This is a genomic window from Actinoplanes sp. CA-142083 (assembly GCF_050942195.1).
Taxonomy (GTDB): Bacteria; Actinomycetota; Actinomycetes; order Mycobacteriales; family Micromonosporaceae; genus Actinoplanes.
Genome location: NZ_CP192076.1, coordinates 3,777,414 through 3,833,181, shown reverse-complemented (window position 1 = coordinate 3,833,181; position 55,768 = coordinate 3,777,414). Strand labels below are relative to the sequence as shown.

The following is a 55,768-nucleotide window of genomic DNA, read 5'->3' as shown; positions in this document are numbered from 1 at the left end:
CGTAGCGGAGCCTCACATGCGGCCCAAATGGAGCTTCTTGTCGGCGGCGGCCGGCCCGTAGGACTCGAGCACCACCGGCGCGTCCAGCAGCTCCCCGATCGCGGACGGCCAGTCGTCCGGCCGGAAGAGCTCGCCCGGCCGGGCCCGGAAGAGCCGTTCGGTCAGCGCGGCCTGGTGGTCGAGGTCGCGAAACTTTCCGGGGACGATGCGGCTCCACCCGCCCTCGTACGACGTGCAGACGCGCAACTCCGGGCAGCGCGGCGGGACGTCGAGGTGGGTGACGGCCAGCCCGTCGACGCCGCCGGCCACCTCGACGGCGTAGCGGTGCGCCACCGCGTCGAAGTGCCCGGCCCGGAAGGCGCCCTGCCACTCCCCCGTCCCGTTGTGCGGCTCCGGCAGTCGCAGCGTCGCGTCCTCGGTGACGAACGGCCCCGCGCCGTGCCGGGTCGTGTAGGTGCGCACGACCCCGAGCCGCCTCAGCGACGGGCACAGCGAGAGCGCGTTGTCGAACGTCGTAGTCGACCACGTCGTGTGCGGATGCCAGCCGCGCCATTCGTCGAGCAGCACCCCCTGGGCGCCCTCGAAGACGCACGGCCCCTCGTTCAGCAGCCGGCCGGTGTACGACTCGTCGACGATCCGCACCGTCTGTCCAAAGGCGACGAATGCGTCCACGACATCATCGACCACGAAACCCGGACCGTAGAAGTCGGCCAGCGCCGTCAGGCGGCGACGCAGCCTCGCCGGGGACAACACATCCGCCACGCGCGGCGCTTCGGTGTGCGCAAGCGCGTACGCCATGGTCTCGCCCACGCCCATGCCGCACGAACCGTGACGTGCGTCCCCGGAAGCGGTCTCCCGGCGCCGGTTGGCGGCGCGATGCCACGGAGTGGCGAGCAGGGCGTCCCCCTCCACCGTGAGCAACTCGTAGGGATCACCCAGCGCGACCGCCTCGGCCGCCAGTGCCAGCGGGTCGACCACCATGAACCGGGTGAGGTGGGTGGGCATGCCCCGCAGCGTGCCCGACCCGAACTGCGCGAACGTGTGATGCCGCCCCGAGGGGGTGACCACGTTGTGCGCGGCCTGCGCTCCCCCGTTGAAGCGCAGCACCGCCCGCACCGGCGCGTCCGCGCACAGCGCCTCCACCACCGTTCCCTTGCCGGCGTCGCCGTAGCCGAGGTCGACGACCGCGACGTGCCCGTTCACAGCCGCTCGTTGCCCGACGCCGCGTCGCTCACCGCCAGCGGGCCGCGCGCCACCACGCCGCGCCGCGCGACGTCACCATGCAGGGGCGCGAGGGCCTTGCCGACCGTGCCGTGGTGCGACGAGCCGACGTCGACCAGATCGGCCAGGCCCGCGTCGAGGTCGATGGCGTCCTCGCCGATACCCACCGTGAGCGCGATCGTCTCGCACACCGCATCCAGGTCGTCGAGCTCCAGCACGTTCTGTCCGAGCAGGCCACGCCAGCGCGTGAGGATCTCCTTGTCGCCGCCCCAGCCGGCCGCGGTCGGCATCAGGTAGTAGACGTCGAAGGTGCGCCTCAGCTCGGCGAGAATCTGCTCGGTCGTCACCGCCTCGGCGAGGGTGTCGCCGATGAACCGCCGCACGGCGGTCGGCGAGACCCGCGGGTACGGCATCTCGTCGCCGATGAGGAACAGGTAGCCCCGGCGGCCGCGCTTGAGCATCGAGTCGAGCGACGTGTGCCGCGCCATGAAGTACATGGCCAGCTCGTAGGACTCGGTCTTCTGCCCGCCGCCGCCACCCTCCAGCATGATCCGGGCGAGGTCCTCGTCCATCCGGTTGTCCGACTCGAACTGCCCGATCTGCAGCGGCGCCTGGTCGCAGGTGGCGTCGCCGACCGCGCCGAAGAGGATGTGCGGATCGGTCGCGTATCCCTTGCGGGTCAGCAGCCCGAGCAGCTGCGGCAGTTTTGTCTGCAGCACCCGCGGCACCCCGCCCATCGAGCCGGTGACGTCGAACAGCACCGCGATCGGTGTGCTGAACGGGTGCTCCTCGCTGTCGCGGCTTTCCCGCACGCCCACGCCGCGCGGGTCGAGCGCCGGGTGCACGCCGCGTGCCCCGCTGTCGCTGTAGTCGAAAGCGCTTTTGCCATGCGCCGCACGGAAACTCGCGGCGGCGGTGTAGACGTCGGTTGACCAGAGTCCGCTTCCCATCGTGTCCTCCTAGACGGTGAAGGGCCGGAACTTCCTCGGCCCGAGAAGCTCGTCGAGCTCGCCCAGCAGGCGCCAGGCGTCCTGCGGCCGCATCAGCGGCGCGTCGTAGCGACAGCCGTCCGCGAACCTTCGCAGCCGCGCCGGCATGCCGTCGCCGATCAGCCGGACCATCAGCCCGGTGGCCATGTAGATGTCCGTGGCCGGCGAGGCCGTTTTCAGATTCAAAACCTCTTCCGGGTACGCGTCGCGGCGCGCCCGCACGATCGCGGTGACCTTGCGGCCCGAGTAACACCAGTCGACGAGCGCGAGCCCGTGCGCGGCCGGATGGATCAGCACGTGCTCCTCGAGCACCGCGCCGTGCACCACGCCCGCCCGATGCGCCCACCCGAGCCCCACCAGCAGCCGCCGCCACATCCAGGCCGCGTCCCGCCAGTCGAGCGGCTTTCGCAGCTGACTCAACGGAAGGAACCCGTCAAGTTTCTCGATGACGTTGACCCGGCGGCGTTTCCGGTCCGCGCTCTCGTGCACGTAACTTTCGCGCAACCGCGGCGCGTACGGCCGGAACCTCGGATCACCCCTGTCCCACAACCTTTTCAGGGCGCCGGCCTCGTTTTCCATGAGGTCGTTGTCGGCCGGGCTGCGCGGCACCTTGAGCAGTCCCTTCTCGGTGACGCTCAGGTCCGCGACGTCCCCCGACGCGAAGCCGCGCGCCGCATAGAGTTTGGAAAGCTTCGCGAAGGCTTTCGTCGCGGTCGCGCTTTCCGTCGCGCTGACGGCGTCCGGGTGGACCAGCTTCACCCATATCCGGTACGCCTCCGTGAGCGCCCGGCCGTCCGCCAGTTCCGCGAAACTCGACGCCCGGTCGATACGCGCGGCGGCCTCCGCGAATCTCATCGCACGCCCTCCTCCCGTGTCGGCCGCAGCAGCGCCGGATGCAGGAGCCGGGCGTCGCCCGCGCGGTAGAGTTTCGCCCGCGGGCCGCCCCTTTCCCCGCCCCGCGCCGTGGTCTCGCCGGTGCTCTCCACGAAGCCCGGCACCGACAGCACCTTCCGGTGGAAGTTGCCGGCGTGCAGCTCCTCGCCCCAGACCGCCGCGTAAATCTGCCGCAGCTCGGAAATCGTGAACTCCGCCCCGGCGAACGCGGTGGCCAGCGGCGTGTACTCCAATTTGGACCGGGCGCGCTCCAGACCGTCGGCCAGGATCGCGTCGTGGTCGAACGCCAGGTCGCCCGCCTCCGTCACCGGCACCCACGAGGCCGCCGCGGCGTCGGAGCCGGCCCGCGGATCGGGCAGGCTGGGCGCGAAAGCCAGGTAGGCGACGGTGAAAACGCGCATCCGCGGGTCACGGTGCGGATCGCCGTACGATCGCAATTGCTCCAAATGCACCCGCGTGAGCTCGCCCTCGCCGGGCCGAAGGCCCGTTTCCTCACCCAGCTCGCGCATCGCGGCCTGATCGAGCGTCTCCTCCGGCCGCACGAAACCGCCCGGCAGCGCCCGGCGCCCGGCGAGAGGTTGCTCGCCGCGCTCGACCAGCAGCACGCAGAGGCGCCCGTCGCGGATGGTCAGCGCCACCACGTCGACCGTGACCGCGACCGCCGGAAAGGCCCGGGGGTCATACCCCTCCAGAAACTCGGGCTCGCTCTGCATCGCTCGTTATCCTCTGTCTGAGACTATCTCGAACTGAGAACAACGTAGCCTGCGTTTCTCGCCGGCGTCAAGCCTTCTTTTGCGTCAGACGTTCGCGAGGACGGTCGTGACCAGGCGATCTACGTCGGCCTGAGTCACGTGGAGGTGCGGCGCGATCCGGATCGCGTCGCCGCGGCGGGCCACGAAACAGTTCGCCGCCTTGAGCGCGGCGGCGACCCGATCGGTCGCGCCGCCCGGGACGCGCACCCCGAGCAGATGCGGGCCGCGCGGCTCGGTGGCCGTGACACCCTCGAGCCGCCGGACGATCTCCGCCGTGACGCCCGCCAGGGTCGCGGCGATGCGCGGCGGACCCCACTCGAGGATCTGCTCCAGCGCCGCGATCGCCATCGGAGTCAGCTCGAACAGCGTCCGCGCGCCCTGATCGAACCGCCGCGCACCCGGCAGGTACTCGTCGCGGTAGTCCACCAGCCCGGCGAAATCCTCCGCGCCGGCCCGCAGGATCCAGTTCTCCTCCAGCGGCCGTCCCTCGCGGTGCTCCTCGGCGACCCACAGATACCCGCGCCCGAACGGGCCCAGCAGCCACTTGTAGCCGACCGCCACCACGAAATCCGGCCGCAGCGCCGCCACGTCCAGCGGCATCACCCCGAGCGACTGACTCGCGTCGACGACCAGCCGGGCGCCGGCCGCCCGGGCGCGCTCGGCGACCCGCTCGAGGTCGACCAGCCCGCCGTCGGTCCAGTGCACGTTCGGCACCGACACGATCCCGATCCGCTCGTCGATCGCGGCCAGCACCGCCTCGGTCCAGGTCTCCCCCGGGGCCCGCGTCACCGTCCGGATGCTCGCGCCGGCCCGCTCGGCCGCCCCGCGCCAGGTGTAGACGCCCGACGGATACTCCTCGGCCAGCACCAGGACCTGCTGCCCCGCTCGCAGCGGAAGGTTGGCCGCCGCGATCGCGAACCCGTAGCTGGTCGCCGGCACCAGCGCCATGCCCTCGGCATCGCCGCCGACGAGCCGCCCGGCCAGGTCGCGCAGCCGCTCGGCATCGGCGAACCAATCGGCCTCGCCGATCTCCCATGGCCGCGCCCGCCGCCGCAGCGCCGCCTCCCCGGCCGCGCGGACCGAGCGCAGCACCGGCGAGAGGCTCGCCGTGTTGAAGTAGGCGACTTCTTCCGGCACGTCGAACAGATCCCGCTCATCGACCACACCCGACCCTAACCCGGTCACCCGCCCGGGTGACCGCGCCGGATATCGGTCCCCGCGTCGATGCCCTCCAGCAGGATCCATCGTCATGGTCATCACGTCTTTGCGCCGGTCCCTGGCCGTGTTGCTGGCATCCGCGTCCACCTTCGCCGTCGCCGGCCCGGCCGTCGCCCGGACGCCGTCCTTAACGGCCGCCCAGCGCGCCGTGCTGCTGGACGCGACCCGCCGTTTCCGCGACGCCGACCGGGCGATCGAGGCCGGCTACCTGCCGACCAAGGACTGCGTGCCCGGGATGGGCTTCCACTACGCGAAGCCGGCCCTGGCCGTCGACGGGAACATCGACCCGACCCTGCCCGAGATCCTGGTCTACAACCTCGGCGCCCACGGGAAGCTGCGCCTGTCCGCGCTCGAGTTCTTCCGCGCCGACGCCGACCAGAACCTCAAGACCGACGAGGACCGGCCCACATTGTTCGGCCAGCCCTTCAACGGGCCGATGGCCGGCCACCCGGTGCCACCCGGGCAGCCGCCCATGCCCGTCCACTACGACCTGCACGTGTGGCTTTACCAGCACAACCCGAGCGGCGAGCTCGCCACCATGAACCCCGAGGTCGACTGCGGCCAGGCTTCCTAGGCAAACGTGCGAGCGATGGCCTCCAGCCTCGCCCGGTAGGCCACCCACCACGCCTCGTCGCCCTCGGCCACGTTGTCGCCGGGCCGCCGCCAGCCGACCTGGCCGTCGACCAGCTCGCGCACGATGTCGGCGTGGCCCGCGTGCCGGTTCAGCTCGGCGAGCACGTGCACCAGGATCAGGTGCAGCGTCACCGGCGTGTGCCCCCACCACCGCACCGAGCCCGGCGCGTCGATCGGGAGCGCCTCGATCGTCGCGTCCGCGTGCGCCCACACCCGGTGCCAGAGGCCGATGACGGCGTCGCGGGACTCGTCGGCCGTGGCCCACATGTCCGCGTTCGGCTCGTCGTCCTCGTGCAGGCCCGGGATGAACTCGGGGAAGGGCCGATCGAACACCTCGCCGAAGTACCCGGCGGTCACCGAGGACACGTGCTTGACCAGCCCGAGCAGGTTGGTCCCGGTCGGCACCAGCGGGCGGCGCACGTCGTACTCCGGCAGTCCGTCGAGCTTGCCGAGCAGCGCCTCGCGCGCCTCCCGCAGGTAACGATGAAGGTTCGCCTTGGCGTCCAGGTCAGTCATGCCGCCCAGGATCTCATCAGAACTGGGCGTGGGTCATCGTGTGCCAGGTCGGGACGAACGTGGTCAGTACCTTGCCGAAACCGCTGCCGGCTTGTCGCGCGTCCATGACCAAAGTCAGGGGTGGCTGCTGCCTTTCGGGTCGGGCACCGAGGCGGCGCGATTTCTAACGTCAAAGGCATGTTTCCGCGCTGGCGGTGTGCACGGCGGCGAGCCTGGCTACGGCGCCCGCGCTGGACGACAGCGTCCCGGTCTGGACGGTCGCGCTGAGCGCGGCGCTGTTCGTCGCCGCGTTCCTGGCCGGGCGCCGGCTCACCGACGTCCGGCCGGCCGGGATCGTCTTCGCCGCCGGGGCGCTGGCCGGCATCGTGCTCGCCATGGTCGCGGGCGGCACGGGAGCGACGGCGCTGCTTATCCTCGGCGGCGCGGTCGTCGTGCCCTGGGTGATCGGGCGCTCGGTGCAGCTGCAGAGCGAGATGGTGCTGCTCGCCGCCGACCGCGCCCGGCTGGAGGAGCGCACCCGCATCGCCGGCGACATGCACGACACGCTGGGGCACGACCTGAGCCTGCTCGCCCTGCGGGCCGGCGTGCTCGAGCTGGACGCCGGCCTCGACCAGCGGCACCGCGAGGCCGCCGCCGAGCTGCGCGCCGGCGCGGGCCGGGCCACCGAGCGCCTCGCCGACATCGTGACCCTGCTGCGCGACGGCGAACCGGCGCCCCTGCGACCCGCCGCGGACGGCATCGACGACCTGGTCGACCGCGCGGTGGGCGCCGGCCTGCCGGTCACCCTCACCTGGGACGGGCCGCGGCCGCTGCCGCCCGGGGTCGACCACACCGCGCGGCGGGTGGTGCAGGAGGCGCTCACCAACGCGGCCAAGCACGCCCCCGGCGCGCCGGTCGAGATCCGCCTGGTGTCCGCGGGCGGCGCCACCACGGTCACCGTCACCAACCCGCTGCCGGTCCCGTCGCGCCGGGCGCCGGGCGCTCGCAACGGGCTCGTCGGGCTGCGCGAGCGAGTCCGCGTGGCCGGCGGCACCCTGGAGGTCGGGCCGGACGGCTCCGCTTTCGTGGTGTCGGCGCGGCTGCCGCACCCGGTGGCGTCATGATCCGCGTTCTCCTTGCCGACGACGAGGCTGTGGTGCGTGCCGGCGTCCGCGCCATCCTCGGCACCGACCCCGGGATCGAGGTGGTCGCCGAGGCCGCCGACGGCCACGCGGCCGTCGACCTGACCCTCGCCCACCGCCCCGACGTCGCGCTGCTCGACATCCGCATGCCGCGGCTGGACGGGCTCGCCGCCGCCGCCGAGATCGGCCGTCTCGCGCCCGCGGTCGCGGCCGCCGTTCTCACCACTTTCGGCGACGACGAGTACGTGGCACGCGCGCTCGACGAAGGCGTCCGGGGTTTCCTGCTCAAGTCCGGCGACCCGCGCGAGCTGATCGCCGGGGTGCACGCGGTGGCCGGCGGCGGGGCCTACCTCGCGCCGAGCGTCGCGGCCCGGGTCATCGGCCGGCTGCGGACCTCGGAGCTGCGCCGCGAGCCGGACGCCCGGGCCCGCGTCGAGTCCCTCACCGAGCGGGAACGCGCCGTCCTGTCGCTGCTCGGCGCGGGTTTCTCCAACGCCGAGATCGCCCAGCGGCTGCACCTGGTCGAGGGCACGGTCAAGGGCCACGTGAGCGCGATCCTCGCCCGGCTCGGCCTCAGCAACCGCGTCCAGGCCGCCCTGCTCGCCCACGACGCCGGTTTAACCTCATGACGGCGGGCCCCGAACACGGAAGGATGGCCGGCATGACTTTGCCTGCTCTCCCCGAGGAGTCCTTCCAGCGAGTGCTCTGCGTCGTCGCGCACCCCGACGACATGGAGTACGGCGCGTCCGCGGCCGTGGCCCGCTGGACAGCGCGCGGCATCGAGGTCGCTTATCTCCTGCTCACCCGCGGCGAGGCCGGCATGCCCAACCCGCCTGAGGAGACGGCACGCCTGCGCGCCGCCGAGCAGCGGGCCGCCTGCGCCGCCGTCGGCGTCGAGCAACTGACCATCCTCGAGCATCCGGACGGCGTACTCGTCTACGGCCTCGACCTGCGCCGCGACATCTGCCGCGAGATCCGCCGCTTCAAGCCCGACGTCGTGATCGGCGGCGGATACGAGATCGAGACCCCCTTCGGCTTCGACCAGGCCGACCACCGCGCGGCCGGCCTCGCCACCCTCGACGCGATCCGTGACGCCGGCAACCGATGGGTCTTCCCCGAGCAGATCGACGACGAGAAACTCGAGCCCCACTCGGTCCGCTGGCTCCTCATGGCCGGCCTCCCCGGCTCCGGCGCGACCCACGGCGTCGACGTCACCGGCGAGCCCCTGCGCCGCGGCGTCGCCTCCCTGGAGGCACACGCCGCCTACCTCGCCGCGCTTCCCGGCCACCCCGCGCCGAAGGACTTCATCCCGATGTTCACCGCGATGAGCGGCAAGGCCATGGGCGTCGAGCACGCCGTCCTGTTCCGCGCCCACGACTTGCAGGCGCCGCCGGAGCTCTTCACCGAGGCGACGCAGGACTGAGCGTCACCGCGTGGTCGCCGGTGAGATCCCCGTCCAGCGCTTGCCACGCGTTCCGGCTCGCACGGTCGACCGCCGGGTCGGCTTCTGTAGAGTTTGCCGATGGGCGACGATCTCCTCGACGACTTCATCCGTGCGAATAATGAGCGGGACCTCGGCGTCTACGGCATTCACCTGTACCGGGAGGGCAGCCCGCCGATCGAGCGGCGGTTCCGCTCCGACGACCGGGTGAACCTGTACTCCGTCGCGAAGACGTTCACCTCGGTGGCGCTCGGCCTTGCCGAGGCCGAGGGACGTCTCACCCTCGACGATCGGCTCCTGGACCACTTTCCCGAACTACGCATGATGGCCGCCGACGGAGTCGATGAGGTCACGTTGCGCCAACTGGTGACGATGACCAGCGGTACCAGCCACCAATGGTTCGCCGACGAGCGAATAGATGCTGCGGACCTGCTTCATGAGATCGTCGCCGCGCCGCTGAAGGCTGCACCCGCAACCCGCTTCTCCTACACCGACTCCGGCCCGTACGCGATCGGGCGTGTCATCGCGCGGGCCACCGGCGCGGACCTGCGTTCCTATCTCGCGCCCCGCCTGTTCGCGCCGCTGGAGCTGCACAACCCGGCCTGGCACACGTGTCCACGCGGGTTCCCCTTCGCTGGCAGCGATCTCTTCCTGCGGACCCATGAGCTTGCCCGCTTCGCGCGACTGCTGCTGCAGGAAGGCCAATGGGAAGGCCGCCAGGTCCTTCCCGCGACGTACGTGCGACGCATGGCCACCGAACGCGTCGACACCAGCGCCATCACCGAAAGCGAACGGTTGACCCACGGATACGGGCTCGGTGTCTGGATCGACCGGTCCGGGATGTATCGGATGGACGGCCGCTACGGACAGTACGCCATCGTCTGCCCGCAGCTGCGGGCCACCGTCACCGTCACCGCGCACTCCGAACGCGAGTTCGACCTGCTCGACGTGATACACCAGTTGGTCCTCGACCGGCTGGCGTGACGACACCCACCACTCGGACGATTACCGCCGTACCTGGCGCATCTCATTTAGCCGCTGGTAGCGCGCCATTGGCGGCCTCGCCGGCGCGTCGGGCGATGCGTCGCCACGGTTGACGGATACCGCGGGACCTGGTCTGCCGCGGAGGCAGGCGGTCGCTCACCGGTATCCCGATCGCGAGGACCGGATTGAATCCTCCGCCGCCCAGGCCCAACATCACGAAAATGCTCGCGGCCGGCAGCCCGCAGATACCGATCGGGCACGTGGCCGCGATCAGTAGTGCACTGGGCAACCGCGACGGCTGCGCATCTCCGACGCGGCAACCGTAGCGACCGGATGCAGCCGTCACCGAGAGCCGGCGGGTGAAAAGGCTTCCGGTGTCAGCCGGTGAGGCCGGCGTCGTGGGCGAGTAGGGCGACCTGGGTACGGTTGTTGAGATCGAGTTTGGTGAGTATGCGTGAAATGTGGGCTTTCACGGTGGCCACGCTCGTGAACAGCTCGCCCGCGATCTCGGCGTTGGACTTGCCGTGCCCGACGGCGACGGCGACCTCGCGTTCGCGTTCGCTGAGCTGATGCAGTGCCGTGGTGGCGTGTCGTTGCCGGGCGGCGGCGCCGGTGTCGCTGAGGTGGGCGATGAGCTGTCGGGTCACGGTCGGCGACAGGATGGGTTCGCCGGCTGCGACCCGCGATATCGCGCGCAGGATCTCGGCGGGTGGGGTGTGTTTGAGCAGGAAACCGCTGGCTCCGGCGCGCAGGGCGCGCAGGACGTACTCGTCGGCGTCGAAGGTGGTCAGGACGATGACCTCGGGTGGGTCGGGTCGGGCACGCAGCTGTTCGGTGGCGGCGAGGCCGTCGAGGGTGGGCATGCGGATGTCCATCAGCACCACGTCCGGGGCGTAGGCGTCGACGGCGGCGGCTACTTCGCTTCCGTCGCCGGCCTCGCCCACGACGGTCAGGTCGGGTGAGCCGCCGATGACCATCGCCAGGCCGGCCCGCACGAGCGGGTCGTCGTCGACGACGAGGACCCGCACCGCTGCGTTCACGTTGGGCTCCTTCTCTCTGCCCAGCCGGGCCACGGACCGACCCTGGCCGCTATCAGAGGGTAGGCCACGGTAGCCAGGCCCAGAGCCGGAACTCACCGGCCGGGGTGGGTCCGTGTTCGAGGCGTCCGCCGGCGAGGGCGGCCCGTTCGGTGAGCCCGATGAGGCCGATGCCGGCGCCGGGAATTGCGGTACCACCGCCGGTGCCCATCGGGCACGGGTTGCGGATCTCGACGGTTACGCCGTCGCCCGGGGTTGCCCGGACGGTGACGGCCACCTCGCCGTCGGGGGCGTGCTTGCGAGCGTTGGTCAGCCCTTCCTGCACGATCCGGTACGCGCCGCGCCCCACACCAGCCGGCACGGCGGCAAGCGCATCGGTCTGCCAGTCGAGCCGCACCAGCATCCCGGCGCGCCGCGACTGGTCGACGAGGTCAGGGAGGTCGGCCAGAGTGGGCTGCGGCCGTTCTGGCGTCTCGTCGGACCGGTCGACACCGGTGCGGAGGACGCCGATCACCTCCCGAAGGTCCTCCAGCGCCCGGTAGGCGCTGTCGCGGACCACCCCGGCGGCACGGGCGACCTCCTCGGGCGCGGCGTCGGGGCGTAGCTCCAGCGCCCCGGCGTGCAGGCTCAGCAGGGACAGGCGGTGGGCGAGCACGTCGTGCATCTCCCGGGCGATCCGGTTGCGTTCGCCCTGTCGGGCCTCGGCGACCCGCAGCTCCTGTTCGGCCTCGACCCGCCCAGCCCGCTCCCGCAGCGACTGGCGCCGGGCCCGTACGAACATGCCCCAGGCAAGCACCGCGACGCCGACGACGACGCCCAGCACGATCTCCGACGGGGACCCGACGGGGACGTCGGGCCGAACCAGCAGCTGCAGGAACGGTACGAGCGCGCACCCAGCCGCGATCGGGGCGACCACCGCGAAGCGCCGGTGCACCGCGACGGTGAACAGCGCGATGAGCGCCGCGCCCCCGGCGGACGTCGCGTAGACGCCGACCAGACCCGCGGCCACGGCGAGGCCGACCGGCCAGCGCCGGCGCAGCCACACCGCCAGACTGCACAGGCTGCCGAGGACGAGGTCGACGGTGAGCGGGACCGGCGCGATGTGCTGCGCGCGGCTGTCGGCCAGGGTCAGCCCCACCACGCCGACGGCCAGCAGGAAACAGGTGGCGTCGACCACCCGGCCGCGGACCGTGCGCCCGGCCGGGCGTACCGGATCGTGGTCAGCATCGTTGATCACGCCCGCCGGTAGCGGGCGCCGATCCTGCGGGTCCGCCGGGACCATCATGATCAAAGGGTACGGCCGGGTCGGCCCCACGGCACCCGACCAAAGTCGAACCCGAGGTGTAGACCTTCGGCCCACCACCATCGACTTTGGCTCGTAGCGGCGTATCCGGCCGCTCCAGCAATCTGTTCCACATCACCGGACGGACGGCCATTCCGGCGATTCCTGCGCCAACGAACGACGTGGTGTCGCACCGATCATCCGACCGCAACGAAGGAGTGAGAGATGCCTGTGAGCGTGGCAGCGGCAACGACGGGGCCTACCCCGACCCGAGCGCTCCGAGAGCGGGTCGTGGGCGCGACGGCGATCGCGTTGGCAGCGTCGGTGGCGATCCAGAACGCGGTAGTGGTCTCGGCCGGAGCGCCGAGCTACGGGGACCCGATCAAAAAGGTGCTCGCCTTCCACGCGGAGCATCGGGTCGCGGTCGCGATCGCGGTCGGCCTGGAGGCGCTGAACCTGCCGCTGCTGCTCGGGTTCCTGACCGGTCTCCACGGGCTCGTCGAGCGCCGCGGGCGTGCGGGCGCAGACTGGTCGCGCCTTGCGGTGGCCGCAGGCGCGACCCTCTCGGCAGTCTTCGCGCTCTACGCCGTCCTGTGGAACGGTGTCGTGTTGTCCGCCGGCGAGCTCGCCGAGCCAAGCCCGGAGTTCCAGCTCGCCTGGCAATTGCATGCAGCAGCCTTCGCGTTGGCGCTGCCGGCGCTCGGCACCACATTCATCGGCGCCGCGCTGGCGGCGCATGCGGGCCGGCTGACGCCGCCGTGGCAGCGTCTGCTCGCATTGGCCGGGGGAGGCCTGCTGCTCGCCGCCGGGGCGGCCAACCTCGCGATCGCGGACGGCTCAGTGCTCATCTTCATGGGGTTGCCCGGCTACGCCGCCTGGCTCGTGTGGCTGCTTGCGACCGGCGTACGGCTGGTGCGCGCTCGAACAACTGACCGTCCTGGCGACGCATCGACCTCCGCCGAGGAGGGATGATGGGAACCGACGTCGAGGCAGCTGCGGTCGCCGCAGCGCTTGGGGCGTTCGCCGGCCGCGCGCCGGGGGTGCGATTGCCGATGCCGCGTCACGTCGGCCGCCGCTGGGCGCAGTGTCCGCGCTCCGAGCACCCCGAGCCTGCTCGCCAGCCCGCCGATCCCCGCGCAGGCCACGCAATCCGGGGTGGCGTCGTTTTGAGCTCGACATCAGCGGGACGTTGCCTCTCCATCGGAATCGAGGTGCTGCTCCTGGCCTTCATCCTGCGCTCGGCCTGGAAATGGCCTCGAACCCCCGCCGTCCCGGCCGGTCCCGCGACGGCCGGGGCCTCGGCAGACAACACGCGGGCCGACGGATCCATCCTCATCTGCCGCGATCCGCTACAGGTTAGGGAAGACGACGACTCGGAACTGGTCATCCGCGGCCACGCCGTACTCCACCTCTGCAGGAACGTCGGTGGAGACGCCGACGGGGTACGCCAGTCGTACGAAGCAGTAAAGGCCAGGGGTAGCCGCCAGGTAGGACTCGATGTCACGCCAGAGGCCCCCCAACGGCGAGAGCCGGCGGTTGACACGCGGCGCCTGGGGGAATTTGTCAGGCGCCCAGCCTGAGGGCGCCGGCGATAACGCGGCCAGCCCCGTGGACTCGCATGTGACCCGGTGCGCAGATTGTCCGAGACCAGCCGGCGCGGGACACCGCCGTAGAACCCGAACGCCTCTGCACGCGCTTTTGGTAGCCGTTCTTTGCCAGCCCCCAACGAGCGGCTAAACCAGCCCAGACGTCAAACGCGAAGAATGCCGCGCTCGCCGGCGAGGTGTATGTGGGCCTTACACCTCGCTCAACTAACGAACATGCTCGCGATGACGCGATCGATGATGACTTCGCGCTCGAACTCGGCGAGCACGCCGAGCATCTGCACGCGGTGTTGTCGATGCGTGAGGACCTGGCGGGACTAGCGTCGCCACCGTAGCGTGCTCCTCATGTCGGCAGAGTGCGCGTCGCGCACGGCATGGTGGCGTCGGTGGGCGGGCCTGCCGGTCGTCGTCGCGCTGTTCTTCGCCACCTCAGTGTTTGCCGCGCCCCCGCAGGCGGTGCAGGCATCCGGGCCTGTCCGGGCGCCGTCGGTGCTTCAGGGCGTCATCGTGTCCGCCCCTCAGTCCATGGGGCAACGGCCGGACCTCCGGACCGTCGACCACGGTGGACACGGCCGTACGGCCCCGGACCTGACGGCGTTCGCGTGGCTGACGGAGCGGGCCGGCACCAGGACCACCGTGTGGTGGCACCTGCGACGCGACAGCGACGGTCACCGGGCGCAGGCGGGCCGGGAGGCCGATCAGGTCAGGGGACCGCCAGGACGGCGCGCAACAGACGCCTTGTCCTGACCGCGGCGCCGCGGCCGGTCTCGCCACGCGCCGCCCTGCCCTAGGAGAACTCATCGTGTCGCGCGCTACTGCCGTGCGCGCATTTCTTGCCCTGGTCGTGCTCGTCGTTTCCGGGTGGCTCGTCGCCACCCGGCCGGCGCGCCTCGGGCTCGATCTGCGTGGCGGAACCCAAATCGTGTTGCAAACCCGGGACGGCGACCAGACCAGAGCCGACGCCGCCACCACCGACCAGGCCATGGAGGTACTACGCCGGCGAGTCGACCAACTCGGCGTGAGCGATCCAACGCTCGTACGTTCCGGCGACCGGCGGATCATCGTGGAACTGCCGGGGGTCACCGACCCCCGGGAGTCCGCCGAGGTCATCGGCCGCACCGCCCAGTTGTCCTTCCGGCCGGTCCTCGCCCTCACCGGCTCCGGCGCCGCGAAGCCGCCGGCTGGTGGGCTCGCAGTGTCTGACGAGACAGGCAGTCCCGTGCTGCTGGGACCGCCGGCACTGTCCGGCCGACAGATCGACGACGCCCAGGCCACGACCGAACCGATGGCCGGCTGGCAGGTCGCGGTCGACTTCGCCGGTGACGGCGCCCAGGCCTGGCGACGGCTGACCGCCCGAGCCGCCTGCTCACCACCGGGTGACCCGGGGCGCCGGGTCGCGATCCTGCTCGACGACAAGGTGGTCTCGTCCCCCCAAGTCAGCGCGGAGGCGGCCTGCGACGTCGGGTTCGCCGGGCCGGCCATGCGGATCACCGGCTCCTTCACCGAGGACGAGGCCCGCGACCTGGCCCTGCTGATCCGGGCCGGGGCGCTGCCCGTGCCGGTCGACGTCATCCAGCAGCAGGTGGTCGGCCCCACTCTCGGAAAACAGGCGATCGACGACTCAGCCCGGGCGGCGCTGCTCGGCGCGCTCGCCACCATCTTGTTCATCGTTGCGGTGTATCGCCTGGTCGGTGCGCTGGCGGCGGCGGCGCTCGTGGCGTACGGGCTGGTCTCCTACGCGGCCCTGCTGGCGGTCGGTGCCACCCTGACCCTGCCCGGTCTGGCCGGGTTCGTGCTGGCGATCGGCATGGCGGTCGATGCGAACGTCCTGGTCTTCGAACGGGCACGGGAGGAGTACACCGCGAAGCCGTCCCTGCGTACCGCCATCCGGGACGGGTTCAGCCGTGCCTGGTCGGCAATCGCGGACTCCAACGTCACCACCCTGGTGGCCGGATTGCTGCTGTTCCTGCTGGCGTCCGGCCCGGTACGCGGCTTCGGCATCACCCTCGGCATCGGCGTGCTGGTCTCCATGTTCACCGCGCTGGTCCTCACCCGGCTCCCGGCCGAGGCTTTGCTGCGGCGACGGTGGCTTACCGTCCGGCCCCGCTGGAGCGGCCTGGCCCACCAGGGCTGGGTGCGGCGGACCATCGTCACCCGTGACCCGGACCTGATGGGCCGGCGGCGGTTGTGGCTGGTCGTCTCGGTGGCGGCGGTGCTGCTCGCCTTCGCCGGTGTCGCTACCCGCGGCGTGGACCTGGGCGTGGAGTTCGTGGGTGGCCGGCTGGTCGAGTACACGACCAGCCGCCAGCTGACGACCGAGGCGGCCCGCGAGGCGGTGGCGGCCGCGGGCCTGGAGCGGGGGATCGTCAGCAAGGTCGGTGAGGGCAAACTTTCGGTACGCGCGGCCGCGTTCGACGACGCGACGGAGCAACGGGTGCGCGACGCCCTGACCGCCCGCGGGGGCGGCGACGTGCAGCGGCTCAGAGACGACAAAGTCGGGCCCAGCCTCGGCACCGAGTTGCGGAACAAGGCGCTGCTCGCGTTGGGTATCGCGCTGGCGGCACAGATGGCGTACCTGTCGTTGCGGTTCCCGTGGCGCTGGGGCGCCGCGGCGGTGCTGGCGATGACCCACGACGTGGTCATCCTCGTCGGGGCGTTCGCCTGGCTCGGCAAGCCCGTCGACGGCGTGTTCCTGGCGGCACTGCTGACCGTCGTCGGTTACTCGGTCAACGACTCCGTGGTGGTCTTCGACCGGATCCGGGAACTGGTCCGCGGCCAGCGGGGCATGAGTCCCCGGCTGCGCACACCGTTCGCCGGGCTGGCGAACGCGGCCTGCCTCCAGACCGTCCCGCGGACGGTCAACACCGGGCTCGGGGCGGTGTTCATCCTTGCCGCCCTGGCCGTCCTGGGCGGGCCGTCACTGGTCGACTTCGCCATCGCTCTGCTGATCGGGATACTGGTAGGCACGTACTCGTCGGTGTTCCTGGCGACGCCTCTCGCCATCACCTTCAAGTCGGGAGCCGCGCGTTCCCGTTGATTTGACTGACGATGCCAGGCTGCCCCTCAAGGGCAGGGGCAGCCTGGCATCTATCCCGGACTTGCGCTGAGGCCACCGCAATCCGTTTAGAACGACGCCACCTGCGCCACCGGCCGAACCCGACCGTTTCATCCGCTGTTGCCAGCCGCGGTGCTGCTCGTCCGCTGGGGCGCGATCCGGCCCGAGGAGCGATTCCTGCACGAGCGGTTCGGTGCGCAGTACGACGACTACACGCGGCGTTTCGGGATGAGCCGCGCAGACACGCAGGCTGTCATGGGATGGCCGACGCACACGCAGGATCGGGGTTGCGCGAGCAGCTTCTGGATCCCTAAGTTGACGGCCTTCTTCACGTCCGATGATCGGCTGGCCGGGGTGCGGGTGCCGCTGTGGAAGGATCCGGCACGTGACCCTCCGATTGCGCACCCTGACGCACCAGGTCTGGACATCCCAGCCATCCGGACGGCATTTTGAAATACGTGCCACCAGACGCGGGTCCTCCGCGCCGGCGATGCATTCTTCCGCCGCCTACGGTGCTAGCTCACGCGGACCTGGCAGGTGGCTTGTCCCTCGTGCGTGGCCTCGTCGACCTTCTTGCCGTCCACGAAGATGCGGCACGTCGCCGTGCCGGACGCCACCTCGGTGGTCAGGGCGGCCAACTGGTTCTCGTCCTTGAAGGTGACCGTCTTGGACCACGGCGTGGATACCGTGCCGCCGGGCGAGTCGGGCACCTTCTTGTCGAACTGGGAAGGGCCGCCGAGGCTCCACAGGATGCCGTTGGCGTTGCCGCTGCTCGTCTCGATCTCGTAGCGCACCTTGTGCCCACCGCCGCGGACGATCAGGGTGGCGGCCAACGCCACGATCAAGACCGCGGCTACGCCGAGAGCGATCAGGAGGATCTTCTTCCGCCGCGGCCCGGGAGCCGCCGCGCCCATGTTTTCCGGCTCTGTCACGACGCGCAGCGTAGCGATCTTTGTATCTGTCGTGGAGGCGACATCACCGGGCGGTGGGCGGCGGGACTAGGCTCGGATGGTGAGCGCCATTGACCTTGGCGACGTCACGGCGGGCCCAGCGCAGGCGCCCGAGCCGCCGATGTATTCACGCGGCTTTCTCCAGGCGGCGCTGGCGGTGCTCACGGTGCTCGGCCTCTCAGCCATCGCCGCCTCGGAGCGGGCGGGGCCTTCGCGGCTGCTGCGCCCGTTGTGGAGCATCGCGATGACCGACCTCAGCCAGTTCTCGATCAGCGGTGGCACGCTGTTCGTGCTGAACAATGGCTGGGACGTGACGGCTTACGCCTTGACCGACGGGCGGATGCGCTGGTCGAGCCGGCTCTCCGAGCACACCGAGATGGCCACCGACGACCTGGGGTCGCTGCTGGTGCCGTCCGGATACACGCGGATCACCAAGGAGAACGCCGAGGGATATGGGCGGCTCGACACCGCCACCGCCGCCACCCTCGCCCTGGATCCCACGACCGGTATCCAACGCTGGCAGGTCTCCGGCGCGACCGGCTACCGCGACGCGGGGACGGCGCTGCTGGTCGAGGCCGATCCGCAGGGGGGCCGGCCGAAGATGTTCCGGGAGGTCCGGATCACCGACGGCGCCGTGCTGTGGGCGCACCCCGCTGGTCACCCGCAGTACTGGCTGGCCGGCGCCGGACATCTGGTCACGGTGGGCGACGACGGCCGGGCTGAGGTGTCCGGGCTGGCCGACGGCACCGCAGTCTCCCGCGGGCCGCTTCCACTGAGTCGCAAGGAGCTCTCGGCCGGCGTTGTGGCCGAGGTCGACGCGACGGCGCTCTATCTGAAACGCAACGAGGGCGGACGGCTCATCGTGCGAGCGTTCGACCTGGCGACCCTGCGTCCCAGCTGGAGCGTCGACGGCGGCGCCACCGCCCGCGAGGCACACCTGTGCGGCGGGGTGATGTGCCTCAGCGACGGCACCGCCACCAGCGCCTTCGACCTGGATTCGGGACGGCTGCGATGGCGGGCGCCGGGGTGGATCCACGCCGACACGGTGACCGGCGGGCGGCTGCTGGCCGAGAGGGCCCTGAGCACCGGCGAGGGCCTGCTCGACGCCGCCACCGGCGCCCTGGTGGCCGATCTCGGCAGCGTCTATCCGGTCTGGGACGCGGCCGCCGGCACGCCGACCTTCCTGCTGCGCGACACCGTGCGGCCGCCGGGCCGCACGGCGGTCCTGCGTCTGGACAGCCGCAGCGGTTCCCGCCGGCTGCAGGGTTCGATCGAGGGCCTCCCCGTCAAGCCCTGCGTCGCCGTCCAGGACCGGCTGATCTGCAAGACCACCACCGGCATGCTGACAGTCGTTGCAGTGGCCTGACGGCGCCCGATACCGGATCCGAGGGGACCAATCGGCGTGAGCGTGCTGAGAGGGCAGTTTGTCGACGGCGTCACGGTATCTTGAGTCCTGGTAGCCGATCACGATTCAGGAGGTGTGCATGACCGTCGAGATGGTCGCGCCGGCCTGGATGCATCAGCAGGTCACGGCCGAGCAATACGCGTCGTGGACAGAAGAGCAGTGTGCGGGCATCGAGATCGTGGATGGGATGGTCGTCGTGAGTCCGAGCGCCTCCAAGCGGCACAACCGCCTGGCCAGGCTTCTGGCGAACGCCCTGGACGTGGCCGCGGGCCCGGATTGGAACGCCGACACCTACTTCGATGTCCGGCTCCAGGATGTGCCGCTCAACAATCGTCGTCCGGACGTGACGGTCTACCGGGCGGAGACCATCGACGTTACGCCGACCCGGCCCGAGCATGTGCTTCTTGTGGTCGAGGTGGTTTCGCCGGGGTCGGAGACGACCGACCGGATAGTCAAGACCGATCAATACGCGAAGGCCGGCATTCAGTTCTATTGGCGCGTGGAACAGGCCGCGACCGGCGCGCCTCTCGTTTACACGTACGTTCTCGACCCCGCAACGGGACGCTACCGTGACGGTGAGATCTTCACCGGTGTCGTGAAGCTGACCGCGCCCTTCGCCGTCGAGGTCGATCTCGGTCGGATGTGATGCGGTGGCCGAGCGATGAGTTCGGGTGGTGCCGGCGGTCCAAACCAGTAACGGCGCTTACTGGAGGACACCATGACCGGCCGGATGCTTGCTTTCATGCTCGCCTCGCTGACGCTCATCGCCATCCCGGGGCCGAACATGATTTTCATCGTTACCCGATCGGCGACGCATGGGCTGCGTGCGGGGATTGCGTCGGCGTTCGGGGTCGAGACCGGGACCCTGCTGCAGCTCACGCTGGTCGGGGCGGGGCTGGCGACGCTGGTGGCGGCCTCGCCGCTGGCGTTCGCGATCATCAAGTACGCGGGGGTGGGCTACCTCGCGTACATCGGCTTCCGGGCTCTGCACAGCGCGCGGAAGGGCGCGGCGGCCGTCGAAGCGGCGCCGGCGCGGCAGCGGCGGCGGTTGTTCCTGGACGGGGTGCTGGTCAGCGCGCTGAACCCCAAGGTGGCGCTGTTCTTCCTGGCGTTCCTTCCGCAGTTCGTCCGCTCCGAGGGTGAGCTGCCGGCCTTCGGCGCGGTGTTCATCGCGCTGGGGCTCGCGGCCGACATCGCGTCCTGTTTCGCGGCGAACGCGATCGGGCGGTGGCTGCGGGTGCGGTCGGGCGGGAGCCGGGTGGTCGGTTCCATCTACCTCGGGCTCGGCCTGTTCACCGCGGTTTCCGCCTGATCCAGCGATTGCCCACCGTGCTCGGCGCGTGACAGGGTCCAATGGAAGTCCTGCTCAGAAAGGGGGCCGCCATGCCTCTCGACGCCGTCGCCGTCACCATGATCCTGCCTGTTGCCCGGCCCGAGGTGGCCCGGAGCTTCTACACCGATGTGCTCGGGCTGCCCTACCGGGGCACGGCGGAGGACGGAAAGATCCTGTTCGACGTCGGCTCGGGGGCGACGCTGGCCCTGATCGAGAAGCCGGCCGGCGCCCAGGCCGAGCACACGGCGATCAGCTTCGAGGTCGCCGACATCGGTGCGTCGATCAAGGAGTTGGAGGGCCGGGGCGCGGTGTTCGCCGACTACGACCTGCCGGGGCTCAAGACCGTGGAGCACGTCTGCGTGCTGGGCGCGGAAAAGGCGGCCTGGTTCCAGGACCCGGACGGCAACATCCTGTGCCTGCACGAGGTGATCCCCGAGCGCCGATGAGCGCGACGTAGCGTCTAGGGCATGGATCACCGCAGCGAGGCGCGCGACTTTCTCACGACCCGGCGGGCGCGCATCACGCCCGAGCGGGCGGGGCTTCCGGCGTACGGCGGGAACCGGCGGGTCGCGGGGCTGCGCCGGGAAGAGGTGGCGATGCTGGCGGGGGTCAGCGTCGACTACTACACGCGCCTGGAACGCGGGAATCTTTCCGGCGTCTCGGAGAGCGTGCTCGAGGCGCTCGCGCGGGCGCTGCAGTTGGACGACGCCGAGCGGGCGCATCTGTTCGACCTGGCGCGGCAGGCCAACCCCGGTCCGGGAGCGGCGCGGCGGCGGCGAAATGCGGCGCCGGAGCAGGTCCGGCCGGGCGTGCGGCGGATCCTCGACGGGATGACGATGGTGCCGGCCTACGTGCGCAACGGGCGCCTCGACGTGCTGGCGGCCAACCATCTCGGCCGGGCCGTTTTCGCGCCGCTTTTCGCCGGGAACGAGCAACCCAACATCGCGCGGTTTCTCTTCCTCGACCCGGCGGCGCCGGACTTCTACGTCGGCTGGGAGCAGATGGCCGGCGACACCGTCGCGCTGCTGCGCGGGGAGGCCGGGCGGGACCCGTACGATCGGAATCTCTCGTATTTGATCGGTGAGCTCGCCACCCGCAGTGAGCAATTCCGGGGTTGGTGGGCGGCGCACGACGTGCGCCTGCACCGCACCGGCACGAAAAGGCTGTGTCATCCGGTCGTCGGCGAGCTCGTCCTCGCGTACGAGTCGATGGAGCTCACCGCCGACCCGGGCCTGCGGCTGAACGCCTACAGCGCGGAGCCGGGGTCAGCCGGCCAGGACGCCCTGAGCCTCCTGGCCAGCTGGACCACCGTCGCGGCTCCCTAAAGCCGAGCTAACAGCCGAGCGCCTGCTGGTAGCCGCCGGGATCCCGGCCACTGGTGGCCCGGTCGGCGTACTCCCAGAACACCTCGGGATAGTCGCCCTCGGCGTTCATGTCGTTGAGCACCTTCCACTTGCGGCTGCTGCTCAACGCGGCCTTGGCCCGGTTGACCGCCTCGGTGTCGCCGGCCCGGCGGGCCCGCTCGAACTCGGCGATCCAGCCGCAGCCGACCAGCGCCATCACCTGGGCGCCGAATTGGTAGGGGTCGTTCGCGCCGAGCGCCTCGATCTTGGAACGGTCGAACTTCGGCGGGATCGGGACCCCGGTCAGGACCTTGGCAGCGGCCTCGTCGGCCCGGCCGGGCGTGACGATCTCGGGCGGCAGCGCCTCGAGCCACGTCTCCACGTCGACCTGGACGACGTGGGTGAGCACCCGGTCGAACTCGGCCCGGTTCCACTTGCCACCGGTACGCAGCTCGACGAAGACGCCGTCGCGGGGCTTCAGCTGCAGCGCGAAGTCGCTCGCGTTGTAGGTGTAGACGTCGCCGGACCAGCCCGGGATCTGGCCGGGCTCCGGCTTGCTCACTTCCTTGCGGTCAAGGCGATAGTCCTCGTACGCGTCGGCGGGGTACCAGTTCATCTCCAGGTTCCGCTCGCCTTTGACGAAGCCGATGGTGCCGTTCTTCTCGGCGAAGCCGTAGACGGTCTTCGCGACCCAGCCGGGCTCGTCGATGAGCAGGCGCGGGTTCCGCTCGGCCGCCTTCAGCGCGACCGGCGACCAGCGGCCGGTCGAGATGGCCGGGGTGGCCGGGGTGGCCGCGTGATCTTCCGGCGCACGAAGCCGGACGATCACCGAAACGGCGAGCACGGCGATCAGTACGGCCGCGGCGGCGACGGCGGTCACCAGCCGGCGCCGCCAGGGGTGGATGACTCGGTCGGTGGACATGATCTCCTCGAGTAGCGTCTGCTCGGCCCCGTCGAGGCGTACGACGATCGAAGGGTCAAAGGGATCGGCGTCGCGAAGCCGTTCGTCGGTCATCGGCCCTCCTCGGGGACGGGTGCGGTCAGGACGTCGAGCACATGTCCGGGCATCACCGGATCGTCACCGACGAGTTGGCGGAGCCGGGCGCGGGCGCGGGAGAGACGCGTACGGACGGCGGCCGGGCTCACGTCGAGCACGGCCGCCGCCTCGCGGGGTTCGAGGCCCTCCCAGGCGGTGAGCATCAGCACCTCGCGGTCGAGGTCGCCGAGCTTGGCCAGCGCGTCGCGGATCGCCAGGCGCTCGGGAACCTCGGTAGCCGGGTCCACCGAGAACGACGAAAGCCGCTGCCGCAGGCGCTGCCCGAGGCGCTCCCGCCGCGCGAAACCCCGATGGTGATTGGCGAGGACGCGGCGTGCCACCCCGTACAGCCAGAGGCGGGCCTCCCCCTCGGGCGGGATCTCGCCGCGCCGCCGCCAGGCGACCAGGAAAGTTTCCGCGACGATGTCGGCGGCGTCGGCCGGCTGCTCGACCCGGCGCAGCGCGTAGGCCAGCAGCGGGCCGAACATCGTCGCGTAGACCCGCCGAAAATGTTCTTCGGAGCTCACCCTCACCCCATGTCCGGCAGAGCCCTCATCGTGACAGCCGAGTCTCGCGCGCGAGCGAGAAGAATCGTCGGCACCATCGAAGCAGCGGTGAGCAAGAACGCGGCCGGGTAGCCGACGGCCGGGATCAGCGCGCCGACGCCGAGCGCTCCGGCCGCCATGCCGAGGTCGTAGGCGGCGTTCCAGATCGCGCTGACGGCGCTGTAGGAGGAGCGCGGCACGCGGGCGTACATCATGGTGAGCGTGACGTTCTGCAGGATGCCGAAACCGGCGCCGAAGGCGGCCGCGCCGAGCAGGACGAGCGCGGTCGAGCGGGTCGCGGCCAGCGCGGCCATGCCGCCGGCCGAGAGCACGATGCCGGGCAGGAGCAGCGCGGACTGACCGATGCGGTCGCCGACGCGGCCGGCGAGCCAGCGGGCGGCGGTGGTGACGGCCGGCTGGACGAAAAGGACGATCGGGGCGACGGCCGCGCTCATGGCCAGCGGGGCGAAGGTGACCAGGACACCGGCGGCGGAAGTGCAGGCCGCGAAGATCACGGGAAGCCGCCATCCCGCGGAGCCGGTGTGGCTCGTGTCGGAAATTTCCACGGTCGGCATGCGCCGCAACCCCAGGAGCGCGACCAGCGGGGCGAAGGCGGTGACGACGAAGACCGGAGTGAATCCGTAGCGCTGGGCGGCCCACAGGCCCAGCGGCAGGGCGACCAGGCCGCCGGCGCCGCTGACCACACCCACCAGGGCTACGCCCTCTCCGCGACGCCGCGAAGGGACGATCAAGGCGGTCAGCGCGCTTCCGGCAACCGTCGCGATCGCAAAACCCATTCCGCGTACGGCGTTCGCCGCGACCAGCACCGGGGTGGCGTCGCCGGTCAGGAACAACAGCGCCGGGAGGCCGAGCAGGATCAGTCCGGCGGCCAGCGTGCGGCGGTACCCGAGGCGGGCCACGATCCGCGGGGTGATCAGCTCGAACAGCACGGAGCTGACCAGGAACGCGCCGGTGCTCAGCCCGGCGGCCTGAGCCGAGCCCGCGACCAGCGGGACCACGGCGAGGGGCAGGTAGAAGCCGATCGAGGCGCCGGCGATCGGGGCGAGTGCGGCAGCGGTCTTCATGTCTCGAACGCTATGAGCCAAGCGGCACCCTGATAAGGTCCGATTCCATGGCCATCGAGTGGTCCGGTTGGGGCCCGCAGTTGCTGCTCGAGCTCGACCGGGAGTCGGCAACGCCACTGAAGTCGCAGGTGGAGCAGCATCTGCGGGCAGCGATCCGGGCCGGTCGGCTGGCGGCCGGAGAGCGGCTTCCCTCGTCGCGGGCGCTCGCCGGGTATCTCGGGCTGTCGCGCGGGCTGATCCAGGAGTGCTATTCGCAGTTGCAGGCCGAGGGGTATCTGACCGCGCACACCGGCTCGGCGACCCGGGTCGCGCAGGCCGCCGTCAGCACAAGTACGGAAATTTCGGACAAAATGCGGACAAAAGTCGAGCCGCTGATCGCTGACTTCCAATCGGGAGTGCCCGATCTGCGGCTGGCGCCGAGGCAGGACTGGGCCTGGGCGGTCGCGCAGGTCTGCCGGACCGCGCCGAACAGCGCCTTCGACTACGGCCCGGCCAACGGCAACCCCCGGCTGCGCGAGGTGCTGGCCGCCTACCTGCGGCGGGTGCGCGCTGTCGACGCGTACCCGAATCAGGTCTTGATCTGCACCGGTGTCGCGCAAGGGCTCGGCCTGATCCTGCGGGTGCTGGCGAAGCGCGGTCACACGCGGGTGGCTTTCGAGAATCCGGGTGCGGTGCGGACGGTCCGGGACGCGGCGAGCAGCGCGGGGATCGAGGCAGTGCCGGTCCCGGTCGACGAGAACGGCATCGACGTGGCGGCTTTGTCGCGCAGCGGGGCGCGGGTCGTGGTGGTCACGCCGGCGCATCAATGGCCGACCGGGGTGGTGATGGCGCCGGAGCGACGGCACGCGCTGCTTTCGTGGGCGCGCGGCAACGACGGCGTGGTCGTCGAGGACGACTACGACGCGGAGTTTCGCTACGACCGCGATCCGGTCGGGGCGCTGCAGGGGCTCGCGCCCGACCGCGTGGTGTCGCTCGGGACGGTCAGCAAGTCGCTCGCCCCGGCGCTGCGGCTCGGCTGGGCGGTGGTGCCGGTGTCGCTTGTCGACGACGTGGTGGCCGAGAAAATGGTGGCCGACCGCGGCACGTCCGGGATCGACCAGCTCGCCCTCGCCGCGCTCATCGAGTCGGGCCGCTACGACCGGCAGCTGCGGCGCATGCGTGCCGTCTACGCCCGCCGCCGGGCCGTGCTGCTGGACGCCGCGCCGGGGCGGTTCACCGGGCTGGCGGCCGGCTTTCACGCCGTGCTGCACCTGCCGGAGTTTCTCGGCGAGCGCGCGATAGTTTCCGCCGCCCGGGAGCGAAACGTCGGGGTCTACGGCATGAGCGACTATCGCGCCGACTCGTCGACCGAGCCGGGGCGCCTGGTCATCGGTTTCGGCAACACCAGCGAACAGGCGATCGGGACCGGCATGGCGGTCATCGCCGACCTGCTTCAGCGCGTGTAGCGATGCTTGACGCCCGGCGGGAAGAACTCCGGGTCGCCGGCCGCGCGTAGCAGCACTTCGGGCAGCTGCCGCCCAGCCGGGACGTAGTGGGCGAACTCGCTGTTGAGGCGCAGCAGCTCGGCGCGGACCGACTCGGCCAGCGTCGCGGCCAGCTCGTCGCTCGGCAGGGTGCCCGGGGCCAGCTCGACCACGATGGAAAGTTTCCGGTCGCGGTCGGCGTCCTCGAGCGTGCGCAGCACGAACTTTCCGGTCACCCGGTCGGCCACGTGCGGGCGCTCGAGGCCGACCGTGACGTTCTCCGGGTAGACGTTCGCGCCGAAGAACGAAACCGTGAAGAGCGAGCGGCCGAACACGTACGCGAAAGGCAGCTCCGGTTTGTCGCCCTGCTCCCCGCAGATCGTCATCATCGTCGCGTGCGGGATCAGCCCGCCCTCGTCGGCGATGTGGTAGCGCAGCAGCGGCACTCCCCCGTCGGCGCTGAAGGCGAGGGTCCCGTCGACGACCTCGAACAGGCGGGTCCCCGGGTCGTACTGCACCAGCGTCGGCAGCCGGGAATCCCCGAACAGGGAGGTCGCCACCTCGGGCCGGTCCGCGAGGAAGCGGCGGATCCGCACGCTGAGCGGCGTCTCGTTGCCGAGCACCCCGGCGTCGGCCGTCCCGTAGAGCGACGCCGAGTCGGTCACGGGGTCGTCCATCCGCGCCCGCGTCGCGACCAGGTCCCGCCACTGCTCGCTGAAGACCTCGCCGGCCAGCACGATCTTGACGTGCCGCCCGGCCCAGTCCTGGCCGGCGTCGATGACGTTCTTCACGAACGGCGGGTAGCCCAGCAGCACCACCTGGTCGAAGAGCGGCCCGAGCTCCGCCACCACCCGCAGGATCTCGTCGACGTTGTTGCCGGGCGTCGCGACGGTGATCGGATAGCCCTTCGCGGCGAGGTGCCGGCAGGCGTCCGCCGTGTACATCCCGCCCACCCAGTTCCCCAGCGCGAAACACACCACGGCAAGTGTCGTGCGTTCTTTCGCGCGAAACCCGCCGTCGAAGACCTGCTCGAACCGCTCGGCGACGGCTCGCTCGTCCAGCACCGAACGCGGCCACACGGTCGGCTTCCCCGACGAGCCCGACGACACCGCCACCATGTCGCACCCGCTGAGCGTCCCGCCCCAGCACCGCGCGGCCAGGTCGTACCGCTGGTGGTAGTTGGCCTTGGTCATCACTGGGATGTCACCGAGCCCGGCGACCGACGCCGGATCCACGCCCTGGTCCGCCAGGAAGGCGCGATAGGCCGGCACACGCTCCGTCATCCGCCCGAAAAGATCAAGAGCATCGAGCTTTCGCGTACGGCCGGCGTAGAAGTCCCGCAGTCCCGTGGCGGTCCGATCCGCCCGTGCTAAATCGAACATGCAACGATCGTGCCAGTTCCGCGGCTCATCCGATTCGGGCGATGTCACGTGGCGATCAAGATGGCAGCGTGTGGCACTGGGTGATTCGGTGCTGGGGATCGGAGATCGTGCGTGCTGCCGTTGGTTGCGGCCAAGACATCGCGTCCTCGGATGGTTCGGGCCGGCGTCGACCGGGCCCACCTGACCCGCCTGCTCGAAAAGGCCACCGGCAGCCCGGTGACCATGGTCTGCGCGGGCGCCGGCTGGGGCAAGACGATGGCGGTGTCGGCCTGGGCGCAGGGCCGGCGCGAGCCGGTGGCGTGGCTGAGCCTGGACCCGCACGACAACGACCCGCAGATCTTCTGGTCGTACGTGCTGGCGGCGCTGCGCGTGGCCGGCGCCGTGGCCGAGGACAACCCGCTGGCCGAACTCGGCTCGGTCCCGGCCGACGAGGCCGAGCGGGGCGGGCGGCTCGCGGCCGGCCTGGCCCAGCTGCCGGCCGGCACGGCACTGGTGATCGACGACGTCCACGAGATCGACGACGCCGACGTGCTGCGGGAGCTGAGCCGGCTGCTGCACCAACTGCCGCCGGCGCTGCGCGTGGTGCTGGTCGGCCGGGCCGAGCCGGCGTTGCGGCTGCACCGCCTGCGCGCCGCCGGGCAGCTGGCCGAGATCCAGGCCGAGCACCTGGCCTTCACCCGGTCCGAGGCGGCCGACCTCATCGCCGGGCACGGGCTCGAGCTGACCGGGGACGACGTGTCCACGCTGGTCGAGCGCACCGAGGGCTGGGCGGCCGGGCTGCAGCTGAGCGCGGCCTTCCTCGCCACCCACGACGGCGACGTGACGATCGCCGACATCGCCGGGGACCTGCGCACGGTCGACGACTACCTCACCGAGGAAGTGCTGGCCGACCGCACCCGGCGGCAGCGCCGGTTCCTGCTGCAGACCAGCATCTGCGAGCACCTCTGCGCCGGCCTGGTCAACGCGATCACCCACGGCGACGACGGCCAGCGCACGCTGGAGCAGCTGGAACGGGACAACACGTTCGTGCTGCGCCTCGGCGCGAAACCGATGTGGTTCCGCTACCACCACCTGCTGCGCGACGTGCTGCAGCACCGGCTCCGGGTGGAGACGCCCGGCACGGTGCCCGAGCTGCACCGCCGGGCGGCGCGCTGGCACGCGGCGAACGACTCGGTGCTGGAGGCTCTCGCCCACGCGGTCGAGGCGCAGGACTGGCCGTACGTCGGGCGGCTGGTCACCACCGGCGCCGGCACGCTGATGGTCTCGGCGCACCGCCCGGCGCTGGTCCGGATCCTGCGGGAGGTGCCGCCCGAGCGGCTGCAGGCGACGCCGGAGCTGCTGATCTGCGCCGCGCTCCTGCTCTTCCACGCCGGCGACTACGACGCCATCCCCGCCCGCCTCGACGCGGCCCGCACGCTGCTGCGCACCCGGCCGCCCGCCACCCGCGAACCCGTCGAGGTCATGGCACACACCCTCCAACTCGCCGCCGACCGGGCGGCCGGCGACATGCCGGCCGTGATCGCCGGCAGCGGCCGCCTGCTCGACCTGCTCGCCGCGGCGCGGTCGATCACCCCGCCGGCCCTGGCGCAGAGCCGGGCCATCGCGCTCAACAACCGGGGCCTGGCCCTGCTGTGGACCGGCCGGCTGGACGAGGCGGAGCGCGACCTGTGGGCCGCCTCGGGCGCGGCCCGCTCGGCCGGCGTGGAGCTGACCGAGATCAACGCGACCGGCCACCTGGCGCTCCTGCAGGCGATGCACGGCTCGGTCCACGAGGCCGCCCGCCTGGCCGAGAGCGCCGTCGACCTGGCCGACCGGCGCGGCTGGCGATACGCGCTGCAGACGGTCGCCGCGCACCTGGCGCTGGCCCTCGTCGGCCTGGAACGCAACGACCTGGCCAAAGCGGTGCTCGCCGCCCGGGACGGGATGCGCGCCCACCAGAGCGATCCCGAGGCCGCCCAGCGCCTGGTCGTGCTCGGGGTCCGCGCCCGCCTGGCGACCGCACGGGGCGAGCTGGCCGTAGCCAGTTCCCTCTTCGACGAGGCGCGACACGACCGGCCGGCGCGCCTGCGGGTGCCGGCGATCGACGCGTGGCTGGCCCTCGGCGAGGCCCAGCTGGACCTGGCCGACGGCCGCGCGCCCGAGGTCGAGCGCCGCGGCCCCGAGTGGCTCCCGCTCGGCGCCGCCGCGCTGGTCTGCCTGGCCCGCGCCGCGTACGCCCAGGGCAACCACCGGCGCGCCGAGGTGATGCTCACCGGTTTGGCGGTCCCCGAGCGCGACACCATCACCCGCACCGAGGCCGGCGTGCTGACCGCCCTGGTGGCTGACGCCCGCGGCCGCGGCGTCCGGGCCACCGACGTGCTGGCCGAGGCGGTGGCCCTGGCCGCCGAGCAGGGCATCCGCCGCCCGTTCACCGTCCTGGCCGGCCCCAGACTCGACGGACTCCTCCAGCGGCTGCGGCTGCTGACCCCGGCGACCGCCGACCTCATCGACGAGCTACGCGACGGCCGCGACAAGACGGGCCCGCTCCCGGAGAACCTCAGCGAACGCGAGACCGAGATCCTCCGCTACTTGACGACAATGCTGACGGCGGCCGAGATCGCGGGAGACCTCGGCTTGTCGGTCAACACGGTGAAGGCACACATGCGAGCCGTCTACCGCAAGCTGGGAGCCAGCCGCCGAACCGAGGCGGTGCTGGCCGCCCGCCGCAACGGTTTGCTCTGAGATCCGCCGGCCTTTCCCGGTATCGGGATACTTCAGGCCGGTGGCGCACGGTGTCGCGCAGCCGGAAGGTCGTCCGTCACCTCATGCGACAAAGGTCAGCGGGCCAGCCAGCCTCCGTCGACCGGGAGGGTGGTGCCGTGGATGTAGCGGGCGGCGTCGGAGGCCAGGAAGACGATGGCGCCGGCCAGGTCGTCGGGTGTGCCCCAGCGGGCGGCGGGGATGCGGGACAGGATCTCGGCGGCGCGGGTCTGGTCTTCGCGCAGGGCGGTGGTGTTGTCGGTGGCCATGTAGCCGGGGGCTATCGCGTTGACGTTCACGCCGTGCGGGGCCCACTCGTTGGCCAGGGCCTTGGTGAGGCCGACGATGGCGTGCTTGGCAGCGGTGTAGGCGGGGACTCGGATGCCGCCCTGGAAGGACAGCATCGAGGCTACGTTGATGATTTTGCCGGTGCCCGCGGCCAGCATGTGGCGGCCGGCGGCCTGGGAGAGGTGGAAGACGGCGTCCAGGTTGACCGTTAGGACTTCGTCCCAGTCGGTGGGGGTCACGTCGGCCGCCGGGGCGCGGCGGATGATGCCGGCGTTGTTGACCAGGATCTCCGGGCGGAACTCGTCGATTGCGGCGGTCAGGTCGGCGGGGGTGGCAGTGGCCAGGTCGCACGGGATGTGGGTGGCCTGGCGGCCCAGGGTGGTCATGCGGGACAGGGACTCGGTGGGGTCGCCGCGGGTGAGCAGAGCTATGTCGGCGCCGGCTTCGGCCAGGGCGACGGCGGCCGCCTGGCCCAGGCCCCGGTTGCCGCCGGTCACCAGGGCCCGGCGGCCATCCAGGCGGAAACTGTCGAGGATCACCCGGTCAGTGTCCTAGGTCTCGGAGCATGGGGACGGTGCGGCCCACCCACGACAGCGACGTGTCCTCGTGGGCGCCCTGGGTGCGCTGGGCGCCGGCCAGGAACCACAGGTAGTAGGTGGTGTAGCCGGGCGCGCTCACGACCGTGTGGTAGCCGGAGGGCATCATCTGGACGCCGTGGTCGCGGGCGGTGTAGTTCTCCTCGTAGCCCTCGTCGGTGTAGACGCGGCTGATGCCGAAGCCGTCCCCGGGGCTGACGCGGAAGTAGTACATCTCCTCGTGGGCGGCCTCCGCCGGCAGGTCATCGAACTTGTGGCGGTGCGGCGGGAAGGTGCTCCAGTTCCCGGACGGGGTGTAGGTCTCGCCCACGATCAGGCGCCTCGCCGGCAGGTCGGGCTGGGCGATCTCGGTGAGGATCTGGTGGTAGCTCCGGCCGAAGTTCGCGGCGCCCCACCGGCCGGAAGCGACGCGGGACGGCTCGATCACATAGGGCGCGGTCTCCAGGTCGCTCCGGGCGCTGGGCAGCGCGATCTCGACGCGGCTCACGGCCTCGATGGAGAACGACGAGCCGGCGGGGATGTAGACGGAGTGCGGCTTGCCGGAGAAGACATCGGGGCGGCCGCCGACGGCGGGGAACTTCTCGCTGCCGACGGTGAAATGGGCCTGGCCGCACAGCACGACGGCGAGGATCTCGCGGTCGCCGGACTCGCCGGACCAGGTGTCGCCGGGCGCGAGCCGGAGCAGCTTGAAGTCGAGCAGGTCGCAAGGGTTGAACGGCAACTCGTTCAGGCCGGGGGATGACGGGATGTCGCAGTGGTACTTGTAGTCCATCGCAGGAGTCCTCACCAGGGGTCGTTCCAGTCGGGCAGGGTCACGCGGGTCAGCGCCTCGAGGTAGAAGTAGTCGCCCCAGAGGTTGCCCTCGTCGACGCCCACCCCTTTGGGCTTGTCGTAGACGCCGTGGACCAGCAGTGCGTTGGCGGAAGGGTCGACATAGTCGTCCATGAGCGACCCGAGAATCCGCAGGGCCGCCTCGACGTAGCGAGGCTCGCCGAGCTCCAGCAGGCCGCAGACGGCGATGGCGGCGGCCGAGCTGTCGCGCTCCTCGCCGCTGCCGTCGCCGAAGACGAGATCCCAGTACGGCACGCCGTCGGCCGGCAGGTGCGCGAGGAAGCGGTCGGCGCAGCGGCGGGCGGCGTCCCGGAAGGACGGGTCGCCGGTGTGCCGGTGGTTGAGCGCGAAACCGTAGATCCCCCAGGCCTGGCCGCGCGCCCAGCAGGACTCGTCCGAGTCGCCCTGCTCGGTCTCGCCGCGCAGCGGGGCGCCGGTCGCGGGATCCCAGTAGAAGGTGTGGAAGGTCGTGTTGTCGGGGCGCAGGATGTGGTCGCGCAGCTGCTCGACGTGCCGCTGGGCGATGTCGGAGTAGCCCGCCCAGAACAGCAGCGGCGTGTTCATGAGGCTGTCGATGATGGTGCGGCCCCGCTGGCGCTCGTCGCCGAGGTCGCCCCAGGCCTGGATGATCCCGGCGGCCGGCAGCACCCGGGTGACCAGATGATCGGCGGCGTCGACGGCCGCCGCCCGGGCCACCGGGTCGCCCACTCGCTCCCACGGCACCACACAGGAGAGCGTGTACAGGAACCCGAGATCGTGGGTGTCCACATCGGTACGCGAGGCGATCCGGGAGGCGAACGACGAAACGTGCGCGGCGGCGGCCTCCGCGTAGCGCGGCGAACCGGTCAGCGACGACGCCAGCCACAACATCCCCGGCCAGAAGCTCGTCGTCCACCCCACGTTGCCGTCCCGCGCGCGATAGCGGCCGCGGACCGTCGTGTCGCCGGGGTACCGGTCGCCGAACTCCGCGAGGTTCGCGTCGATCGTGCGCAGGGCGGCCGCCACCGCGGCGGCCACCGCCTCGGCGTCGGGCGTGGGCCGGACGTCGATCGCCGTCATGAAGTTCCCTTCGTCAGTACCGGATTGAGGGAGAACCGGCTCCCCGCCCACACCACGTAGAGCAGGGGTGCGGCGGCGAGCCCGAGCGCGACCGCCGGCCGCGCGGCCAGCAACGCCTCGAAGATGGCCAGCACCGCGAGCGACGGCACGGTCAGATACCAGTGCCGGACGGCCAGATAGACCGACACCCGGCACGCGTCGCGCACTCTGGTCGTGGGCCGCTCGGAGAGCACGACGAGCGCGAGCAACGTGGTCGCCACCGCCAGCACCATGACCACAACCAGCAGCGGAATCGCCAGCGCGCCGGCGGCATGACCGAGCGCCCAGCGGCAGTCCACCGCGAGCACCACGACCAGAGCCGCGCACAAGCCGGCGACAGCGAGAGCACGTGGCGCCGAGGAACGCCAGACACGTATGAAGGTCTGGACCGGGCGATCCAGTGTGGAGAGCACCGCGAACGCTCCGCACAGCGCCGGCCCGATCAACGGCGACAGCAACGCCAGCAGCGGCCACGACCGCCCCGGGTCGGTGGTCACCAGCAGCACCACCAGCGGCAGGCACGCCGCCGTGAGCAGCAGATTCGTCATCAGGCCGACGTACACCGCGTCGAAGATCCGGCCGATCATCCCTTGAGTCCCGTCGTCGCGATGCCCTCGACGAAGTACCGCTGCCCGAGCAGGAAGATCACCGCGATCGGCAGCACCGACAGCACGGATCCCGTCATGATCAGCGCGTACTCGGCGTTGTAGCTGGTCACGAACGTCTTCAGGCCGATCTGGATGGTCCAGAGGCTGTGGCTGCGCAGGTAGATCAGCGGCCCGAGGTAGTCGTTCCAGGTGTTCACGAAGGTGAGCAGGCCGAGACTGGCGATGGCCGGCACCGACAGCGGCAGCATGATCCGCCGCCAGATGCCGTACTCGCTCATGCCGTCGATCCGGGCGGCGTCGAGCAGCTCGTCGGGGATCGACTCGTAGTACTGCTTCATCAGGAAGACACCGAACGCGCTGAACGCCTGTAGCGCGATGATCGACCAAAGCGTGTTCGACAGGTGCAGCTTCGAGAAGAGGATGAACTGCGGGATCATGTACGACTGCCAGGGCACGGCGATGGTGCCGATGTAGGCGAGGAACAGCACGTTGCGGCCGGGGAAGCGAACTTTCGCGAAACCGTACGCGGCGAAGCTGCCGGTCAGCACCTGCAGGACCGTGACCGCGACCGACAGGACCAGCGTGTTGCGAAGCCACGTGGTCATGTCTGATTTGTCCCAAATATCCAAGTAGTTCTGCCAAACCACCGGATCGGGCAGCCACTGCACCGGAATCGTGTAGACGTCGTTGTTCGCCTTCAACGACGACATCGCCATCCAGTAGAACGGCAGCAGCACGGCCGCCGCGGCGACGGATAGGCCGAAATATCCGAAGAATCGGACAAAACGCCTACGCGGAGGCCGGTGAGTGGGAGGCAGCGGCGAAAGCCGGGGCGGAGTCTGCAACAGAGCCGTCATCGAGCACCCCGCCGATTGACCACGAACTGCACGACCGTCACGGCGAAGCAGATGAGGAACAGCACGATCGAGATGGCCGACGCATAACCGAGCTGGTTCTCCCCGAACCCCTTCTGGAAGATGTACTGCGACACCACCAGCGTCGACTGCCCGGGACCGCCGTTGGTCATCACCAGGATCAGGTCGAAGACCTTGAAGCTGCCGATGGTCAGCATCACGACCACGAAGAACGTGGTGGGCCGCAGCCCCGGCAGCGTCACGGCGCGCAGCCGCTGCCACGAGTTCGCGCCGTCCACCTTCGCCGCCTCGTACAGCTGGGTCGGGATCGTCTGCAGGCCGGCCAGGAACAGCAGCATGTAGTAGCCCGCCTCGCGCCAGGTGCCGACGATGATGACGGCCGGCATCGACCAGTCCGCCGACGTCGTCCAGCCCGGCGGGTGGTCGACGCCGACCGCGCGCAGGACCTGGTTGATCGGGCCGTACCCGGGGCTGAACAGCATGTTCCACACCTGGGCGAGCGCCACGATCGATGTGATGTAGGGAAAGAAGGCGACCGTACGGAAGAAGGCGACGCCTCGCAGTTTCCGGTTGAGCAGCAGCGCGAGCCCGAGCGCGGCGACCAGGGTGAGCGGGATGTGGAAAACCGTGTAGTAGAGGGTGTTGGTCAGCGCGGTGTGGAAGCTGCGGTCGTGCAGCAGCTGGCGGAAGTTCTCGAGGCCGGTCCACTCGGCGCCGCCGAAGACGTTCCAGCTCGTGAACGCGTAGTAGAACAGCAGCGCCAGCGGCACGAGCGTCAGCACGGCGAAGCCGGCGAAGTTCGGCGCCAGGAACGACCAGCCCACCGCCGTGTCGCGCAACACCACCCGGCCGCTCCGGCGGCGGTGGGCCGATCGAACGGTCATTTGTTGAGCACCTCGTTCTTGGCGCGGTCCTGCGCCTCGGTGATCGCGGCGTCGACGGGCTTGCTGCCCGACATGATGGCCGTGTGCAGGTCGCCCAGGATGTTCTGAAGCGCGGCCGTGTACTTGCCCGGCGGGTTCTCCGGTTTCGTGTCGTGGGTCGCGAACGTCCACTTGGTCAGCTCGTCCTGCGGGACGCCCTGGAGCTGGAAGAAGGTGTCCTTGACCGCGTCGGTGTCGGCCGGGGTGATGCCGATGCCGGCGAGCGCTTTCGCGCCGTCGGCTCCCGCCGCGTACGAGAGGAACGCTTTTGCCGCCTCGACCTTGTTCTTGGCGAGCTTGGGGTTGATGCCGAGGCCGGTCGGATCGCCGAAGGTGACCGGCGTGGCCGATTTGCCGGTGGTGGCCTTGGTGAGCTGCGGCGCGGGGGCGATGCCCCAGTCGAACTTATCGGCGTCGCCGCCGGCCTGCTGCTTGAGCAGCGTGGCGATGAACCACGAGCCCATCAGCATCATGGCGGCCTGCTGCTTGCCGAATTGCGCCTGGTACGTCAGGTTGTTGGTGGTCGCGTCGCCGAACTTCACCTGGGCGCCGGCGTTCTGCAGGTCGACGGCCCGGGTGTAGTACGGCGCCAGGTAGGAGAAGTTGGCGCTCTCGATGCTCGCGCCCTGGCTCTGGGCCAGCGCGAAGCCCTGCACGGTCGACTGCCAGATGTGCTCGTAGTCGCCAAAAGCCTTGCTGGCTTTCAGCTTCGTGGCCAATGCCTTCGACGTGGCCGCATAGTCGTCCCACGTCCAGGTGCCGTCGGGCGTCGGCAAACCGGCCTTCTCGAACAGGGTCTTGTTGTAATAGAGGACCCAGGAATCCTGCCGGTACGGAATGGCGTAGGTCTTGCCGTCGACCTGGTAGTTGGCCATGCCGCCGACCTTGTCGCCGAGCCCCTGCGCCACGTCGCTCACGTCCAGCAGCTGCTTGCCGTTCTGGTACGTGTAGAAGTTCTTCAGCGTCTTCTGCGCGTAGATGTCCGGCGCCTTGCCCGCGGCCAGGTCGGCGATCATTTGGGTGTCGTAGTTGGCGGCGTCGTACTCCTTGAGCTCGACGGTCACGTCGGGGTGGGTGGCGTGGAAGCCGTCCGCGAGGGTCTTGAACTCCGGCGTGGTCGCGAAGCTCCAGCCGGCCAGGGACAGCGTGATCGGCCCGGAAGCGGAGTCGTCGTCGTCGCCGCTGCAACCGGACAGGACCAAGGGGATCGCCACAGCGGCGCCGAGGATCGCCGCGAGGGAGCGTTTCATCTTTCCTCCATCGTCAGAGGGGTGCTTGTGCGCACGCCGTCGGGCCACGTGACCTCGACTTCGTCCGCGATGAGCTGCGCCGTGCAACGTGGTGGGGAGGCCGCCGTCGACAGGGCGATGAGCGCCGCGACCCAGGCCCCCGGCGTCACCGGGTGGTCGAGCCACGGAACCGTGACCGGCCCGCCGAGCGGACCGTCGTCGTGCGTGTCGTGTCCTTGCGTCCCCTCGCCCAGCACCGGCACGAGGTGGCTGTGGTGTTCCGGGGTGACCGCCCAGCCGCCGATCCGCAGGCGCTCGGCCGCGGGCGAGGGCTCGTCGACCCGCGCGAGACGCAGCTCCCAGGGGCCGCGGACCAGCGAGAGGATGGTGATCCGGCCGGCCGGCTCGGCGTTGCCTCGCCGTCCGGTGCCGTGGTCCGGCTGGGCGGGATCCGCTTTCACCCATTTCCCGTACGAGGTGGAGCACGCGGCCCCGGGTCGCACGAAGAGAGTGGTCATGCCGGTGCGATGCGATCGCCGGCCGGCGGCGTCGATCAACACCACCGACTGGTCGAGCGGATCGGTCCAGCCGCTCTCGTCGAGCACCGGCGTGGTGGCCGTCGAGTAGCCGATCCGCGCGTACAGCGGGGAGTCGCCGGTGTTGGCGCCCTCGACGTCGTGGTCGGTGCCGTGGTTGACGACCCGCACGATGCCGTCGCCCTGCCGGCCGGAGATGAGCCAGCCGGGCGCGCGGACGACGCACTGGTAGTCGCCGGTCTCGATCGGGAGCGGCTCGGCCGGGGCCGTCCACACCGGATGGTCGGCGGGCAGCGCGAGGCCGAGCAGGCCCTTGCTCGCCCAGTACGGCGAGCCGGGGCCGGAGTAGGACTGGGCGAGCCGCGGCCACGGGCCGTGCCAGCCGAGCGTGAGCAGGCCGCCGGCGTCGGGGGCGCCTCGATCGGCGAAGTGGCGGACGATCCGGTCGGCGGCGTGCCGCAGCGCCCCGGGCGAGTGGCCCGGCGCCTCGGCGAGCACCCCGGCCCAGAACGGCGCGGCGGCGGCGAAGCGGTAGGTGAGGCTGCGGCCCTGGATCAGCGGGGAACCGTCGGCACCGATCAGCGCGAGCGCGTCGGCGAGGTAGCGGTCGAGGGCGGCGACATCGCAGGCGCGGCGGGAGGCGGCCAGGTCGCTCGCGCCGGTCATCCGGGACCAGAGGATCGGGTACGTGTGCAGCGCCCACCCGGTGTAGTGGTCGAACGCGCGGGACGGGCCGTCGGCGAGCCAGCCGTCGGCGCGGTGGAAGCTGTCGTGGGTGGCGAGGTCGGCGACCATCTCGGGGCCGGACCAGGGGCCGCCGACGCTGCGCAGGAACGTCTGCACGACCAGGCGGAACCAGACCCAGTTGATCCGCGGGTACGTGTCGTCGCCGACGGCCGGCGACAGGTAGTCGACGACCATTTCCCGCGCCGGCTCGTCCAGGCGGTCCCAGATCCAGGGGCGGGTCAGGTCGAGGATCAGCGCGATCGAGGCGGCCTCGACCTTGGCTTGGGGATGCTCGTCGAGGCGGGGCCAGCGCTCGTGGGCGGGGGCGTGCGGGTCGGCCCCGAGGGCGAGGCCCCGCGCGTAGCGGTCGGCCAGCTCGTCGGTGCCGTGGCCGCGCTCCCCCGCGATGCGGAAGCCGGCGAGCAGGAACGTGCGGGCGAAGCCCTCGAGGCCGTCGACAGCGTGGCCGTAGCCGCCCTCGGGGCCGGGGAACGTGATGCGGGCGTGGCCGGGCGAGGCGTGGCGGCGGGCCGCGGCGAGCATGCGGTCGGCGAGCCGGACCCAGTCGTCCCGCGTCCAGTCGGCGCTTGTCTCGCTCACGCGTCACGCTCCGGAGGCTCGATGTCCCGCCCGTGTTCCGCTCGGTTTCCGGGACGTTAAGCGCTCATATTCAGTCGTGTCAACGCCATGTTCAGACTTTGTCGATCTGTTATCGCCAAAGTGATCTGTTACGATCACGTCCGATCACGAGGAGGCGTCATGGGTCCTCTCGCCGCCGCCTGGCCGCCCATCACCGCCGGCCTGCTGGTGCGATCGCTGCCGCCGGTCGACGGCCTCGCGGCCCCGCCTGCCCTGCGGGCGCGCGCCGAGGCCGAGCTGGGAGCGCCCTGGCCGACGCCGCTGGCCAGCGCCTACGCGCGGTACTTCAAGGACGGCAACCGCACGGGCTACGAGGAGGTGGTCTGGGAAAGGGAGTACCGGGTGAGCCGGGCCGCGATCATGGCGGCGGTGACCGGGGATCCGGGGTGGCTCGACGAGGTCGCCGACGGAGTGACGCTGCTGTGCGAGCAGAGCAGCTGGTGCTGGCCGGCGCACGACGACACCTTCGCGCGGCATCAGGCTGTCGTGCCGACGGTCACCGATCCGTACCTGGACTTGGGGGCCGGCGAGGTCGCGGGGCAGTTGGCCTGGCTCGACCACCTGCTCGGCGCGCAACTTTCTGCGTCGTTTCCGGGGCTGCGGGAGCGGATCCGGCACGAGGTCGACCGGCGGGTGCTGACGCCGTTCGAGACGCGGCTCGACTGGCACTGGCTCGGGCTCGACGGCGAGGTGCACAACTGGAATCCATGGATCCACTCGAACGTGCTGGTCGCGGCGCTGCAGCTGGTGGACGACCCGGCGCGGCGGGCGGCGATCGTGGCGCGAGTGGTGGAGGGCCTCGACCGGTACGCGGCCGCGCTGCCGGCGGACGGCGCGGTCGACGAAGGGTATTCGTACTGGTGGCAGGGCGCCTGCCGGCTGTTCGAGGCGCTCGACCTGCTGATCTATGCGAGTGACGGCTCGCTTGGCGACGAGCCGTTTCACGCGCTGCGCGAGGTGGTGGCGTTTCCGCATCGGGTGCACCTGGGCGGGGACTGGTATCTGAACTATGCCGACGGGCCGGCTCGGCCGTCCCGGGAGCAGCCTTGGGACGCGTTGCACCGGGCGGCGCTGCGGGTGGGTGACGACGCGGCGGCGGCGCATGCGCTGGCCCATCGGGATGTGGCCACCGAGACTTGGGGGCTGGGGTTTCTGCTGCGGGCGCTTACCGATCGGGCGTGGGCTTCGGCGGTTGTGGGTTCTTTTCGGCCCGCCGCGCATACGTGGTTTCCGTCCACGCAGGTGCTGATCGCGCGGTCGGAGCGGCTGACGTTGGCGGTCAAGGGCGGCCACAACGGGGAGAACCACAATCACAACGACGTGGGAAGTTTCGTGGTGGCCCTCGGTGGGGTGCCGGTGCTGGTCGACCCGGGGCGGCCTACGTATACGGCGCAGACCTTCGGGCCCCGGCGGTACGAGATCTGGACCATGCAGAGCTCTTGGCACAACACGCCGACGATTCGGCACTCGACGCAGATGCCGGGGCGGAGCCACGGTGCTGAAAACGCATGTGCCACCGAAGCTTCCCTGACGATGGAGCTCGCCCCGCCGTACGGAATCGGAATTGCTCGAAGCTGGAAGCGGACCGCCGGGCTGGACCACGACGTGGTTGTCGTGCGCGACTCGTGGGAGCTCGACGATGTTTCGGGAACTTTCGTGCATCTGGTGGTGGCGGGTGAGGTGCGGCTGTTCGAAGGGCGGGCGGAAATCGTGGCGCTGGAGGGCGCGGGCGTGCTGGAGGTCGCCTGGGAGCCGGCGGCCCCGTGCACGCTGACGGTGCGGGAGCTGGACGACCCGATGCTGCGCGACGTGTGGGGTCCGCGCCTGGTCAGGATGGACGTGGACGTCGCGGGGATCGGGCCGGTCGGTAGGCTCGAAGTGACCATCAAGGAGCAGCGGTGAGCACCTCAGACAAGCGCGGGCCACTTCAGGTCGCCCGGCGCGCCCGGCTGCTCGAGGCCTTGCAGCGCGACGGCGTGCTGCGCATCTCGGACCTGACCGACACTTTGGGCGCGGCGGCCGTGACTATTCGCCGGGACATCGCGCAGATGGCTTCCGAGGGCTTGGTTCGACGCGTGCATGGCGGCGTGGCGTTGCCCTCTTCCGAGATTTCCGATTTTTCGGATATAGGCGGCTCACTGGGAATGCTGGTGCCGTCGCTCGACTACTACTGGCCCGATGTCGTGCGCGGGGCCGAGGAGGCGGCGCGCGAGCAGGACATGAAGATCGTGTTGCGCGGTTCCTCCTACGAGTCGGAGGACGATCTGCCGCTGCTGACCCGGCTGGTCGAGCAGGGCGCCGACGCGCTGATCGTGGCGCCGCGGATGGACGCGCCCACGTCGGCCCGCACGATCGAGTGGCTGGCCGACGCGGGGATCCCGGTGGTGCTGCTGGAGCGGACCGCCACGGCGGGACCGCACCACGAGGTGCTCGAGTCGGTGGTGACCGACCACGCGCTCGGGGCCGAGATGGCGGTGCGGCACCTGCAGTCGCTCGGCCACCAGCGGATCGGCGCGGTGCTGGCCGAGCACAGCCCGACCACCCCGCACGTACGCCGGGGGTGGCTGGCGGCCCTGGAGGTCGAGCCGGTGGAGTTCTTCGTGCCCGACGCCGCGATGCCGTCATGCGCGGCGGCCCTCGACGCGGCGCTGGACCGCTGCCGCGAGACCGGAACGACGGCGCTGATCGTGCACGCCGACGCCGAGGCGATCGCGCTGGTGCAGCGGTGCGAAGACCGGGGGTTATCGGTGCCGGGCGACCTGTCGGTGGTGGCTTACGACGACGCGGTGGCCGGGTTGTTCAGCCCGGCGCTGACCGCCGTGCGGCCGCCGCGGGGGTCGATCGGGCGGGCGGCGGTGCGGCTGGCCGCGGACCGGCTCGCCGACCCCGACCGCCCGGCCCATCGCGTGGTGATCAGCCCTTCGCTGCGGATCCGCCAATCGACCGCGCCGCCTGCCTGATCAGGTCGGCGGTCTCGTCCGGGTGCGAGACCATCGCCAGGTGACCGGCGGCCACCTCGACGGTGGTGGCACCCATCCGGCTCGCGAAGAGGCGCTCGGCGTCCGGCGGGATCGCCTGGTCCTGCTGGGCCACCAGGTACCAGGTGGGCAGCGACCTCCAGGCGGGCGCGCCCATCACGTCGGTGAAGCTCGAGCCGGTCAGCGGCTGCTGGACGGCGTGCAGGACGCGAGCCTTCGCCGGGTCGACGCCGGCGGCGAAATGCGTGACGAAGTCGTCCTCGGGGAGCCAGATGGAGCCCTGCTTGTCGGTGAAGGTGTGCTGCAGCGCGGGCGGCGTCGGGCCCTGGGAGAGCAGCGCGCCGAGCGACTCGCCCTGGTCGATGCCGAACGCGGCGACGTAGACGAGGGCGGGCGCGTTCGGGGCGTCGTTGCCCAGCGCGGTCACGATCTGGCCGCCGTACGAGTGGCCGGCCACCACCGTGGGGCCGTCCTGGAGCTCCAGCACCAGGCGCAGCCGGGCCACGTCGTCGGCGAGCGACGTGAGCGGGAACTGCGGCGCGGTCACGTGGTGGCCGTCGGCCTGGAGGCGCTCGATGACACCGGTCCAGCAGGAGCCGTCGGCCCAGGCGCCGTGCACAAGAATGATGTTCATGCGGCCACTCTGCGGCGCCGGGCCGCCGTGGCGCATCCGTACGCTGACTGCACTTGGCTGGGTGCGGGAGCTGGCGGAGCGAGTGCTCGCCTTGCCGGCCGATGCGGCGACGCTGCTGGCGGCGCGGGAGCGGATCGGGTGGGCGCAGGTCTGGCCGGGGTAGCATGCGGCGCTCAATACGCTGCTGTCCGGGGACGTGCGGCGGCAGCGGCGCCGCCATGTCCGCGCTGCAATGCGCCGGCTTCGACGCCGGCCGGTGGGACGAGGCCCTCGCCGTCGCCCGGCTCTTCCTGTCGCCGCGCGCGGTCGCCTCGCACTCCGCAAGAATCGCTCCTGGGGAGATCTTGTGGAAGTTTCGGGTCAGGACTTCTTGAGCGTCGACAGTAGGCACACTGCCCTCATGAAACGATCGTGGATGGTCGTCTTGGTCAGCGTGGCCTTGGCCGCCACCGGCGTTGTCGTCTGCATCCGGCTGATTTCGCACACCCACTCCATCGACTCCCGCTATCGCGCCCATCGCGCCGCGCTCGCCGAACTGGCCCAGCAATACGTCGACGGCCACCTGGACGGCATGCTGACGCTGCCGCCCGGCCTGCGCTCGCTGTCGCCGTCCGGATTTGCGTACGCCTCCCCCACGGCGCTCTTCGTGCAGACCTGGCAGAACTGGCGGGCCGAATCGGGGACCGGCCTCGCGTTCTTCGCCGCCACGCCCACCGCCCAGACGACCATCGCCACCGCCTCGGGCGACGCCGGGCAGCCGCAACGCGAGGTGGGCGACGGCTGGTGGTGGGTCGAATAGGCTAGTCTCCGGCGCGTGCGCCTTCCAACGACCGTTGTCGCTGTGTTGCTGATGTTGGTGAGTCTCGCCGGCTGCGGCCTCTTCCGGAGCGATGAGGACAAAGAGCTCGAACGCCTCCTCAAGGCGAAGGCCGAGATCACCGTTTTCGTCACCATCGACGTCACTCCGCAGCAGAAGGACGACATCGAAGCGCGCCTGCGCACGGTCCCCGGCGTGACCGGCGTCGTCTTCGAGGATCACGAAGCCGCGTACGCGAGAATGAAGAAAGTTTTCGCCGACGATCCGACGAAAATGCCGGATATCCCGCCGAGCTACCTGCCGCAGAGCTTCGTCGTGACGATGAAGGACCAGGCCGCCGTACGGAAGGTTCGCGACTCCGGGATCGCCGGCGAGCTGAAAGCCCTGCCCGGCGTTCAAGATCTTGTCATCATCTGCACCACGGTCGATGAGTGCAAGAAGAAAAAGAAGACCTCACCTTCCCCCGCCGTGTCGTAACTACCTGGCGGAAATACCGAGAGCGGGTCAGGCCTTCTTGCGGGCCCGGTAGGCCGCGACCGCCATCCGGTTGGCGCAGGTCGTGCTGCAGAAACGGCGGGAGCGGTTGCGGGTCAGGTCGAGCACTACGCCCTCGCACGTGTCGTCGGCGCAGATCGACAAGCGGGACATCTCGTCGCCGCGGACCAGGTCGGCCATCGCCATCGCGGTCTCGACCACCACCCGGCGCACGAGCGGCTCGTCGGCCGAGACGGCGTGGATGTGCCAGTCGATGCCGTCGTGGCGCAGCAGCCTGGGCACCGCCTGGGCCTGGGCCAGCATGTCGTTGATCATCGCCGCCGCGGTGTCGCGGTCGGCCATGAGCAGGCCGCGCAGCACCGGCCGGATCGCCCGCAGCTCGTCGAGCTCGGCCTCGTCACGGTCGCGGCGGCCCGTGTAGCGGTGCTTCGCATACCAGGCGTCGACCTCCTCCACCGTGAGCAGCGTGTCGGGATCTTCCCCGCTGTTGACCAGCTCGACGGCGGCGGTGAGGGACGCCTCGGTGTCATGGGCTAAAAGCACGTTGACATATTACGCCTGCGACGCGTAGCGTCATGGGCTATGACGCAGATAGCCAATGACAGGCCCTCGGTCCTCGCCGGTCCGGCCGTCGGCGGCGGCCTGCTGCTGGCCGTCGTGTCCGCGACCACGTTCGGCCTCTCCGGCCCGCTGGCGTCCGGCCTGCTCACCGCGGGTTGGAGCCCCGGCGCGATCGTCCTGTGCCGCATGACGATCGCCGCGCTGGCCCTCGCGCCCTTCACGATCGCCGCGATGCGCGGCCGATGGCACCTCCTGGCAAGACAAAAAGGCCAGATCATCGTGTACGGGGTGCTGGCCGTCGCCGGTGCCCAGTTCTGCTACTTCTCGGCCGTCGCCGCCATGGACGTCGCCCCCGCCCTGCTCATCGAGTACACCGCCCCCGCCGCGGTGGTCGCCTGGATGTGGATGCGCCACGGCCAGCGCCCCGCAAGACTCACCGTCATCGGCGCCGTCATCGCCGCCGCCGGCCTGGTCCTGGTGCTCGACCTGACCTCGGGCGCCCACGTGGCCTGGTCCGGCGTCGCCTGGGCCCTGGCCGCGATGGTCGGCGCCACGGCGTACTTCCTGATCTCCGCCGACACCGACAACGGCCTGCCCCCGCTGGCCCTGGCCGGCCTCGGCCTGACCGTCGGCTCGCTCACCCTGGGCGCCCTGGCCGCAACCGGCCTGCTGCCGATGCACGCCACCACCACCCCGGTGGCCTTCGCCGTCGGCAGTCCCCAGTGGTGGGTCCCGCTGCTCCTGCTCGGCCTGGTCACCGCCGCCCTCGCGTACGCGACAGGCATCGCCGCCTCCCGCCGCCTCGGCTCCCGCGTGGCCTCGTTCGTCGCCCTGCTCGAGGTCGTCGCCGCGGTCGTCTTCGCCTGGCTGCTCGTCGACCAGCTACCGGGCTTCATGCAGCTGGCCGGCGGCCTCCTGATCGTCGGCGGCGTGGTAGCCGTCAAACTGGGCGACCGCCAGATCGCCTGACGGCCGGCTCTGTCACATAGTCGACAGTCGCTCCCGGATCAGACTCTGCTAACTTTCGCCGGATCCGGCAGCACCCCGGTTTGTTCACGCAGAGCCAAGGATTCCCATGCCCGGCGCGGCGGCCAAGGCGTACCACATCCTCGCGGCAATCCTCATCGTCGCGTCCTATGAGTCGTTCCTCCTGGCGCTGCCACACCACCAGGCATGGATCCTCAGCAATGTCATGGTCGCGCTGTTCACGGCCGTCGGCGCGCTCGCCTGTGGTTGGTTCGCAGCGAAGGCCCGGGGACCGGAGCGGCGTTGGCGGCTGTTCGCGGCGGTCAGCCTCGGCGCCGAGAGCGCAGGACAGGGCGTCTGGACGGATTACCTGATCGCCGCGCCGGCCAAGGCCGCGACGTTGTCCTGGCCCGATCTGGCGTTCCTCGTCTCGTTCGCGGCGGCCATCACGGGAGTCGTGCTCGCCGCCAGGCGGGCGAGCGCATCGCCGGCGCAAGCGAGCGCGGGGCGCGCACGGATGCTCCAGGACCTGCGGCTCGTTCTCGACGGCGCGCTCGTCCTCGGCTCGCTCTTCCTCCTGGCCTGGATGACGGTGCTCAGGCCTCTCGCCGGGCGAGGCCCGGACGGCCAGGCGTCGACCGCCGCCGCGTTCTGGTGTCCGGCCGCGGACGTCATGCTGATCGCGCTCGTCCTGCTGATCTACGCCACACGCCGGGTTCCGCGACGGAACGTCGGTCATCTGGCCCTCATCGCCGGTGGCGTGATCACGACCGCGCTGTCGGACATCGCCTTCAGCTACTACCTCAGCGGCAGCGTCGCCCAGTACCCCGTTGTCGCGGACATCGGATATCTCGTCGGCCCGCTCCTCATTGCTCGCGCTGCCGCGATGCAAGACTTCGCCTCGGCGCGCTCCGCGGCCCATCAGGTCCCGCAAACGACGGTCCGGCCCGCCGCGGCGCCCTATGTTCCGCTCTTGCTGTTGATCGCATTCCTTACCGGGAAGAACTTGTCCGGCGCGACCCTCACCACGTTCGAGACGATCGGTGCGGCGGCGATCTTCACGCTCTTCGCTCTACGTCAGGCGACCGCGTGGCTCAGCAACTCGCCGGTCCCCGTCGGCGACTCCAGGGAGCCGGTCCTCAGCGTGGCCGCCGCATCGGCGACGTCGGCCGAGGGTGATTTGCCGGCCCATGTCTTGTATCTGCGCGACGAACACCGACGGCAGATCGAGCAATTGCGACATTCGGGCAACCGCGTCGCGTGGTGGAGTTTCGTGGCAAGCGTGTTGTTCGGGCTCCTGTGCAACATCATCGTCGCGCTGGTCCTCGGCTGAGGAAGCCGTCACGGCATGCCGTCGACGCGGATTGGCGACGCGGCGCGTTCCTGGCGGCGGACGTGCACCATCACGGCGGTGATGACGGCCAGGCCGATCAGGGCGTCCAGGGCCGGCAGCACCAGGTTGAGCACGGCGTCGAGGTGGACCTGGCCGGTGGTGGCCGTGACGCCGATGCCGTTGCGGGCGTCGTAGCGCTGCATCGCCGAACCGGTCAGGTGCAGGGTGAGCCACGCCGCGGCCAGGCCGGCCGCGTCCCAGAGGGCGTGCAGCACGGAAACCAGCAGGTAGGCGCCGGCCACCAGCCACGACCGCAGCCTCATCTTGCCGCGGCGGGCGGCGACGGCGAACAGGGCCGCGCCGGCTACTGCGGTCCACAATCCGTGCCCGAACGGGGTGAGCACGCCGCGCAGCAGCTCGGTCTCCACCACGTTCAGCAGCGACAGGCCGCCCTGCTGGGTGAACAGCGCCTGGAAGGCGTAGCCGGCGCTCTCGAAGGCGGCGAACCCGAAGCCGACCGTGGCGCCCAGGACGAGACCGTCGCGAATGGTGTACCGGCCGAGCTTGCGGGCCATCAGCCACAGCACCGTCAGCTTGACGCCCTCCTCGATCAGGCCGACGACGAGGAAGCCGTGGATCGTGGTGTTGTGCACGAACGCGGCTTCGAGGACCGACGCGCCGAGGACACCCATCACGCCGCCGTACAGGAATGCCGAGAAGATCTTCTGGGGCGTCAGGATCCCATCGGCGCGCTGGAAGGCGTACGAGACGAAGGTGACCGGAACCAGGAAGGCGCCGACCAGAATGATCGTCGGGACCAGGTTGACGTTGCCAGTCAGGAACGTGATGACGACGGCGGCGGCCCACAGTGCGCCGCCGCCGAGGAAGATACGCGCCCAGGACGGCAGGTGCCGGCGGCGCCGGACGTCGGGCGCCGCAACAGTCACGGCTGGCATGAAGGTCGTCATGCCGTCAAGCTTTCTCGTCGATGCCTGTCCGCGCAGCCACGCCACCACCCAGAACGCGGTACCGGCTAACCGGAACGCGCCGGCACGCAAACTACTACGGGACGAGAATCACCTTGCCGACGTTGCGGCGCTCGCCGATGCGCCGGTGCGCCTCCGCGGCCCGATCGAACGGGTAGACTCCGTCGACGCGCGGCCGGACGGCGCCCGTGCCCCACAGGTCGAGCAGGGCGGCCAGCTCTTCGCGGAGCAGATCACTGCGGTCCCACAAGTGGCCGAGGTTGACGCCGCTGACCGTACGGTTGCGGTTCATCAACCCGAACGGCGACAGCACGGGCACCCCGGTGAACTGACCGGCCAGCCGGCGAAGGCTGCGCTTCTCGCCGCCGGCGAGGTTCGCGAAGCCGTACGCGATGAGATGCCCGACCGGACGCAGCAGCCCGAGCCCACGCTTCCAGTCCCGCCCGCCCAGCGCGTCGAGGACGAGGTCGACGCCTTCGCCGCCGGTGAGCTCCCGCACCCGCGCCACGTAGTCCTCGGTGCGGTAGTCGATCGGGTGGGTGCAGCCCTCTTCGCGCAGCACCTCGTGCTTGGCGGCGGAGGCCGTGCCGAACGTGACGACCTCCGGCACCGTGCGGCACAACTGCAACACCGCAAGACCAACGCCTCCGGCGGCCATGTGTACGAGAACTCGCGCGCCTGGCCGCAGATAAGCCACCCGGAACAGCATGTGAAAAGCGGTCAGGTAGTTCACCGGCAACGCGGCCGCGTCGGTGAAGCTCAGGTCGTGGGGGATCGGCAGGACCCGCTCGACCGGCGCGCACACCATTTCGGCGTGCCCGCCGAAGCGCACCAGCGCGAGCACCCGCTGCCCCACTTCGAGACCGGTAGCTCCTTCGCCGAGGGCGTCGACCACTCCGGCCACCTCGTACCCCACCACGCACGGCAGCTTGGGCGCGTCCGGATACAACCCCTGCCGGGCCATGACCTCGGCGAAGTTCAACCCGGCCGCCCGTACCGAGATCCGTACCTCGCCCGGGCCGGGCGTCGGGTCCGGCGAGGAACGGACCTCGAGGACCTCGGGTCCGCCCGCTTTGGTGATCCAGACGGCGCGCACCGGCGCTCCCCTCTCCGAAAAAGATCGATGGCCTATTTTGCGGCCTACGATGGGCGGCATGACCGTCGACCTGTTCGCGGGGATCGCCGTCAGTGATTTCGCGACGGCGCTGACCTGGTACGAGAAGCTGCTCGGCGCGCCGCCGGCGTTCTTTCCGAACGACGTCGAGGCGGTATGGGAGATCGCCGAGCACCGGTACCTCTACGTCGAGTTGCTGCCCGAGCGGGCCGGCCACGCCATGCACACGGTGTTCGTCGACGACTTCGACGAGCGGACCGCGGCGATCGCGGCGCGGGGGCTGACGCCGGCCAAGGAGGAGACGTACGACAACGGTGTCCGGAAGGCAACCTACGCGGACCCGGACGGCAACGAGATCGGGCTCGGCGGCGGCCCGGCCTGACAAGATCCCCTCACGCCGGGCGGTCGCGGGCCGATAGGGGGCCCGCGGCCTCGTACTGCCGGTAAGACGCGGCGGCCATCACGTCTGGATGAGGGTGGGACTGGCATGGCGCAATAGATTGATGTCGATCTACTTCAAGTGGTGGGGTGTGGATAACAATCCCCCACTTGCGGAGGTCGTTCATGAGACGACGCAGCATTGTGGCCCTGACCGTCGCCGTCCTCGGGGCCACTGTCGCCTTCGGGGCCGGGTCGCCGGCCGGGGCGGAGCCGGCCGCCGACTCCCCCAGCCAGTACGAAGTGCTCGGCGTGCGGACCCTGGCCCAGCGGAACGCGATCGTGCGGACCGGCGTGGCCATCGACGGCATCGAGCACCGGATCGCCACCGTGACCGCCACCAACGCCGAGGTCAGTGCCCTGCGTAAGCTCGGGTTCACGGTCGAGCCGGTGCTGAGCACCTTGGACTTCCCGCCGTCGGACTCGGCGTACCACAACTATGCCGAGATCAATACCGAGGTGAACCAGATCGTCGCGGCGTTCCCGGCGATCACCTCGAAGCGGGTCATCGGGCGGACGTACGAGAATCGCGACATCGTGGCCGTGAAGATCTCGGACAACGTCGGCGTTGACGAGGCCGAGCCCGAGGTCCTCTACGACGCCAACCACCACGCCCGCGAGCACCTGACCGTCGAGATGGCCATCTACCTGCTGCGGCAGTTCACCAGCGGGTACGCGACCGACTCGCGGATCCGCGCCGTCGTGGACAGCCGGGAGATCTGGATCGTGCCCTCGGTCAACCCGGACGGCTCGGAGTACGACGTGGCGACCGGCAGCTACCGGTCGTGGCGCAAGAACCGGCAGCCGAACAGTGGGTCGTCGAACGTCGGCACCGACCTCAACCGGAACTACGGCTACCGCTGGGGCTGCTGCGGCGGCTCCTCGGGCAGCACATCCTCGGCGACCTACCGCGGGGCGTCGGCGTTCTCGGCGCCGGAGACGCGGGCCGTGCGCGACTTCGTGAACTCCCGGGTCGTGGGCGGGGTGCAGCAGATCAAAGCGGCGATGGACTTCCACACGTACTCGGAGCTCGTCCTCTGGCCCTTCGGCTACACCACGGCGAACACGGCCACGGGGATGACGGCCGACGACTACAACACGTTCTCGACCTTCGGCCGGCAGATGGCCGCGACCAACCGGTACACCCCGGAGCAGTCGAGCGATCTCTACATCACCGACGGGGATCTGCTGGACTGGCTGTGGGGTACGCACAAGATCTTCGCGTACACCTTCGAGATGTATCCGACGGGCGCGTCGGGCGGCGGCTTCTACCCGCCGGCGAGCGTCATCACGCGGGAGACGTCGCGCAACCGGGAGGCGGCGCTGCTGCTCGCCGAGGTGGCCGACTGCCCGTACAAGGTGATCGGCAAGCAGAGCACGTACTGCTCAGTCGCGTAACTGGAAGTGCCACAGGATGGCGGCCGGCGTCTCGTGAAACGCGGCGCCGGTCGCCTCCGGCACGATCTCCATCAGCGTCCACGGCCACAGATCCCACTCACCGGTCTCGTTTCGTGGATTTGAGGGGCCCATTTCTCGCCACGGCTCCTCGCACCGGCGCACCTCGAAACCCAGCGGCAGCGCGGCGCCGAGGTAGTCGGAGGCGCGGTGCCGGTAGGACGGGATCAGCCGCGGCTCGCCGGCCGGGGTGCGAACGTGCGGGACCGAGCCGAGCAGCACCGTCTCCTGATGGATGTCGGTGACGATCAAGTGACCGCCGGGACGGAGCACCCGGGCGAGCTCCGCGAAAGCCGGGCGCAGATCGCGCAAATGGGCGAGGGCGAGCGCGCAGACGGCCAGGTCGACGTGATCGTCGGGCAGGGGGAGCCGATCGAGCGGCGCCTCATGGAAAGTTGCGTCCGGGAGTTTCGCGCGGGCGTGCGAAAGCATCTCGGGCGAACTGTCGACGCCGATCACCTTGTGTCCCCGGGCCGCCAGGTATTCCGCGTGCCGGCCGGTGCCGCAGGCCGCGTCGAGGGCCAGGCCCGGCGGCAGCCCGTCGACGATCTCGTGGACGAACGGCTCCTCGATCGGGAAGAGCCCGTTCCCCGGCTCGTCGTAGGTCACGGACCAGGCTCGATAGCCGGTGACCGTGTCCACCTCGCCGGCCTCGACGCCGTCCGCCACCGTCAGCGGCGAGTCCAGCAGGCGGCGCATCTCGTCGACCCGTTCCCCGGCGAATTCCCGGGATCGTGAACCGCCGTAGGCGCGTAGAAGCGCGAGCCCCGAAACGCCGAGCAGATAGTGGAGCGGATGCTGATAGGCCACGGCCCCACTATCTACGACTGGGTCCGGCTCCACTGCTGATTATTTCCGCCGTTGCAGGCGTACTGCTGGATGTCGGCGCCGTCGGCGGTGTTGGAGTTGACCACGTCCAAGCATTTACCGCTGTGCCTGGCCTTGAGGTTGAAGTAGCTGCCGGTCGCCGCCCATTGCCACTGCTGGTTGGTGCCGCTGCCGCAGGTGTACTGAATGATGTTGGCGCCGTCGGCGGTCGACGACGAGGAGACGTCGAGGCATTTGCCGCTGTTCTGGTTGACGATGCGGAAGTAGCCGCTGCCCGCGTCCTGGAACTCCCATTTCTGGTTGCCGCCGCCGTTCCACGCGTACTGCTTGATCTCGACGTTGTTGGCCGTGGAGGCGCTCACCGCGTCCATCACCTTGCCGCTGTTGCGGTTGGTGACGCGGTAGTAGGTGGCGGCGTTCCCGGTGATGCTCCCGGTCGCGGCGTCGATCGTGATGCTCGGATACCACGACAGGCTCATGGTGGTGGCCGAGGGGAAATTCAAGGGCAGCCAGACGTACGAGGAATCGTTGACCGGCCCGCCCCACGCGCCGGCCCAGCGGTCGCCCATGTAGAGGTAGCTCGTCGTCGACGAGCCCTGGACCGGCAGGACGTACGTGGGCTGCGAGCTGTACGTGGTCGAGTTCCCCACGTTGGTCCAGCCGGTCCACGGGCCGGAGATGCTCGACGCGGTGGCGTACTGCGCCTGGTTCGGGTTCCAGCCGGTCGCCGCCGAGGTGAGCATGAAGTACGTGCTGCCCCGCTTGAACAGGGCCGGCGCCTCGCGGTGCGCGTCGTTCCAGAAGTTGCCGACCACACTCGCGATGCCGCGGTAGTCGGCGGTGAGACGGTAGATCATCAGGTCGTAGTTCTCGTCGGCCGCCGAGATCATGTAGGCGGTTCCGTTGTCGTTGTAGAGCGTGATGTCCCGCGACATGTAGGTGCCTTGCGGCCGGAAACTTCCCTGATACGTGTACGCGCCGTCGACCGTGGACGAATAAGCGACGGCCGCTCTCGCCTCGCCGTAGTCGGTGCCGTTCTCCTTGTGCATCCACATCACGTACTGACCGGTCGACGAGTTGTAGATGACCTTGGGACGCTCGATGTTGGCGCCGTTCAGCTCGGCCGCCGACGAGGACGTGAGCACGTTGTTCCGGAACTCCCACGTCCGCAGATCGGTCGATCGGTAGACGGAGACCGCCTTGAACGTGTTGTTGGCGTTCCGGTTCTCGCCGAACCAGTAGTAATAGGAGCCGACCTTGAGCACTCCCCCGCCGTGCGCCTGCACCACCGCGCCGGACGTGTCGGTGAACTGCGTGCCGTTGACCACCGTGACGGCGGCCGCGGCGGCCGGCGTGGCGACCAGCGCGACGAGGGCCATGACGAGCGCGACGACTCCTACCTTTCGCATAGCCCGTTGGTAATCCAGCGCGACCGGCGACGCCACGAAACGACCCGACTCGTCCACGAACGAAACCGTCCGAACATCGTTGACGCTCGATATCGTGACGCACTACGTTAACCATCACGAAACAATCACGGCGCTCCCCCCGCCGCTCCTTCCGCCGGACGGGAGTGCGTGGTGACCCTCTTCCAGGTGCAACGGCACGAGCGGCTGCTGACCGAGTTGCACGCGCACGGCGCCGTCCGCGTCCGGGAGCTCGCCCGCGATCTCGGCGTCAGCGAGCTGACCATCCGGCGTGACATCGCCGCCCTGGCCGCCCGCAACCTCGTCAACCGGGTGCACGGCGGCGCCACCCTGCCCAGCCGCTCCCGGCCGGCCGGACGGCCGCGCTCGCTCGCCACCTCGGGCTTCACGATCGGGATGGTGGTGCCGTCGCTCGACTTCTACTGGCCGCCGGTGATCGCCGGGGCGCGGGCCGCGGCCGCCGCGCTCGGGGTGACCCTGCAGCTGCGCGGCTCCAGCTACGAGCCCGACGAGGACCGGCGCCAGATCAGCCGGCTGGTCGAGGCCGGCGAGGTGCGCGGCCTGCTGCTGGCGCCCAGTCTCGGCGACGACGCGATGATCGACTGGATCGGCGGCCTGCCGGTCCCGTCGGTGCTCGTCGAGCGCCAGCCCCGGCGCCGCCACCGCACCGACTGGGTACGCAGCGATCACGGGCTGGGCCTCGAGCTCGCCGTCCAGCACCTGCGCGAGCACGGCCACCGCCGGATCGGGTTGCTGCTGTCGCGGGGCAGCCCCACGTCGGCCTGCCTGCGCCACCCCGACCTGCTCCCACCGGCCCCACTCAACGACACGCCGCCCTTGCCGCCGGCGACGCCACTCCACCACACCCCGCCCGTCCCGCTGCTGCCGCCGCCGCTCGATGACATCCCGCGTCGGAGCGCGCCGGGCCGGCTTCTTCCCGACGCACCCGTCCTTCTCCCACCGGTGCTGCTCGATGACCCGCCGCATCGGATGGTGCGGGACGCGGTGGCCGATTGCCGGCGACAGGGGGCGACCGCGCTGATCGTGCACAGCGACCCGCACGCGATCGCCGTCGCGCAAGCGTGCGCCGACCATGGCTGGCGCATTCCCGAGGACATGGCCCTTATTTCGTACGACGACGAAGTCGCCCACCTCGGCGAGCCACCCCTGACCGCCGTGCGGCCGCCGAAGAACCACGTCGGCCGGCTCGCCGTCGAGCTGATCGTGTCGCGTCTGCTCGACGGGTCGCAGCGGCCGGCCCAGGGCGTGCTGGTCGCGCCGTCCCTCGTCGTACGTCAGTCGTCGCCCTTCCATGTTCGGGTGTGAACGTTTCTGAACTTGTGGCTTCGCTTCGTGGCGTGCACGTCGCCGGGTCCGTTACGCCATCCCCATGAAGAAAGCTCTGCCTCTCCTGGCGCTCGCGGCCGCGTTGCTGGTCGTTCCCTCCACCCCGGCGGCCGCCGCCACCAACGGCTTCCGCGGCGTGAACTGGGCCGACCAGCGCGACAACTTCGTCGACGACACCCTGGTGCTCGGCGGGCTGAGCACCGGCGACAGCTACGCCACCACGCAGGCCAAGGCGAACGGGATCCTCACCGGCTTCCAGAACAACCTGGGCGCCAACACGGTGCGAATGCCGGTTAACTACCCGACCGTCTCCGGGTCGTACTGGAACTCGTACACCGGCGCGATCGACGCGGCGACCGCCAAGGGCATGAAGGTGATCCTCAGCTACTGGGAGGCGGCCAGCTCGCGGAACGGCTCGGTGGACAACCTGACCCAGTTCTGGTCGATGTGGCAAACCATCGTTAACAAGTACGCCGGCAACGCCAACGTCTACTTCGAGCCGATGAACGAGCCGTACGCGTACAGCGACGCCGACTGGAAGAACCTGGCGGCACAGTGGCTGGCGAACTACTCGTCGGTGCCGCGCGGCCGGGTGATCATCTCGGGCGCCGGGTACAACCAGCGGCTCACCACGATCGGCTCTGACAGCCGCTTCGACGGGACCCTGATCTCGCGGCACACCTACCAGTTCTTCGACTCCAGCCGCACGACGGAGGACTCCTGGCGCGAATCCCTGCGAACGAGCGTCGGCTCGTACGCGTCAAGAGTCTTGATCACGGAATTCGGCGCGCCGATGACCGACGGGCGCAACTACAACGTCACTTCCACCAGCGACAGTTTCGTGGCCTTCATCCGCGGGACGGCCGCCGAGGCCCGCTCGCTCGGGCTCGGCACCGTGTACTGGCCGGGCGTGCGGATCGCCGACCCCTACCGGCTGCAGGAGATCGGCGGCAGCGGCACCAGCCTCACCCTGTCGACCACCAACGCGTCCGGGCGCGACCAGCTGCGCTACTCGTGGGGCCTGGACGGCGGCGGGAACGTGGCGCTCACCCATTACCGGGTGACCAACCGCAACAGCGGCAAGGTGATGGACCTGGTCAGCGCCTCGCTCTCGGACAACGCCGAGATCAAGCAGTACGCCTGGAACAGCGGGCTCAACCAGCGATGGGCCTTCGAGGACCTGGGCAACGGGTACGTGCGAGTGGTCAACCAGAACAGCGGCAAATGCCTCGACGTGGCGTCGGCGTCCACCGCGGACGGCGCCAACATCATCCAGTACTCGTGCGGCAGCGGCACCAACCAGCAGTGGCAGTGGGCGGCCACGGGAAGCTACTTCAACCTGAAGGCCCGCCACAGCGGCAAATGCCTCGACGTGACCGGCGCGTCCACGGCCGACGGCGGCGACATCGAGCAGTACAGCTGCAACGGCGGCACCAACCAGCAGTGGACCCGCACCGCGTCGTGACGTGATCGCCCCGGACCGGGTCGACGGTGAGCTCCGGTTCCGGGTCGACGCCCACGCAGGCTTCATCCTGGCCTGGCCGCCGCTCGGCGGGCCACCATGAGGCATGAGCGACGGTGGACCGACATATGTGGTGCTGCGCGAGGTCGGCGACGGGACATGGCAGGTCGTGGGCGAGGTGGCGCGGCGGCCGGGCATGCCGGCTCGCCGCGGCCGGGCCAAGGCGGTCGAGGACGCGCTGGGACACCCGCCGGCCGAGGGATCCCGCTACGCGGTGGTGCCGCGCAGCGAGTGGCGCGTGGCCCTCGACTGGTGACGGCGTCGCGGCGCGGCTTCCCCGGGCGGTGACGGCGTGCGCGCCGCCGCCCCTTCCCGGAGGCGCGGACGGCGGAACGGGGTCAGACGGGGATCAGGCGGGCGGCGAAAGCGACCGTGCGGACGTCGCCGCCGCGGAGCTTTCTCGCCGTCGGGTGCTCGCCGAGGCTCTCCAGGCGGGACGCGGTGGTCTCCACCAGCTGGGGCTCGCCCTTGATCAGGCGGCGGGCCATGC

54 protein-coding genes and 1 pseudogene (1 of these 55 running past the window's edge) are annotated in these 55,768 nt (G+C 70.6%); 27 read left to right on the top strand and 28 right to left on the bottom strand.

Annotated features, from left to right (window positions below):
- Positions 1 to 12 precede the first annotated feature (12 nt).
- The 5 genes from ACQPZX_RS17525 to ACQPZX_RS17505 all read right to left on the bottom strand — a co-directional run bounded on the left by ACQPZX_RS17525 (position 13) and on the right by ACQPZX_RS17505 (position 5,020).
- Entirely contained in the window at positions 13 to 1,203 is a 1,191-nt protein-coding gene (locus ACQPZX_RS17525; RefSeq protein ID WP_433381674.1) for an adenylosuccinate synthetase, read from the bottom strand.
- A complete protein-coding gene (locus ACQPZX_RS17520; protein ID WP_433381672.1) occupies positions 1,200 to 2,171 on the bottom strand; it encodes a hypothetical protein in 972 nt (323 codons plus the stop codon). Before ACQPZX_RS17520 ends, ACQPZX_RS17525 begins: the two co-directional genes overlap by 4 nt.
- Before the next feature lie 9 nt (positions 2,172 to 2,180).
- Positions 2,181 to 3,065 (bottom strand): molecular chaperone DnaJ, encoded by an 885-nt coding sequence (locus tag ACQPZX_RS17515; protein WP_433381669.1) that lies wholly within the window; start codon positions 3,063 to 3,065, stop codon positions 2,181 to 2,183.
- Complete coding sequence (locus tag ACQPZX_RS17510; protein ID WP_433381666.1) at positions 3,062 to 3,817, bottom strand: NUDIX hydrolase; 756 nt, start codon at positions 3,815 to 3,817, stop codon at positions 3,062 to 3,064. Before ACQPZX_RS17510 ends, ACQPZX_RS17515 begins: the two co-directional genes overlap by 4 nt.
- Positions 3,818 to 3,901: 84 nt before the next feature.
- Positions 3,902 to 5,020 carry an aminotransferase class V-fold PLP-dependent enzyme gene (locus ACQPZX_RS17505; protein ID WP_433381663.1) on the bottom strand — a complete coding sequence of 373 codons (1,119 nt, stop codon included), beginning with the start codon at positions 5,018 to 5,020 and terminating at the stop codon, positions 3,902 to 3,904.
- 85 nt (positions 5,021 to 5,105) lie between these two features.
- Between ACQPZX_RS17505 and ACQPZX_RS17500 the strand changes: the two genes are divergently transcribed.
- On the top strand, positions 5,106 to 5,648 hold the full coding sequence (locus ACQPZX_RS17500) for a hypothetical protein (protein ID WP_433381660.1): 543 nt from the start codon (positions 5,106 to 5,108) through the stop codon (positions 5,646 to 5,648).
- Here the strand turns inward: ACQPZX_RS17500 and ACQPZX_RS17495 are convergent.
- Positions 5,645 to 6,223 (bottom strand): DinB family protein, encoded by a 579-nt coding sequence (locus tag ACQPZX_RS17495; protein ID WP_433381657.1) that lies wholly within the window; start codon positions 6,221 to 6,223, stop codon positions 5,645 to 5,647. The genes ACQPZX_RS17500 and ACQPZX_RS17495 overlap by 4 nt on opposite strands.
- A gap of 194 nt (positions 6,224 to 6,417) precedes the next feature.
- Here ACQPZX_RS17495 and ACQPZX_RS17490 point away from each other — a divergent pair, with 194 nt between their 5' ends.
- From ACQPZX_RS17490 to ACQPZX_RS17475, 4 genes are all read left to right on the top strand, one after another.
- Complete coding sequence (locus ACQPZX_RS17490; RefSeq protein ID WP_433381654.1) at positions 6,418 to 7,326, top strand: sensor histidine kinase; 909 nt, start codon at positions 6,418 to 6,420, stop codon at positions 7,324 to 7,326.
- Positions 7,323 to 7,973: a response regulator gene (locus ACQPZX_RS17485; protein WP_433381651.1), complete on the top strand. Its 651-nt coding sequence runs from the start codon at positions 7,323 to 7,325 to the stop codon at positions 7,971 to 7,973. Before ACQPZX_RS17490 ends, ACQPZX_RS17485 begins: the two co-directional genes overlap by 4 nt.
- Positions 7,974 to 8,005: 32 nt before the next feature.
- Positions 8,006 to 8,767, top strand: coding sequence for a PIG-L deacetylase family protein (locus ACQPZX_RS17480; RefSeq protein ID WP_433381648.1), 762 nt, complete (start codon positions 8,006 to 8,008; stop codon positions 8,765 to 8,767).
- 99 nt (positions 8,768 to 8,866) lie between these two features.
- A complete protein-coding gene (locus tag ACQPZX_RS17475; RefSeq protein ID WP_433381645.1) occupies positions 8,867 to 9,769 on the top strand; it encodes a serine hydrolase domain-containing protein in 903 nt (300 codons plus the stop codon).
- Positions 9,770 to 10,146: 377 nt separating this feature from the next.
- On the opposite strand, the gene ACQPZX_RS17470 is transcribed toward ACQPZX_RS17475, so the two are convergent.
- Both ACQPZX_RS17470 and ACQPZX_RS17465 read right to left on the bottom strand, forming a co-directional pair.
- Complete coding sequence (locus tag ACQPZX_RS17470) at positions 10,147 to 10,809, bottom strand: response regulator (protein WP_433381642.1); 663 nt, start codon at positions 10,807 to 10,809, stop codon at positions 10,147 to 10,149.
- A 52-nt stretch (positions 10,810 to 10,861) separates the two neighbouring features.
- The gene (locus tag ACQPZX_RS17465) at positions 10,862 to 12,091 is read right to left on the bottom strand and encodes a sensor histidine kinase (RefSeq protein ID WP_433381639.1); all 1,230 of its coding nucleotides are present in this window, start codon (positions 12,089 to 12,091) and stop codon (positions 10,862 to 10,864) included.
- 288 nt (positions 12,092 to 12,379) lie between these two features.
- Here ACQPZX_RS17465 and ACQPZX_RS17460 point away from each other — a divergent pair, with 288 nt between their 5' ends.
- From ACQPZX_RS17460 to ACQPZX_RS17450, 3 genes are all read left to right on the top strand, one after another.
- Positions 12,380 to 13,060, top strand: coding sequence for a hypothetical protein (locus ACQPZX_RS17460; protein ID WP_433381637.1), 681 nt, complete (start codon positions 12,380 to 12,382; stop codon positions 13,058 to 13,060).
- A gap of 1,434 nt (positions 13,061 to 14,494) precedes the next feature.
- Positions 14,495 to 16,729, top strand: a complete 2,235-nt coding sequence (gene secD, locus ACQPZX_RS17455; RefSeq protein WP_433381634.1) for a protein translocase subunit SecD — start codon at positions 14,495 to 14,497, stop codon at positions 16,727 to 16,729.
- Positions 16,730 to 16,867: 138 nt separating this feature from the next.
- Positions 16,868 to 17,200 carry a hypothetical protein gene (locus tag ACQPZX_RS17450; RefSeq protein ID WP_433381631.1) on the top strand — a complete coding sequence of 111 codons (333 nt, stop codon included), beginning with the start codon at positions 16,868 to 16,870 and terminating at the stop codon, positions 17,198 to 17,200.
- Positions 17,201 to 17,262: 62 nt separating this feature from the next.
- Here ACQPZX_RS17450 and ACQPZX_RS17445 read toward each other — a convergent pair whose 3' ends face one another.
- Positions 17,263 to 17,679 (bottom strand): hypothetical protein, encoded by a 417-nt coding sequence (locus ACQPZX_RS17445; protein ID WP_433381628.1) that lies wholly within the window; start codon positions 17,677 to 17,679, stop codon positions 17,263 to 17,265.
- 79 nt (positions 17,680 to 17,758) lie between these two features.
- On the opposite strand from ACQPZX_RS17445, the gene ACQPZX_RS17440 reads away from it, so the two are divergent.
- From ACQPZX_RS17440 to ACQPZX_RS17420, 5 genes are all read left to right on the top strand, one after another.
- Complete coding sequence (locus tag ACQPZX_RS17440; RefSeq protein WP_433381625.1) at positions 17,759 to 19,063, top strand: PQQ-binding-like beta-propeller repeat protein; 1,305 nt, start codon at positions 17,759 to 17,761, stop codon at positions 19,061 to 19,063.
- Between the two features lie 118 nt (positions 19,064 to 19,181).
- Positions 19,182 to 19,748, top strand: a complete 567-nt coding sequence (locus ACQPZX_RS17435; protein ID WP_433381622.1) for a Uma2 family endonuclease — start codon at positions 19,182 to 19,184, stop codon at positions 19,746 to 19,748.
- 72 nt (positions 19,749 to 19,820) lie between these two features.
- On the top strand, positions 19,821 to 20,414 hold the full coding sequence (locus ACQPZX_RS17430) for a LysE family translocator (protein ID WP_433381619.1): 594 nt from the start codon (positions 19,821 to 19,823) through the stop codon (positions 20,412 to 20,414).
- A gap of 71 nt (positions 20,415 to 20,485) precedes the next feature.
- Entirely contained in the window at positions 20,486 to 20,881 is a 396-nt protein-coding gene (locus tag ACQPZX_RS17425) for a VOC family protein (protein ID WP_433381616.1), read from the top strand.
- A 21-nt stretch (positions 20,882 to 20,902) separates the two neighbouring features.
- The gene (locus ACQPZX_RS17420; RefSeq protein ID WP_433381613.1) at positions 20,903 to 21,760 is read left to right on the top strand and encodes a helix-turn-helix transcriptional regulator; all 858 of its coding nucleotides are present in this window, start codon (positions 20,903 to 20,905) and stop codon (positions 21,758 to 21,760) included.
- Between the two features lie 7 nt (positions 21,761 to 21,767).
- Here ACQPZX_RS17420 and ACQPZX_RS17415 read toward each other — a convergent pair whose 3' ends face one another.
- Genes ACQPZX_RS17415 through ACQPZX_RS17405 form a run of 3 tightly spaced genes read right to left on the bottom strand, consistent with a single transcriptional unit; the run spans position 21,768 to position 24,444 of the window.
- A complete protein-coding gene (locus tag ACQPZX_RS17415; protein ID WP_433381610.1) occupies positions 21,768 to 22,793 on the bottom strand; it encodes a hypothetical protein in 1,026 nt (341 codons plus the stop codon).
- Positions 22,790 to 23,341 (bottom strand): RNA polymerase sigma factor, encoded by a 552-nt coding sequence (locus ACQPZX_RS17410; RefSeq protein ID WP_433381607.1) that lies wholly within the window; start codon positions 23,339 to 23,341, stop codon positions 22,790 to 22,792. Before ACQPZX_RS17410 ends, ACQPZX_RS17415 begins: the two co-directional genes overlap by 4 nt.
- A 2-nt stretch (positions 23,342 to 23,343) precedes the next feature.
- Positions 23,344 to 24,444 (bottom strand): MFS transporter, encoded by a 1,101-nt coding sequence (locus tag ACQPZX_RS17405; protein WP_433381604.1) that lies wholly within the window; start codon positions 24,442 to 24,444, stop codon positions 23,344 to 23,346.
- Positions 24,445 to 24,491: 47 nt separating this feature from the next.
- On the opposite strand from ACQPZX_RS17405, the gene ACQPZX_RS17400 reads away from it, so the two are divergent.
- Entirely contained in the window at positions 24,492 to 25,889 is a 1,398-nt protein-coding gene (locus ACQPZX_RS17400) for a PLP-dependent aminotransferase family protein (protein ID WP_433381601.1), read from the top strand.
- Here ACQPZX_RS17400 and ACQPZX_RS17395 read toward each other — a convergent pair.
- Positions 25,877 to 27,289, bottom strand: coding sequence for a phenylacetate--CoA ligase family protein (locus ACQPZX_RS17395; RefSeq protein WP_433381598.1), 1,413 nt, complete (start codon positions 27,287 to 27,289; stop codon positions 25,877 to 25,879). The two genes, ACQPZX_RS17400 and ACQPZX_RS17395, sit on opposite strands and share 13 nt — an antisense overlap.
- 150 nt (positions 27,290 to 27,439) lie before the next feature.
- Here ACQPZX_RS17395 and ACQPZX_RS17390 point away from each other — a divergent pair, with 150 nt between their 5' ends.
- Positions 27,440 to 30,010, top strand: coding sequence for a LuxR C-terminal-related transcriptional regulator (locus ACQPZX_RS17390; RefSeq protein WP_433381595.1), 2,571 nt, complete (start codon positions 27,440 to 27,442; stop codon positions 30,008 to 30,010).
- Positions 30,011 to 30,105: 95 nt separating this feature from the next.
- Here the strand turns inward: ACQPZX_RS17390 and kduD are convergent, their stop codons facing one another.
- The 8 genes from kduD to ACQPZX_RS17350 form a co-directional block, all read right to left on the bottom strand.
- A complete protein-coding gene (kduD, locus tag ACQPZX_RS17385) occupies positions 30,106 to 30,855 on the bottom strand; it encodes a 2-dehydro-3-deoxy-D-gluconate 5-dehydrogenase KduD (protein ID WP_433381592.1) in 750 nt (249 codons plus the stop codon).
- A gap of 4 nt (positions 30,856 to 30,859) precedes the next feature.
- Entirely contained in the window at positions 30,860 to 31,699 is an 840-nt protein-coding gene (gene iolB, locus ACQPZX_RS17380; RefSeq protein WP_433381589.1) for a 5-deoxy-glucuronate isomerase, read from the bottom strand.
- Positions 31,696 to 32,802, bottom strand: coding sequence for a glycoside hydrolase family 88 protein (locus ACQPZX_RS17375; protein WP_433381586.1), 1,107 nt, complete (start codon positions 32,800 to 32,802; stop codon positions 31,696 to 31,698). The genes iolB and ACQPZX_RS17375 overlap by 4 nt, the downstream gene beginning before the upstream one ends.
- On the bottom strand, positions 32,799 to 33,428 hold the full coding sequence (locus ACQPZX_RS17370) for a hypothetical protein (protein WP_433381583.1): 630 nt from the start codon (positions 33,426 to 33,428) through the stop codon (positions 32,799 to 32,801). Before ACQPZX_RS17370 ends, ACQPZX_RS17375 begins: the two co-directional genes overlap by 4 nt.
- Positions 33,425 to 34,186, bottom strand: a complete 762-nt coding sequence (locus ACQPZX_RS17365) for a carbohydrate ABC transporter permease (RefSeq protein ID WP_433381580.1) — start codon at positions 34,184 to 34,186, stop codon at positions 33,425 to 33,427. Before ACQPZX_RS17365 ends, ACQPZX_RS17370 begins: the two co-directional genes overlap by 4 nt.
- A gap of 116 nt (positions 34,187 to 34,302) precedes the next feature.
- A complete protein-coding gene (locus tag ACQPZX_RS17360) occupies positions 34,303 to 35,208 on the bottom strand; it encodes a carbohydrate ABC transporter permease (RefSeq protein WP_433381577.1) in 906 nt (301 codons plus the stop codon).
- Positions 35,205 to 36,497, bottom strand: coding sequence for an ABC transporter substrate-binding protein (locus tag ACQPZX_RS17355; RefSeq protein ID WP_433381574.1), 1,293 nt, complete (start codon positions 36,495 to 36,497; stop codon positions 35,205 to 35,207). Before ACQPZX_RS17355 ends, ACQPZX_RS17360 begins: the two co-directional genes overlap by 4 nt.
- Positions 36,494 to 38,338 carry a DUF2264 domain-containing protein gene (locus ACQPZX_RS17350; RefSeq protein ID WP_433381571.1) on the bottom strand — a complete coding sequence of 615 codons (1,845 nt, stop codon included), beginning with the start codon at positions 38,336 to 38,338 and terminating at the stop codon, positions 36,494 to 36,496. The genes ACQPZX_RS17355 and ACQPZX_RS17350 overlap by 4 nt, the downstream gene beginning before the upstream one ends.
- Positions 38,339 to 38,497: 159 nt before the next feature.
- On the opposite strand from ACQPZX_RS17350, the gene ACQPZX_RS17345 reads away from it, so the two are divergent.
- Together ACQPZX_RS17345 and ACQPZX_RS17340 are read left to right on the top strand one after the other, a co-directional pair.
- Entirely contained in the window at positions 38,498 to 40,279 is a 1,782-nt protein-coding gene (locus tag ACQPZX_RS17345; protein ID WP_433381568.1) for a heparinase II/III domain-containing protein, read from the top strand.
- Complete coding sequence (locus ACQPZX_RS17340) at positions 40,276 to 41,337, top strand: substrate-binding domain-containing protein (RefSeq protein WP_433381566.1); 1,062 nt, start codon at positions 40,276 to 40,278, stop codon at positions 41,335 to 41,337. The genes ACQPZX_RS17345 and ACQPZX_RS17340 overlap by 4 nt, the downstream gene beginning before the upstream one ends.
- On the opposite strand, the gene ACQPZX_RS17335 is transcribed toward ACQPZX_RS17340, so the two are convergent.
- A complete protein-coding gene (locus ACQPZX_RS17335; RefSeq protein ID WP_433381563.1) occupies positions 41,291 to 41,989 on the bottom strand; it encodes an alpha/beta fold hydrolase in 699 nt (232 codons plus the stop codon). The two genes, ACQPZX_RS17340 and ACQPZX_RS17335, sit on opposite strands and share 47 nt — an antisense overlap.
- Here ACQPZX_RS17335 and ACQPZX_RS17330 point away from each other — a divergent pair.
- The 3 genes from ACQPZX_RS17330 to ACQPZX_RS17320 all read left to right on the top strand — a co-directional run bounded on the left by ACQPZX_RS17330 (position 41,988) and on the right by ACQPZX_RS17320 (position 43,283).
- A complete protein-coding gene (locus ACQPZX_RS17330; protein WP_433381560.1) occupies positions 41,988 to 42,152 on the top strand; it encodes a hypothetical protein in 165 nt (54 codons plus the stop codon). The genes ACQPZX_RS17335 and ACQPZX_RS17330 overlap by 2 nt on opposite strands.
- Before the next feature lie 237 nt (positions 42,153 to 42,389).
- Positions 42,390 to 42,788 (top strand): hypothetical protein, encoded by a 399-nt coding sequence (locus ACQPZX_RS17325; RefSeq protein WP_433381557.1) that lies wholly within the window; start codon positions 42,390 to 42,392, stop codon positions 42,786 to 42,788.
- Positions 42,789 to 42,839: 51 nt separating this feature from the next.
- Positions 42,840 to 43,283 carry a permease-like cell division protein FtsX gene (locus tag ACQPZX_RS17320; RefSeq protein WP_433385291.1) on the top strand — a complete coding sequence of 148 codons (444 nt, stop codon included), beginning with the start codon at positions 42,840 to 42,842 and terminating at the stop codon, positions 43,281 to 43,283.
- Positions 43,284 to 43,310: 27 nt separating this feature from the next.
- Here the strand turns inward: ACQPZX_RS17320 and ACQPZX_RS17315 are convergent, their stop codons facing one another.
- Positions 43,311 to 43,844: a CGNR zinc finger domain-containing protein gene (locus ACQPZX_RS17315; RefSeq protein WP_433381555.1), complete on the bottom strand. Its 534-nt coding sequence runs from the start codon at positions 43,842 to 43,844 to the stop codon at positions 43,311 to 43,313.
- A 39-nt stretch (positions 43,845 to 43,883) separates the two neighbouring features.
- On the opposite strand from ACQPZX_RS17315, the gene ACQPZX_RS17310 reads away from it, so the two are divergent.
- Both ACQPZX_RS17310 and ACQPZX_RS17305 read left to right on the top strand, forming a co-directional pair.
- Positions 43,884 to 44,831 carry an EamA family transporter gene (locus ACQPZX_RS17310; protein ID WP_433381552.1) on the top strand — a complete coding sequence of 316 codons (948 nt, stop codon included), beginning with the start codon at positions 43,884 to 43,886 and terminating at the stop codon, positions 44,829 to 44,831.
- A gap of 106 nt (positions 44,832 to 44,937) precedes the next feature.
- Positions 44,938 to 46,161: a hypothetical protein gene (locus ACQPZX_RS17305; protein WP_433381549.1), complete on the top strand. Its 1,224-nt coding sequence runs from the start codon at positions 44,938 to 44,940 to the stop codon at positions 46,159 to 46,161.
- An 8-nt stretch (positions 46,162 to 46,169) separates the two neighbouring features.
- On the opposite strand, the gene ACQPZX_RS17300 is transcribed toward ACQPZX_RS17305, so the two are convergent.
- On the bottom strand, positions 46,170 to 47,129 hold the full coding sequence (locus tag ACQPZX_RS17300; protein ID WP_433381546.1) for a PrsW family intramembrane metalloprotease: 960 nt from the start codon (positions 47,127 to 47,129) through the stop codon (positions 46,170 to 46,172).
- A gap of 94 nt (positions 47,130 to 47,223) precedes the next feature.
- Positions 47,224 to 48,243, bottom strand: coding sequence for a synaptic vesicle VAT-1 family membrane protein (locus tag ACQPZX_RS17295; RefSeq protein WP_433381543.1), 1,020 nt, complete (start codon positions 48,241 to 48,243; stop codon positions 47,224 to 47,226).
- Between the two features lie 58 nt (positions 48,244 to 48,301).
- Between ACQPZX_RS17295 and ACQPZX_RS17290 the strand changes: the two genes are divergently transcribed.
- On the top strand, positions 48,302 to 48,643 hold the full coding sequence (locus tag ACQPZX_RS17290) for a VOC family protein (RefSeq protein ID WP_433381540.1): 342 nt from the start codon (positions 48,302 to 48,304) through the stop codon (positions 48,641 to 48,643).
- A gap of 182 nt (positions 48,644 to 48,825) precedes the next feature.
- Positions 48,826 to 50,085: pseudogene (locus tag ACQPZX_RS17285) on the top strand (M14 family metallopeptidase); the annotation flags it as partial.
- Here the strand turns inward: ACQPZX_RS17285 and ACQPZX_RS17280 are convergent.
- Complete coding sequence (locus ACQPZX_RS17280; RefSeq protein WP_433381537.1) at positions 50,086 to 50,964, bottom strand: class I SAM-dependent methyltransferase; 879 nt, start codon at positions 50,962 to 50,964, stop codon at positions 50,086 to 50,088.
- 11 nt (positions 50,965 to 50,975) lie between these two features.
- On the bottom strand, positions 50,976 to 52,391 hold the full coding sequence (locus tag ACQPZX_RS17275) for an RICIN domain-containing protein (protein WP_433381534.1): 1,416 nt from the start codon (positions 52,389 to 52,391) through the stop codon (positions 50,976 to 50,978).
- Positions 52,392 to 52,562: 171 nt separating this feature from the next.
- On the opposite strand from ACQPZX_RS17275, the gene ACQPZX_RS17270 reads away from it, so the two are divergent.
- The 3 genes from ACQPZX_RS17270 (at position 52,563) to ACQPZX_RS17260 (ending at position 55,534) form a co-directional block, all read left to right on the top strand.
- A complete protein-coding gene (locus tag ACQPZX_RS17270; RefSeq protein WP_433381531.1) occupies positions 52,563 to 53,735 on the top strand; it encodes a substrate-binding domain-containing protein in 1,173 nt (390 codons plus the stop codon).
- Between the two features lie 64 nt (positions 53,736 to 53,799).
- Complete coding sequence (locus ACQPZX_RS17265) at positions 53,800 to 55,221, top strand: RICIN domain-containing protein (protein WP_433381528.1); 1,422 nt, start codon at positions 53,800 to 53,802, stop codon at positions 55,219 to 55,221.
- Positions 55,222 to 55,324: 103 nt separating this feature from the next.
- Positions 55,325 to 55,534: a hypothetical protein gene (locus ACQPZX_RS17260; protein WP_433381525.1), complete on the top strand. Its 210-nt coding sequence runs from the start codon at positions 55,325 to 55,327 to the stop codon at positions 55,532 to 55,534.
- 82 nt (positions 55,535 to 55,616) lie between these two features.
- On the opposite strand, the gene ACQPZX_RS17255 is transcribed toward ACQPZX_RS17260, so the two are convergent.
- Positions 55,617 to 55,768 carry the 3' portion of a hypothetical protein gene (locus tag ACQPZX_RS17255; protein ID WP_433381523.1) on the bottom strand. The gene runs 622 nt beyond the window's last position, so only the last 152 of its 774 coding nucleotides appear in the window; its start codon lies beyond the right edge, outside the window — the gene reads right to left on this strand; its stop codon occupies positions 55,617 to 55,619.

Excerpts from the sequence above, each read along its gene's own strand:
- ACQPZX_RS17520 (WP_433381672.1), bottom strand. The coding sequence starts at position 2,171 with ATGGGAAGCGGACTCTGGTCAACCGACGTCTACACCGCCGCCGCGAGT.
- ACQPZX_RS17515 (WP_433381669.1), bottom strand. The coding sequence starts at position 3,065 with ATGAGATTCGCGGAGGCCGCCGCGCGTATCGACCGGGCGTCGAGTTTC.
- ACQPZX_RS17510 (WP_433381666.1), bottom strand. The coding sequence starts at position 3,817 with ATGCAGAGCGAGCCCGAGTTTCTGGAGGGGTATGACCCCCGGGCCTTT.
- ACQPZX_RS17500 (WP_433381660.1), top strand. The coding sequence starts at position 5,106 with ATGGTCATCACGTCTTTGCGCCGGTCCCTGGCCGTGTTGCTGGCATCC.
- ACQPZX_RS17495 (WP_433381657.1), bottom strand. The coding sequence starts at position 6,223 with ATGACTGACCTGGACGCCAAGGCGAACCTTCATCGTTACCTGCGGGAG.
- ACQPZX_RS17485 (WP_433381651.1), top strand. The coding sequence starts at position 7,323 with ATGATCCGCGTTCTCCTTGCCGACGACGAGGCTGTGGTGCGTGCCGGC.
- ACQPZX_RS17480 (WP_433381648.1), top strand. The coding sequence starts at position 8,006 with ATGACTTTGCCTGCTCTCCCCGAGGAGTCCTTCCAGCGAGTGCTCTGC.
- ACQPZX_RS17475 (WP_433381645.1), top strand. The coding sequence starts at position 8,867 with ATGGGCGACGATCTCCTCGACGACTTCATCCGTGCGAATAATGAGCGG.
- ACQPZX_RS17465 (WP_433381639.1), bottom strand. The coding sequence starts at position 12,091 with ATGATGGTCCCGGCGGACCCGCAGGATCGGCGCCCGCTACCGGCGGGC.
- ACQPZX_RS17435 (WP_433381622.1), top strand. The coding sequence starts at position 19,182 with ATGACCGTCGAGATGGTCGCGCCGGCCTGGATGCATCAGCAGGTCACG.
- ACQPZX_RS17430 (WP_433381619.1), top strand. The coding sequence starts at position 19,821 with ATGACCGGCCGGATGCTTGCTTTCATGCTCGCCTCGCTGACGCTCATC.
- ACQPZX_RS17425 (WP_433381616.1), top strand. The coding sequence starts at position 20,486 with ATGCCTCTCGACGCCGTCGCCGTCACCATGATCCTGCCTGTTGCCCGG.
- ACQPZX_RS17420 (WP_433381613.1), top strand. The coding sequence starts at position 20,903 with ATGGATCACCGCAGCGAGGCGCGCGACTTTCTCACGACCCGGCGGGCG.
- ACQPZX_RS17415 (WP_433381610.1), bottom strand. The coding sequence starts at position 22,793 with ATGACCGACGAACGGCTTCGCGACGCCGATCCCTTTGACCCTTCGATC.
- ACQPZX_RS17405 (WP_433381604.1), bottom strand. The coding sequence starts at position 24,444 with ATGAAGACCGCTGCCGCACTCGCCCCGATCGCCGGCGCCTCGATCGGC.
- ACQPZX_RS17400 (WP_433381601.1), top strand. The coding sequence starts at position 24,492 with ATGGCCATCGAGTGGTCCGGTTGGGGCCCGCAGTTGCTGCTCGAGCTC.
- ACQPZX_RS17395 (WP_433381598.1), bottom strand. The coding sequence starts at position 27,289 with ATGTTCGATTTAGCACGGGCGGATCGGACCGCCACGGGACTGCGGGAC.
- ACQPZX_RS17390 (WP_433381595.1), top strand. The coding sequence starts at position 27,440 with ATGGTTCGGGCCGGCGTCGACCGGGCCCACCTGACCCGCCTGCTCGAA.
- ACQPZX_RS17375 (WP_433381586.1), bottom strand. The coding sequence starts at position 32,802 with ATGACGGCGATCGACGTCCGGCCCACGCCCGACGCCGAGGCGGTGGCC.
- ACQPZX_RS17370 (WP_433381583.1), bottom strand. The coding sequence starts at position 33,428 with ATGATCGGCCGGATCTTCGACGCGGTGTACGTCGGCCTGATGACGAAT.
- ACQPZX_RS17360 (WP_433381577.1), bottom strand. The coding sequence starts at position 35,208 with ATGACCGTTCGATCGGCCCACCGCCGCCGGAGCGGCCGGGTGGTGTTG.
- ACQPZX_RS17355 (WP_433381574.1), bottom strand. The coding sequence starts at position 36,497 with ATGAAACGCTCCCTCGCGGCGATCCTCGGCGCCGCTGTGGCGATCCCC.
- ACQPZX_RS17345 (WP_433381568.1), top strand. The coding sequence starts at position 38,498 with ATGGGTCCTCTCGCCGCCGCCTGGCCGCCCATCACCGCCGGCCTGCTG.
- ACQPZX_RS17330 (WP_433381560.1), top strand. The coding sequence starts at position 41,988 with ATGCGGCCACTCTGCGGCGCCGGGCCGCCGTGGCGCATCCGTACGCTG.
- ACQPZX_RS17335 (WP_433381563.1), bottom strand. The coding sequence starts at position 41,989 with ATGAACATCATTCTTGTGCACGGCGCCTGGGCCGACGGCTCCTGCTGG.
- ACQPZX_RS17325 (WP_433381557.1), top strand. The coding sequence starts at position 42,390 with ATGAAACGATCGTGGATGGTCGTCTTGGTCAGCGTGGCCTTGGCCGCC.
- ACQPZX_RS17320 (WP_433385291.1), top strand. The coding sequence starts at position 42,840 with ATGTTGGTGAGTCTCGCCGGCTGCGGCCTCTTCCGGAGCGATGAGGAC.
- ACQPZX_RS17310 (WP_433381552.1), top strand. The coding sequence starts at position 43,884 with ATGACGCAGATAGCCAATGACAGGCCCTCGGTCCTCGCCGGTCCGGCC.
- ACQPZX_RS17305 (WP_433381549.1), top strand. The coding sequence starts at position 44,938 with ATGCCCGGCGCGGCGGCCAAGGCGTACCACATCCTCGCGGCAATCCTC.
- ACQPZX_RS17300 (WP_433381546.1), bottom strand. The coding sequence starts at position 47,129 with ATGACGACCTTCATGCCAGCCGTGACTGTTGCGGCGCCCGACGTCCGG.
- ACQPZX_RS17290 (WP_433381540.1), top strand. The coding sequence starts at position 48,302 with ATGACCGTCGACCTGTTCGCGGGGATCGCCGTCAGTGATTTCGCGACG.
- ACQPZX_RS17275 (WP_433381534.1), bottom strand. The coding sequence starts at position 52,391 with ATGCGAAAGGTAGGAGTCGTCGCGCTCGTCATGGCCCTCGTCGCGCTG.
- ACQPZX_RS17265 (WP_433381528.1), top strand. The coding sequence starts at position 53,800 with ATGAAGAAAGCTCTGCCTCTCCTGGCGCTCGCGGCCGCGTTGCTGGTC.
- ACQPZX_RS17260 (WP_433381525.1), top strand. The coding sequence starts at position 55,325 with ATGAGCGACGGTGGACCGACATATGTGGTGCTGCGCGAGGTCGGCGAC.